The organism is Pseudomonas fluorescens (genome assembly GCF_902497875.1).
Taxonomy (GTDB): domain Bacteria; phylum Pseudomonadota; class Gammaproteobacteria; order Pseudomonadales; family Pseudomonadaceae; genus Aquipseudomonas; species Aquipseudomonas fluorescens_BR.
Genome location: NZ_CABVHY010000023.1, coordinates 1 through 52,292 on the forward strand (window position 1 = coordinate 1; position 52,292 = coordinate 52,292).

Below are 52,292 nucleotides of genomic sequence, written 5' to 3' on the forward strand. Positions count from 1 at the left end.
GGTTGCAGGTGTTCGCCGCACTGGATAACCCAGCGCGCCAAGGTTTGTCGTGGAATATCGACGCCGTGGCGACCGAGTACTTTTTCGAAGCGATGCAGGGGCAGGCCGTCGACGTATTTGGTCGTCAGCAGCATCGCCAGGACACTTGGGCTAGCCATGCTTTTTTCAATCAGTTGAGCGGGCTTGTCCGCTGTAACTGGTGCGGTTTCGCAATCGCGGCAACCGTAGACCTTGCGCACATGTTTGATCACGCGGATTTGCATCGGCACGATTTCGAGCTGCTCGCTGATTTCCTCGCCAATGCTGTGTTTACGGCAACCGCAGGCGCAGGTCAGCTCGTGATCGGGCAGTTCATGGATGACTTCGATACGCGGAAGATCGGCGGGCAGAGGCTTGCGTTTGCCCCGTCGCTTGGTCGGAGCTACAACCTCTTCTTCAACCGTTTCGTCGACAGACTCGGCCACGCTTTCAGCTTCATTGAACAAGGCCATTTGCGGCGTCGCGGGATCGGCCGTCTGCTCTGACTTGCGCCCGAAAAGGCGCTGACGCAACAGTGCGTTTTCTTCTTCAAGATGAACGATCTTGCCCTTATCCGACTCGCGCTCACTCAGCATTTGCTCAAGCAGTTGCTTGAGCAAAACAGGGTCGTCAGGAAGGTCTTTGGGCATGGAAATCATGCCCTGGATTATACCGAATCAGGCGACGAATCGAGGCGTCAAAACTTGATGCGGACGGTTGCGCCACAAATCAAAACCGTCCAATAACCAGTTGAGTTCTTGAACCGTCAGCACAATGGCCTCATCCGAACAATCCGGCGATGTTTTGAAACGCTCGGACTCTAGGCGCTTTAGCCAAAGGCAGAAGCCATTGCGCTCCCAGTACAAAATCTTCACTCGGTTTCGAGGCTTGTTGAGGAACACGAAAAGCACCGGGTCAAACACCGCAACCTTGATGTCCAGTTCGACCAGAGCAGCGAGGCCATCAATGGATTTTCGGAAGTCGACGGGCTTGGGGTAGAGATAGACTTTTTCGACTTTTGCATCGGGACGCATCATGAGGTGCTGGCTCCGGAAAGGAATCGGGAGCACAGCATCGGGGATCAGGCGGTGACTTTGAATGTGGGGTTTATGGAGCGCTTACTCTCCTTTCGCGCGGGCACGGGGGGTATTCGCCCGACCCTGTGTAGGACAGTGCTTTTGCTGGTTCGTTAGGTGCCACACCGAAAAAAATGACCGCTAGTTATTGATCCGATGGGAGATTTCAGAACAATCGCAGCGTTGATCACGAAGTACATTCAGCTAAACCGCCCTCATGATCCTGCAATCTCCAGGGGGATCTCCAGGGTGAAAACAGCGCCCAGGCCTGGTCCATCGCTATGGACGCCGAGGTGCCCGTTCATTTCCACCGCGGCCAGGGCACAACTGTGCAGGCCAAAGCCATGACCTTCTTTGCGAGTGGTGAAGCCGTGGGTAAAGATGCGGGTCTTGTTCTCGGCGGCGATCCCTTCGCCCTGGTCTTTTACGCTGAAGCACAGCGTTGCGTTGTCGATGATCCTGACGCCCAGGGTCATCCTTCGCTGACGGTCGGAGACCTTGGACATTGCATATTTGGCATTGCTGATCAGGTTTATCAGGATCAACAGCAGTCGGTGCTTGTCGCCGATGATGGTCGGTGTGTCCTGGTATTCCTTGGTCACGGTGACATGGTGCCGACTCAGGGCTCCGGAATTCATGCGTAACGCATCTTCAAACAGGTCGACGACCTTTAACGGTTCGACCAGTCTGGCGACGCCAGCGTAGGCCTGTTGGGTGGAAACGATATCCTTGATGTGATCGACGCTTTTGCTCAGTTGCCCCAGTTCCTCGACGATACCCGATTGCTCGGTAGCGATGGCATCGACCAGTTGATTGAAGTAGAGGAGAAGCAGCTTGCCTTTTTCGTCGCGGGTCATGAATTCCCCCAGGTCTTTGGCATGCTCGTTCATCAGTTTTACCGCTTTACCAAGACCGAGGGTCTTGCTTGTAGACAGTCTGCGGGTTACCAGGTCGGCAGAGATATTAACGCTGTTCAGCACATTGCCAACGTTGTGCAGCACATTGGTGGCAATCTCCGCCATGCCGGCCATCCGCGCTGCATCCACCAGTTCACGCTCGGCTTCTATCAGTTCACGGGTGCGCTCCTCCACACGCTGTTCCAGCCGCTCATTCGCCGATTGCAAGTCATTGTTCATCTTGTTGATTAATGCATAACTTCGAATCAGTCGGCCGGCCAGATACAATAGCAGCAGAGCCATAATGCTGGCGCAGATGGCCAGGTAAATATGATATTGGCGATCTGCCGCAGCCGTTCGCCGTTGGGTTTCGTTCAATAATTCATTAATGCTATCCAACTGTTGCGCGACTGGAATGACATTGACGCGCTCCAGCAGATCATTGACGATGGGTTGTTCCCGGACTATTGAATTTATATGCTCGATGAATGTAGTGGATGCGGGGTGCTGGATAATCGGTAGTTGATTCATGTGTCCGATAAATTTCTTCAACTGACTTTCAATTTCTTCGGCTTTGTCATCGGATGCGGAGAGTGTATATTCGAGAGTCGTCAAGGTAAGATCGAAGACGTTTGCTGATGCGCTTGAAGCGTCTGGAAGCTGGTCGTTCCTGGCATTTTCCAGTAATGCCTGAACATCGTCTTCGGCTTCAGGCAGGGCATCCAAAGCAGTGCGTAATGCCTTGTTATGTTGTTGAAACTGCTCTACCAATTGAGTTTTGTTTTTCACGGCTTCCAGATAATCCTGTCGTCGATCTTGCCAAAGTAATGAAAGGGCTCCTGTATTATTGAGTGTCTCCAACTGCTCCCATCGACTGCTCGATTCGGCAGGAGCCCCCAGCAGCAGATTATTGTTCATGGCATTTTTTGCTCTCAGAATCTTGATATTCCAGTTTGCATCAAGCTGCTTGAGTTGCCGAACGAAGTCCCGCGATTCAAAGTGAGTCGACGTTTCATACGAGTATGACTTGATGAGCAAAAACACCAGGGTCGTGAAAAGAACAAGGGTTGTCGCGGCTAATGCAGACCATTTGTAAATGCTGGACGCTTTCATCTTGGTCATGCTCCCTGAGAGGTAACACCAGAAAAGGTATTTCCCGACGATATCGCAAACTAATCCCTGTACGAGTCTGAGATTAGCGTTCTTTTCAGGGGCAGTGGTGGGAGAATGGCGTCAATTATTTTTTTCCTCCTTCGGGATTTACGTAGGTGCAATACCATTGACTCAGATCAAATGGTTCGGATCGTAATCGTGGTAGGTCGTGCCGACCGTAGACGCGATTCACGGTTATACCGGATTGTTATTGTCAAGACTGACCTGCCGAAGGGGAAACACCTTCCTCTGCGCAAACCCATTGCAATACTTGGCTCTGGCGTCGACTATAGGTTTATCGGACGCGGCTCGACACTGACACTTTCGATACCTCTATAACTTTCAGTTAACTCAGATGATACCTTCACTCAATTCGATCATTTCCCGCCTGCATGTAAAGCAGCTTCGTCTGCTGATTGCCCTGGATGAGCACGGCTCATTGCTCGGCGCCGCCAAACAGGTCGCGCTGACTCAGCCTGGTGCCAGCAAGGCACTGCAAGAGATTGAAACAACATTCGGCAGCCAGTTATTCGTGCGCACCAACCGCGGGCTCGAGCCAAACGACGCCGGTCGCTCGGTGATTCGCTACGCACGGCTGATACAGACTGACCTGGCGCATCTGCGCGAGGAAATCATCGGAATCATGAGTGGGGAGGGTGGGCGTGTGTCGGTAGGCACCATCATGGGTGCCGTGCCCTTGCTGACAAGCGCGATCAGCAAGGTGATTGCCGATAACCCGAAGATGTCGGTCGAAATAGTCGAAGAAACCAGCGCCGCCCTGCTGACCCAACTGGATGCCGGCAGGCTCGACCTGGCGATCTGTCGCACAACGATCAGCAACACTCCTTATCTGTATGAGACTGCAGCGTTCGCCGAGGAAACCCTGGCGGTGATCGCCAGCACTCAACATCCTTTCGCCTTCGCCAGGTGCCTGACCCTGGAAGACCTGGTTGATTATCGCTGGGTCGTGTATCGCGCCAACATGCCCATGCGCCTGCTGCTGGAGCGGGAATTCCATGAAGCCGGGTTGCGATTCCCCGTGCACTTGCTGGAGACCACATCGGCCTTCGCGACCTTGTCGTTGCTGCAGAAAAATCCGACCTTCGTCGCACTGGTATCGACCGACGTAGCGGATTTTTGCTCCGGCCATGGTTTCACCGTCACCTTGCCACTGCTTATCACCTCTCGCAGCGAACCCTATGAACTCGTCTCACGCAAGGGCGCCCCCGACTCACCGGCCGCCAGGTTGTTGCGCGAGGCGCTACTGAACCCGGATTGTCCATGAACGGGACGCGCCGGGTGCCGCCAATCAACTGGCGAGCTACGCTAAGGTAAGCAAACCAAAATCAAAAGGGACCCTGCAGAGTAATGCCGGTCAGCTAACTCCTGAACCCCCTTGGAGAACTCTCTTATGTCTGAAAAGACGGCTTCCCCAGACTCTTCCGAACAACTGCAGATGGCGCTTTCGAAATGGGACACTGAGGGTGCAACACAAGCCCTGCAAACCTCGGGAGCCAGCGAAATTCCGGAATTGTCGAATGCCGAACTGGTCCATCTTCGGATCCGGGTGATTGCCCTGGAGAACCTGGTGATTGCGCTGCTCGCCCAAGGTTCGGATAAACAGCTGGCCGTCGCCCGCGAAATGGCCTCCTACATCACGCCGAGACCGGGTTTCACCCAGCACCCTCTGACGATTCATGCGGCTTCGCAGATGGTCGATAGCGTCGACCGTGCGGTGCGATTTCGCAAGCTGTCCGATTCATGAGGGTGCCAGCGACCCTTATGCCGCAAACCTCTCAGCCGACAGCTGGTGCCGGGTAGACAAGCGAATACCCCAAAGGGGTCGCGGCCGCAGTCAACGTTGCGGGTTCGGCTCTGGCCCGGCCCATCAGATGCACAACCCTCCTGCCGCGATGGAGAAGGTAGTCCGCGACGATTCTGCGATGGCATCGCCACCAGACGGCCTCCGAACACATGAGCGCGCATCGCTGGTCCTGACTGAGTGCTTGCAAGCGTAACAAGCCCTGTTCAAATTCTTCGGACAATGCATAGTCGGCATAGTTATGAAAGCTTTGGTTGATCCAGAATCCATTAATGCCTGGCGTCACTGTTGTTGATTTTTTTCGTAATCCGCCCAGCTCTGCTAGTTGTATGTAATCAATTTTTTGCGCAGCCAGTGCCTGCGGCAATGTATCTTGATTGAATTGAGGGTTAGTTCTCGATCGGGGCACGGTACGAATATCGACGATCCGCTCGATATGTCCGGCCTGGAGCAGTTCAATGAACTCCGCAAGGGTTCTGGTGGAATGTCCTATTGTATAAATGGCTGGGAGTTCGAGCATTAACCTGAGTCCGAAAGTATCAGTATGTCTAACTTACCACACCTAATGGGCGTCGTTTGCCGTCTCCTTGAACGCTAGAGCGACGGGGTCAAGCGCTTCACTTCGATTGATGGGCTTATGCCTGTAATTATATTCGCAAGGGGGTATCAATTCGAGAATTCCGGTTCAGGTCAAGAATAAAATTTATCCAGAGCCGTTTTTTAGACGAAAACGCTATGGGTATTAGACCTGAAAGCTCACCAAGGAGGGGCTCCGACTCATTTTTCCAACGGTATTTTGCTAGAGTTCGCCAAAAATATACTGATCCGTCTGGGGATGATTATTTGTGTTCAAGCTGCTGTATAGGCTCTATTAAATAAATATTGAACTATTGGAGAATGCCCGTGCTGAGATTATTTTGATCCGCAGATGGAATAAGTTTGCTATGTCCGTGAGTAAGGAGGAGTGTTGATCAAATAATTCTAAACAAGAGGCGTTGGAGCATTATCGTTACTCGGCGGGTCATTCAGCAGAGGTCGATAGCTCAGCGAACCCATGCGTGCTTCCAGACTCTCGCTGCCCTGTGTCCTGCGTCCATTTAACTATGGGCTGATCATTTTGTTGTGCCTGGTATTCGATGGGTTTTCTGGATTACAGGCGAAGGAATACGGAGAAATCGAGCAGCAGCGCATAGAAAAAATATTCCCTGGCAGCGCTAGCGTTTCCGAGCCGACGGGCGAGTTCAAGGTTCGCACCATCAGCACCGGAGAAAAGGTGCTCGGTTATGTGTTCCAGAGTCAGGACGTGGTCGATATTCCGGCCTATTCAGGCAAACCGATCAATATGCAGGTCATCCTCGATGCCGGCGGTGTGATCCAGGATGCCTACGTGCTGGAGCACCATGAGCCGATCCTGCTGATTGGTATTCCCGTGGAAAAACTCCACGCCTTCGATGCCAAATACAAGGGTATCAAGGCCGACCGGAGGGTGGTGGTCGGTCGTTCCAGTGATCCAGAGGCGGTGACAGTCGATGGGGTTGCCGGGGCCACGGTGACCGTCATGGTGGTCAATGAGGTCATCATGCGCGCTGCGCACAAGGTGGCTGTATCGCTCAAGCTGGTTGAGGACACGGGTGGCGTGACGCGCAGGCCGGCCACCGTTCGAGAAGACTTTTTCGAGCCCGCCACCTGGGAGCAACTGACCGGCAACGGTGCCATTCGCCGCTTGAACCTGACCCGTGGCCAGGTCGACGCAGCCTTCAAGGGTACCGAAGCCGAAGGCATCGACAACGCCAGTGCCGAGCAAGTCGATGAGACCTTTATCGAACTCTATGTCGCCGACCTGAATCCTCCGGCCATCGGCCGCAACCTGCTGGGCGACAATCAGTACCGTTTCCTCATGCAGGATCTCAAACCCGGCGAGCAGGCCATCGCCGTGCTGGGGCGCGGGCTGTTCTCCTACAAGGGTTCGGGTTATGTGCGCGGCGGGATCTTCGACCGGGTGCAGTTGCGCCAGTTCGGCAACATCATCAGCTTTCGCGACATGGACCATCAGCGGCTCTCCGACGTGTTTGCCAAGGACATGCCCGAGTTCAATGAAATGTCGATTTTCATTGTGCGCGAACCGGCCCAGTTCGATCCGGGATCACCCTGGTCCCTGGAGCTGCTGGTGCGGCGTCAGACCGGTGCGGTTGCTGGTATGTTCAGCAGCTTCGAACTGTCTTACCAACTGCCCGAGCAATACCTTCTGCGGCCACCGCCCACTGCCGAAGAACTGGCCGCCATCGAGGTCGCCAACCGGCCGACGTGGGTCAATATCTGGTACCAGAAAGCGTTTCAGATCGGGGTACTGGTCACGGCCCTTGTCGTGCTGATGGTGATTTTGTTCCTGCAGGACACCTTTACCAAATACCCGCGCTTCCTGCACTGGTTGCGTCGCGTCTATCTGGTCTTCACCGTGGTGTTCATCGGCTGGTATGCCCTGGGACAGATTTCGGTGGTCAACGTGCTGACGTTCGTCCATGCCTTGTTCGAGAACTTCCGCTGGGAACTGTTTCTCACCGACCCGATCATTTTCATCATCTGGACCTTCACCGCCGCGAGCATCCTGCTCTGGGGCCGCGGGGTGTTCTGCGGCTGGCTGTGCCCGTTCGGTGCCTTGCAGGAGTTGATCAACGAAGCCGCGCGCAAGCTGAAGATTCCGCAGTATGAGTTGCCGTTCGCGGTCCATGAGCGGCTGTGGGCGATCAAGTACATCATCCTGCTGCTGCTGTTCGGCATCTCCCTGGAGTCGATGACCACTGCCGAGCAATTTGCCGAGGTGGAACCGTTCAAGACCGCCATCACCCTCAAATTCGACCGCCAATGGTGGTTCGTGCTCTACGCCGTGGCGCTGCTGGTCATCAATATTTTCACCCGCAAGGTCTATTGCCGCTACGTCTGCCCATTGGGCGCGGCGCTGGCGATTCCGACCAAGCTGCGGCTGTTCGACTGGCTCAAACGGCGCAAGGAGTGCGGTACCCCCTGCCAGCTCTGCGCCAAGGAATGCGAGATCCAGGCCATCCACCCGGATGGGCATATCAACGCCAACGAGTGCCACTACTGCCTCGATTGCCAGATGACCTATCACAACGAAAACAAATGCCCGCCGCTGGTGATCAAAAACAAGCGCAAGACGCGGAGCAGGCCTGCGCCAGTGCTGGATCGCGCTGAGTTGATTCCGGTTGTGCAAGTGTTCGAGCCCTGAGCCCCCTTGCGGCAAACGAGGCATCAAGAATCGATTGACCGAGCTTTTTCATATCTGCCCCCGATGGAGCAAGACCCATGAGCGATAACAAGTCGAAAAACGATCATGAAGCCGTGAAAGCAATGCAGGAGCCGGAATCGACTGGCCTCAGCCGTCGCGGTTTTCTCGGCACCACTGCCGCGGCCAGCGTCGCGCTGGCCGGTGCCTCGGCCCTTGGCAGCGTGGTATTCACCCGTGAAACCTGGGCGGCAGCGGCCAAGGACGCGCAATCGAAGATCCACGTGGGGCCGGGCGATCTGGACCAGTACTACGGTTTCTGGAGTGGCGGCCACCAGGGCGAAGTGCGGATCATGGGTATTCCATCGATGCGCGAGCTGTTGCGCATTCCGGTGTTCAACGTCGATTCCGCCACCGGCTGGGGCCTGACCAACGAAAGCAAGCGGATCATGGGCGATAGCGCCAAATTCCTCAACGGCGACTGCCACCACCCGCACTTGTCCATGACCGACGGCAAGTACGATGGCAAGTACCTGTTCATCAACGACAAGGCCAACAGCCGCATCGCGCGTATCCGCCTGGATATCATGAAGTGCGACAAGATGCTCACGGTGCCAAACGTGCAAGCCATACACGGTCTGCGCCTGCAGAAAATGCCGCACACCAAGTACGTGTTCGCCAATGCCGAGTTCGTCATTCCGCACCCCAATGACGGCAGCAGCTTCGACCTGCTGGACAAGAACAGCTACACCATGTTCAACGTCATCGATGCCGAGAAAATGGAAGTAGCGTTCCAGGTCATGGTCGACGGCAACCTGGACAACACCGACGCCGACTACACCGGCAAGTATGCGGCTTCGACCTGCTACAACTCGGAGAAGGCCTACGACCTCGGCGGCATGATGCGCAACGAGCGCGACTGGGTGGTGGTGTTCAACATTCCACGCATCGAGGCCGCAATCAAGGCCGGCAAGTTCATCACCTTGGGCGACTCCAAGTCACCCGTGGTGGACGGTCGTAAAACCGAGGGCAAGGACAGCGAATTCACCCGTTATATCCCGGTGCCGAAGAACCCTCATGGGATCAATATGTCGCCCGACGGCAAGTACTTCATCGCCGCCGGCAAACTTTCGCCGACCTGCACCATCATTGCCACTGCCAAGCTCGACGATCTGTTCGACGACAAGCTCAAGGAGCCGCGCGACGCGGTGGTTGGCGAGCCGGAACTGGGTCTGGGTCCGCTGCACACCACCTTTGACGGTCGCGGCAACGCCTACACCACGCTGTTTATCGACAGCCAGGTGGTGAAATGGAACATGGACGAAGCCGTTCGCGCCTACACCGGTGAGAAGGTCAACTACATCAAGCAGAAACTCGATGTGCAGTACCAGCCGGGCCACAACCATGCCTCGCTAACCGAAACCAGCGAGGCCGACGGCCAATGGCTGGTGGTCCTCAGCAAGTTTTCCAAGGACCGCTTCCTGCCGACCGGCCCGCTGCACCCGGAAAACGATCAGTTGATCGATATCTCCGGCGACGAGATGAAACTGGTGCACGACGGCCCGGCCTTCGCCGAACCCCACGACTGCGTCATGGCCCGGCGCGACCAGATCAGGACCAAAAAAATCTGGGACCGCAACGATCCGTTTTTCGCCGAAACCGTGGCAATCGCCGTGAAGGACGGAGTCAAGCTGGAGACCGACAACAAGGTCATCCGCGACGGCAAGAAAGTCCGGGTCTACATGACCTCGATGGCCCCGGCCTACGGCATGCCCGAGTTCACCGTCAATCAGGGCGATGAGGTCACCGTGACCATCACCAACATCGACCAGATTGAAGACGTGAGCCACGGCTTTGTCATGACCAACCACGGGGTGAGCATGGAGATCAGCCCGCAGCAGACGTCCTCGATCACTTTCATCGCCGACCAGCCCGGCCTGCATTGGTACTACTGCAGCTGGTTCTGCCATGCGCTGCACATGGAAATGGTCGGGCGCATGAAGGTCGAACGGGTTAAAACGGCGTAGCGCCTCAGGGCCGCAAAAAAGGTAAACGCAGTGTTCAGAAACCTGACAACCGATCCACTGCACGGCACGGCACTTTTGCTGTTGGTATTTCTATCGGTTGTCGCCCAGGCCGCGCCACGGCCCATCACCGAGCTGCCCTTGCAAGCCGCTGGCGAAAACCACTGGAAGCTGCCTGCCGGAGAATACCAAGGGCAGTTCACAGTTGATCAGCCGATGCAGATCGATTGCGAGAAAGGTGCGGAGATCAACGCGCAAGGGCAGGGCAACGCACTGTTCATCAGCGCCCCTGACGTTCGAATCGAAGGCTGCACCTTGCTCGATTGGGGGCGTGACATGACGGCCATGAACTCGGCGATTTTCATCGGACCACAAGCCCGTGGCGCAGTGATACGCAATAACCGCATGAAAGGGCCAGGCTTTGGCATCTGGGTGGATAGAACCCACGATGCCAGCCTGATTGACAACGATATCGAAGGCGATCCAGGCATTCGTTCCCAGGATCGTGGCAACGGCATTCATCTGTTTGCCGTGCGGGGTGCGCGGGTGATCGGCAATCACGTCCGGCTGACCCGCGACGGGATCTATATCGATACCTCGAATGGCAACCTGCTGCAGGGCAATACCCTGGAGGATCTACGCTACGGCGTGCACTACATGTACGCCAACGACAACCAATTGCTCGGCAACACCACTCGCCGTACCCGCACAGGTTATGCCTTGATGCAAAGTCGCAAACTGACGGTGATCGGCAATCGTTCCGAGCATGACGAGGGCTATGGCATTTTGATGAATTACATCACCTATTCCGAGCTGCGCGATAACTTCGTCAGCGACGTGCGCAGCGGTTCCGCCGATGGCGGCATGGTCAGCGGTGGCGAGGGCAAGGCGCTGTTCATCTACAACTCGTTGTTCAATGTCATCGAACACAATCACTTCGAGCGCAGCGCCCTGGGCATTCATCTCACCGCCGGCTCCGAAGACAACCGCATCGCCGACAACGCCTTTGTCGACAATCAGCAGCAGGTCAAGTACGTCGCCACCCGCACTCAGGAGTGGTCGGTGGATGGCCGGGGCAATTACTGGAGTGACTATCTGGGTTGGGATCGCAATAACGACGCGGTGGGCGACGTGATCTACGAACCCAACGATAACGTTGACCGCCTGCTCTGGTTGTACCCACAGGTGCGGCTGTTGATGAATAGCCCGAGCATCCAGTTGCTGCGTTGGGTGCAGCACAGTTTCCCGGTGACCAAGTCGCCGGGGGTCAAGGACAGTTACCCGTTGATGAACTTGCCGACCAAGCCCCAAATACAGCAGCCTATCTTATGAACGCAGTCGAGATCGAAAGTGTCAGCCAGCGCTACGGCAGCATGACCGTATTGCACGACCTGACCCTGAGTCTGGGTGAAGGTGAGGTGCTGGGCTTGTTTGGCCACAATGGCGCGGGCAAGACCACGGTCATGAAATTGATCCTCGGTCTGCTCAAGGCCAGCGCCGGTCAGGTGCGCGTGCTCGGTTGCCGGCCGGCACAAACCGAGGTCCGTCGCCAGCTCGGCTATCTTCCGGAAAACGTCACCTTCTACCCACAACTCAGTGGCCGCGAAACCCTGCGCTATTTCGCCCGCCTCAAGGGGGCCGCGTTGTCGCAAGTGAGCGAGTTGCTGGAGCAGGTCGGCCTTGCCGATGCCGCGGACCGTAGGGTGAAAACCTACTCCAAGGGCATGCGTCAGCGTCTGGGCCTGGCTCAGGCGGTTCTCGGCGAGCCACGTTTGCTGCTGCTGGACGAACCTACGGTCGGCCTCGATCCCATCGCTACCCAGGAGCTTTACCTGTTGGTCGACCGCCTGCGCCAGCAGGGCACCAGCATCATTCTTTGTTCCCATGTGCTGGCGGGGGTCGAAGCGCATATCAACCGCGCGGCGATTTTGGCCAATGGCTGCTTGCGGGCGATTGGCAGTCTGGCCAGCCTGCGCGAAGAAGCCGACCTGCCGGCGCGTATCCGCGCCAGCGGTCTGTCCGGGCGCGAGCAGTGGTTGCAGCGCTGGAATGCCGCAGGTCATAGCGCCAAGGCCATGGGCGGCAGCGGGATCGAGGTGATGGCGGTCAACGGCCACAAAGTCGATCTGCTCAGCCAGTTGTTCCGCGAGGATCAACCGCAGGATATCGAAATACTGCAACCCTCCCTCGAGGACCTTTACGGCTACTACATGAGTCGTGCAACCGTCGACACAGAAGGCGCTCATCCATGAAGCAGATCTGGAGCATCGCGAGCAAGGAGTTCAGCGACGGGATGCGCAATCGCTGGCTGCTGGCGATCAGTCTATTGTTTGCCATTCTGGCGGTGGGTATCGCCTGGCTCGGTGCGGCCGCGTCCGGGCAAGTGGGCTTCACCTCGATTCCGGCAACCATCGCCAGTCTGGCCAGCCTGGCGACCTTCCTGATGCCGCTGATCGCGCTACTGTTGGCTTACGATGCGATCGTCGGTGAGGACGAGGGTGGCACGCTGATGCTGTTGCTGACCTATCCCTTGGGGCGCGGACAAATCCTGCTCGGCAAGTTTGTCGGTCACGGGCTGATCCTGGCCCTGGCCACGCTGATCGGTTTTGGCTGTGCCGCGCTGGCCATTGCCTTGCTGGTTGATGATGTCGAGCTGAGTCTGCTGCTGTGGGCGTTCGGTCGCTTCATGGTCTCTTCCACGCTGCTGGGCTGGGTGTTCCTGGCGCTGGCTTATGTGTTGAGCAGCAAGGCCAGCGAAAAATCCAGCGCAGCCGGGATGGCGCTGGGCGTGTGGTTCCTCTTCGTATTGGTGTTCGACCTGGCGCTGCTGGCGTTGCTGGTACTCAGCAAAGGCCGGTTCAACCCGGACCTGTTGCCCTGGTTGCTGCTGCTCAACCCGACTGACGTCTATCGCTTGATCAACCTCTCCGGTTTCGAGGGCAGCGGCAATGCCGTCGGCCTTATGGCGTTGAGCAGCGATCTGCCGGTGCCGGGCTCAATGTTGTGGGGCTGTCTGCTGCTGTGGGTCGCAGTTCTGCTGCTGTTGGCTTACTGGATGTTTCGCCGTCGGCTGACCTGATTTTCCACGCTCGGGAGATTCAAATGAACACTCTGTACCTGATCGGGGCGCGTGCCCTGATGGTCATCATCACCTGCCTGGGGTTGGCGGCCTGCAACGAGCCCGCGGATGTTAAGCAGGCGCTGGAGCCAGTGGCTTTTCATCCGGCCGACGAGTGCCATGTCTGCGGCATGGTCATCGCCGATTTTCCAGGCCCCAAAGGCCAGGTCGTGGAAAAAGGCGGGGTCAAGAAATTCTGCTCCACCGCAGAAATGCTCGGCTGGTGGCTGCAACCGGAGAACCATCTTTCCGAGGCGAAGTTGTATGTGCACGACATGGGTAAAAGCGCCTGGGAAAAACCCGACGACCATTATCTGATTGATGCAACCAAAGCCTGGTATGTGGCCGGAACGAAACTGAAAGGTTCGATGGGCGTCGTTCTTGCGTCATTTTCCGAGGAAGCGGCCGCAGGTAAACTGGCCGGCGAACAGGGCGGCAAAGTACTGCGCTTTGAGGAGATTGATCTGGCCCTGTTACAGCAAACGCCTGCGATGTAGCAGGCCAGCATTGCGGCTTGAAATTTCCCGCGCCGGGAAGGGGCAAGACACAATGCCCGCGGTGCGTAGCAGCTTCGCCAGCTGCTACGTGCGAGGTAATCTTATTTCAGCGTTAGAATCCAGTCGGCCAGAGTCTTGGCTTCTTCGTCGGTCACCTGGTTGGCGGGCATTGGTATCGCACCCCATTTGCCGGTACTGCCTTCTTTGATGCTCTTGACCAGGGTGGCGGAAGCGTCGGCCTGGCCGGCGTATTTCGCCGCTACTTCCTTGTACCCTGGACCGACCATTTTGGCGTCGATGGTATGGCAGGCAACGCAGGTTTTGCTCTTGAAGAGCGCCTCGCCATCAACGGCCAGAGCGGGTTGCAGGGTCAGCGCCGCAGCCAGGGTCAGCAGTGGAATAAAAATTCTTTTCATCAGTGTTTCCTCAGACGACGAAGCAGATTCGAAACGATCCGCTTCCGGTTTATCCAACAGGCATCGTGTTGGAATTTTATTAGGGTTGAATTTACCGATCAGGCAAACTCATTTGTACAGGTGCTGATTATGGTTGGTGAGCAATCAGTTTATGATAAAAACCGACTTTGCACCTTTATTAGATTTGCGATTTTCAGCAATCGTTCAATTTTAGCGGCCATGATTTGTTCGGCGCGAGGTTAATGCTCGATACGTGAGTTAATTGCTTTTTGCTGATTGGTTCGTATTCAGCAACTGTGGAGTTGAAGTGCTGATTATTTATCCGCTTGCCTGGCTGAGCTAATCGCTTATTTTAGTTTGTTGTAGGTCATAAGTTATTGAATCTATTTAATTTAAGTTGGAATGGTGAGAAGGGGTACTCGGCGATCCACTCTCCGGTAAGTTAGCTCAACCCAACATTCGACGGTCGTTTTTTTGACGTGTTTTTACAGTTTCCAGAATGTCTTCGGTCGTAAAACTGGAAAAGCGCTACTCGAAGAAAAGAAAACTTTCGCACAGTAAGGCGTTTCTGGAAAGTTTGTTGAAAGGGGTGCTTTTTGTTTGGGGGAAATCCAGAAAGTCAACGTGATTTTTTGAAAGCTGGTATTGGCCAAGCCGCAGTTGCTGGTCGAACTATACGCGCCCCCGACTCACCGACCGCCAGGTTGTTGCGCGAGGCGTTACTGAACCCGGATTGACCGTGAGCGGGGCGCGCCGGGTGCCGCCGATCAGCTGGCGAGCTACGCTGAGGTAAGCACACCAAAATTAAAAAGGGGCCATGCCGAGTGCGTCATGCGCACCCTGGATATTTTGGTGAGTGACGGGAGTCAGCGTGAACGAAGTTCAGCGCTTCAACATCAACTCAGCCGGCCGTGATTTCGCGGTAGGCGACATCCACGGCCACTTCACCAGGCTGCAGGAGGCGCTTGATACCGTCGACTTCAATCCGCTCGTCGATCGCTTGTTCAGTGTTGGCGATCTGGTTGATCGCGGCCCCGAGTCACTTGATGTCGATGCCTGGCTGCTACGTAAAACCTGGTTCCATGCGGTTCGCGGGAATCATGAACAGATGACGATCGACTCGTACCAGGCGGGACGGGTAAGCGATCAGTGTGCAATGCATTTCATCAATGGCGGCGCTTGGTTTTATGGGCTTTCGCGTGTCGAGCAGGCCTGTTACGCGAACCTTTTCGCGGAGCTGCCACTGGTGATCGAGGTGGAGACCGCGGGTGGTCCGGTAGGGATTGTTCACGCCGATGTTCCCCGCGGGAGCTGGAGCGATCTGATTGAGGCGCTTGCGGGTGACGACACCGAGGCCGAGCACGTGGCTGCCATGTGCCTGTGGTCGCGCAGACGCATCACCAATGAAGACCACGAGGGTGTCAGCGGCATCCGGGCAGTCATTGTAGGACATACAGTGGTGCCCCGGCCTGTCGTGCTGGGGAACGTCTACTACATCGATACCGGCGTTTGCATGGGCGGCCATTTCACGTTGCTGGAGCTGTCCACCCTTGAGTGCAACCCGTCGATCAAGCCGAAACGGCGGGGCAACGTATGAGGAGCAGACCGTTATTCAAAACATAGTCGGGTTCTTTGCAGCGCGCGTGCCGTAAGTCGAGCCCGGCACGGCCGCGCGGGCATAGCGGGGCGTGATATTCTGTACGTCAAGCGGGCCGGACCTGGGCGTTTCCAGCAGCCGGTCACCTACCAAAAAAGAATTCATGTCACTCAAGTAGCTGAAGCCAACAATGATAAGAAGTCAGCGCAGGAAGGACATAAAAGTGAGGTCGAGAGTGTCATGTCGGCCTTGTGTGCTCACCCTCCAGTCCTTATGAGTGCGGGAACCACGGCAGGCTGCCTGCGTGCCGTGAATCAGCTGGCCTCATGAATGAGGATGGGGGGGCGGATGGCGTTTTATCATAGGTGCTACAAATGTTTAGAAAAGTGAACACGGCCTTGCTAGGGCTGGCTTTGTCGATGGGGCTCACCAGCGCGTACGCAGCTGAAACAAAGAAGGTTGATGTGCTGCTCATTGGTGGCGGCATCATGAGTTCGACCCTGGGTGTCTGGCTCAATGAGCTGGAACCCGGTTGGTCGATGGAAATGGTCGAACGCCTCGATGGCGTCGCCCAGGAAAGCTCGAACGGCTGGAACAATGCCGGCACCGGGCACTCTGCATTGGCGGAGCTGAACTACACCCCGGAAGACAAGAACGGCAAGGTCGAGATCCCGAAAGCCATCGAGATCAACGAAGCCTTCCAGATCTCCCGTCAATTCTGGGCCTGGCAGGTTCAAAACGGTGTTCTGAAGAACCCGCGTTCGTTCATCAACTCCACACCGCACATGAGCTTTGTGTGGGGCGATGACAACATCAAGTTCCTGAAAAAGCGCTACGAAGCCCTGCAGGCGAGCCCGCTGTTCGCCGGCATGCAGTACTCGGAAGACCCGGTGCAGATCAAGAAATGGGTTCCGCTGATGATGGAAGGGCGTGACCCGGCTCAAAAAGTCGCGGCTACCTGGACTCCGCTCGGTACCGACGTGAACTTCGGCGAGATCACCCGCCAGTTCGTTGCGCATCTGCAAACCACGCCGAACTTCTCCCTGAAGCTGTCGAGCGAAGTGCAAGACATCACGCGCAATGACGATGGCTCGTGGCGCGTCACCTACAAGAACTTGAAAGATGGTACAGAAACCGAGACCGACGCCAAGTTCCTGTTCATCGGCGCAGGCGGCGGTGCACTGCATCTGCTGCAAAAATCGGGTATTCCTGAAGCCAGGGAATACGCCGGTTTCCCTGTCGGCGGCTCGTTCCTGGTGACCGAGAACCCGACGATCGCCGAGCAGCATCTGGCCAAGGCCTACGGCAAGGCGTCGGTTGGCGCACCGCCGATGTCGGTTCCGCACCTGGACACCCGTGTTTTGGATGGCAAACGTGTAATCCTGTTTGGCCCATTCGCGACCTTCTCCACCAAGTTCCTGAAAGAAGGCTCGTACTTCGATCTGCTGACCAGCACCACGCTGCACAATGCCTGGCCAATGACCAAAGTGGGCATCGAGCAGTACCCGCTGGTTGAATACCTGGCCGGCCAGCTGATGCTGTCGGACGAAGACCGCCTGAACGCTCTGAAAGAGTACTTCCCGAACGCCAAAGCTGAAGACTGGCGTCTGTGGCAAGCCGGCCAGCGCGTGCAGATCATCAAGCGCGACGAAGAGAAGGGCGGCGTCCTGAAACTGGGCACCGAAGTGGTCAGCTCCCAGGACGGCAGCATTGCTGGCCTGCTGGGTGCATCACCAGGCGCGTCGACCGCTGCGCCGATCATGCTGACCGTGCTTGAGAAGGTCTTCAAGGACAAGGTTGCAAGCCCTGCCTGGCAGGCGAAGCTGCACCAGATCGTGCCTAGCTACGGTACTCAGCTGAACGGCAGTCCTGAGCGTGTTGCTCAAGAGTGGGCGTATACCGCCAAGGTTCTGCAGCTGGATACACCGCCGGTGATTGGTCAGATGGTGGCTCCAGCTGCTCCTGCGACTGAGAAGCCCAAGGCGCAGAAAGAGAACGCTGCGAGTGATATAGCTCTGTAACTGGAAGCCCTGTCAGATTTTTGGTGGGGCGTGCGGGTATCTGATCCGCAGTAAAAAGCCCGCTGAACCGGTAACGGTCAGCGGGTTTTTTTGTGGGTGGGACTGCATATTTGCTGGCTATACAACTCTTCTGGCTGGCATGCCTTTGTGGTGAGGGAGCTTGCTCCCGTTGGGGGGCGAAGCAGCCCTGTCCGTAACGCTGATCCGTATTTTCCTTTGGAATCTGCGTCTGTAACGAAACCAGCCCTCGTCCCACAATGGCTTACCGGCCCGGCCGACCACGCGGCGCCTGAGGTGATCACATTTCGCAGCACCTGTTGCATCGCAAACTTAAAAGTCAGGAGGCCAAATGGCTAAGATGGCAATTTTCCTGGGTGGATTTCTGGTGTTAACCATCTTGATTGGTGCCCTTGCCACGATTTCTCCGGTGTAAGGAAAGTGCTGTAGGAGGCTGCGATCTTTTGATCCTGCCTTGGCGGCGCGCCCCGAAAAGATCGCAGCCTATCGGCAGCTCCTACGCCGACCGGGTACACCTGCAATGGGGTGGGTGCACACAAACCTCTGTAGGAGCTGCCGCAGGCTGCGATCTTTTGATCTTGCTTCGGGCACTCTCCAGAACCGCCAAAAAATCAGCGAGCCGGACAAAGCCAAACCGTATTGACGGAAAGGCTCAGGGCGCGAAGGGGGCCGCACAAACGCCAACTATTTCCGATCAGCCCTCGTCATACTCATCATGCAACGCACCGTGCAGCGGGCGCTCGACTCGCTGGCGGCAGCCGGCAAGGTGCAGGCGTATGGTCGTGGGCGAGCGCGTCGCTGGATGACCCCGCCGGTACCGGGATTCGCGACGGCTTTGTTACTCACGGTTCTACTACCGAGTGACTAGGATCACTCCACCACCCAGTGACGAGGACAAAAACATGAAGCAATCACCCGCTGCAATCATCCGCGAGTACGGACCTTTTCCGGGCGTCGACGCGGTGCATGGCGTCACCCATGACGGTCAACACGTCTGGTTTGCCTCCGGCGACAAACTGCACGCCCTCGATCCGGCGACCGGCAAGACGCTGCGCTCGATCGATGTCGCCGCCGATGCAGGAACGGTCTTCGACGGCCAGCACCTGTTCCAGATCGCCGAGGACCGCATCCAGAAAATCGATCCGCAGACCGGCCGTGTGCTCGCGACGATCCCCGCACCCGGCGGCGGCAATGACTCGGGGCTCACGTGGGCTGAAGGGACGCTCTGGGTGGGCCAGTACCGGGACCGGAAAATTCATCAGATCGATCCCCAGACCGGGGCGATTCTTCGCACCATCGAGTCCAACCGCTTCGTGACGGGCGTCACCTGGGTCGACGGAGAATTCTGGTACGGCACCAGGGAAGGCGACCAGAGTAATTTGCGGCGAGTCGACTCGCAAACGGGAGAGGTTCTGGAGAGCCTCGAGATGCCGCCTGGAGTGGGCGTATCAGGGCTCGAGTCCGATGGCGGCGATCAGTTCTTCTGCGGCGGCGGAAACAGCGGCAAGGTGAGGGCTGTTCGCCGACCTCGCTGAGGCTCCGCAGCCGTCAGAGGCTGGATTTGTATCGACTCCACGGGCAAGCAATCGACGTGGCCTGACATGGGTCGCATTTCAAAACGGCGGGGGCGACGAGAGCGATATAGGCTAGTAGCCTCCACCACCCATGCCGCCCATGCCGCCGCTGTTGCTGGATGGCTCCCTGGCTTTTTGCTGTGCCCGACTCCATTGCGCACAAGAAATAAAGCTCGTGTGGTCTACCTTGCCGAATCCATCGAAGCTGACATTAAAAGGCTGCTTATGGCCGTCTTGAGTAAACACATAGTCAAAGCAGGTGCCGGGCACCACCGTGCGGTCAGTTATGGACAAAGGCTTTCCGCCAATAGCCAGAACCTGATCCTTGCTCATGCCTGTCTCGACCTTGGCCACCAGCGGCTGGTCACGATAGACGTGTGAGTCAGTGGTGCAACCAGTCAATGCTGATAGCACGGCGACCAGCGCGAACAGAGACTTGTTCATGGCAGGGCTCCCGGTAGCGAGTGAGGTAAAGAGGCTCCTGGGTGCATCAATGAAATTAAAGTCGAGTTCTGCAGGGCGCGCCAAATATCCGCGGCCGAGGCTTGAGTGTTAGCGCGTTTGGGAATGGACCAGGCAACAAAAAGCCCGCGCGAGTCGGGCTGTCTGTCTGGGGCGCTGGTTCCTTCAGCTGGTGTGAGTGTGCTCCGCGGCTGGAGCAGAATCAAGGGCGACGGAACGCTTGAGAAGGGGTGAAAAAGGCATTGAAATATGGCGTAGGGCAGGGTCCGTAGCAGCTGCCGAGCCGAACGCAGCCTCGCAGGCTCGTCAGCTGCTACTTGGTTACTTGAGCCCAGAGCCAGAGATTTTGCAGTAAGTATCGATATCAGTTGTGGCAAGCAGGCAGCGGCCATCCTTGAATTTTGCGTAGAAAGTTATTTCCTTTTCCCTATCACATAACAACCAGCCCGCGACCAGTCCAATCGGCCCCAAAAGCAATGCGCCCGCCAGGCTCCATCGAATAACGCTGCCTTTCCTGGTGACGACTTCTTCGGTTGCTGTTTCCAGGGCTTGCACTTTTGAAAGGGGTATCGTTAATTCGCGAGAAGGAGTCAGTACGGTTTTTAGAGTGAACATTCCAGATTGAAATTCGGCATCACCTGCCAGAAAGTCACCGGATATCACCGTTATTCTCGACATGGTTTTTCTTCTTTTGATCTGCGTTAGCCGGCTGTTACTGGGCTCCGATGGCTGGCGTCAGTCAATCGGCTTGCGACAAAAGGTGAGGCCGATGGTCACCCGGGTTTCTTCGCCACCTGACACAGGGGATCCTCGTCGGTTGGCGGGATTCGTTGAAGTGAAGGGTTGAACTACGCTTAACGTTCCACAGAGAGGTATGCGTCATGAGCGAAGATCGAGTGGTTGCGCTTGAGATAGCGTTGAAAACGGTGATGGCTGTCGCCAGAAATCACGGGCTTGATGTTGATGAACTGTGCAGACAATCCATTGGCGCAATAATCGGTGATCCGGACATGAAGTGGGTGAAGGCGGACCATGCTCAGAACGCAATCGCCGAGATAGAAATGGCCGAGGCTGACATTGCGCGCCTGCCTCTGCCTTCAGCGTAACAGGTGAGTGGTGAGGTGACCGAACCGAAGAACGTGTTGATCCAGGCAGAACGATCAGCGACCTTTCTGGACAGTGACAGATATCCGTCTGCCGAGGTCTTTGGCGGCCGTTATTGATGTCTGTCGTTTTTAGCCGGATCAGCGTTGCGCCGATCTTCGCCGCAAGGGTTGCCGGTGTTTAGAAGCCTTCTCTCCGCCAAGACATTTTGAAGTGCCTGGCGGTCTGAAGGGTCTAGCTGATGCTCTCTCTCCTTGAGCTCAAGCAGGATTGGGCTGGACCAAGCGCGATAGGTTTGCTCAGCAACACGAATTGATGCCATCAAATCTCCCCCTTGATTAGGCGCCCGCCAACAAAGCAGGTGCAGTCCGATGCGGTAGAAATCCTAGTTGAGGAAATGGTTTGTCGCCAGCAACTGGCATTGCAAGGGTGCCCCACCTCAAGGAGGTCGCGGTGTCGTTCAAGTTGTAAATGCCGTGACCCTTTTTCTCTTCAGCACTTCTGGCTCAACGCCGCGAAGTGCCAGCCGGGTAATGGTTGTTGCCGCAATGTCCCGGGTCTGGGTGGCGTCGAAGCCTGTCGTTGCAAACTCCTCGCTGGCTGCCTGCAGGCGGGGCGGTACGCGCCTCGGTGGCGAAGGCCGAAGCACAATTGGCCGATGCCCAGTCCGACTACGACGTACCGCGTCAACAGTTGGCCGAGAATATCGAGACCGATTATCTGGGCGTCGCGGCCGGGTTCGCCAAGAGCAAGGCGATGCAGCGGGTGGTGGAGTCCAATCAGCGGGCGCTGACCTCGACGGAAAAAGGAGCTTGCTCCCGTCGGGCCGCGAAGCGGTCGCCAAACTTGTCAAATAGGCGGCATCAGGTAGACCGAGCCCACCGATTCACGACTGCTTCGCCCGAGCGCGGATCGGCCGGCGGGAGCAGGCTCGTTCCCACATTTGATCTGTGTCTGTCCTCGATTTTTTGGCGCTGCAAATCCCTTGTGAGAGCGAGCCTGCTCCGGGCGGCGTTCCGACGATAGCGGTGGGTCAGTCAGCATCCATGTTGAATGTGCCGCCACCTTCGCGGGCAAGCCCTCTCCCACAGGATGTGGGCTTAACTCAGCCTGTGAAATCACTGGTGTTCAGCTCCTGGACGCCCACCAGTTCGATTTCGAACTCGGGGGTGGCGCCGGCGTTGACACTGCCGTAGAGAATGCCATCGGCAAAGCGCAGTTGGCCGGTGGCGTTGGCAGGGTCGAAGGCGTTGCTGCCGATGAAGGTGAAGGCGTCGACAGCGACGGTCAGCGGGTTGGCGTCCAGGCCGGAGAAATCCAGATGATCGCCCTCGGTGCTCTTGAAACCGTTGATCACATCGCGCAAAGCCCCGACGCCCATGTCCGACAGAGCACCAAACGCGTAGGTATCCGCGCCAGTGCCACCGGTGAGGTTGTCGGTGCCTGCACCACCGATCAGCCGGTCATCGCCCGAACCGCCCACCAGCGTATCGTTGCCCGCACCACCGTTCAGAACGTTCGCGGCGCTGTTGCCCGACAGAGTGTCGACGTAGGCGCTTCCCGTCACGTTTTCGATAAATTTAAAGGTGTCGAGCCCGGAACCCAGGGTGTTTTGTTGCGCTGACGTCGAGAGGTTTACGGTAACGCCGGACAGGGCGCGTTCAAAAGACACCGTGTCATTGCCATCGCGCCCGTCCAGCACGTTGTTGCCGGCTCCGGCAAACAGCCTGTTGTCCAACGCGTTGCCCGTGCCATTGGCGGCGCCAGTGCTATCGATATACAGATGCTCGACGTTGTTGCCGAGGGTATAGGCCGCCAGGCTGCTGTGCACGCTGTCGATCCCTCCAGGCGCCGCATTGCTGTTGGTCTCGATCACGGTGTCGTCGGCGTTGTCGACATAGTAGGTGTCGTTGCCATCGCCGCCGCTCATGCTGTCGGCCCCTGCGGCACCATCGAGCACGTTGTCGGCGGCATTGCCGGTGATGAAGTTGCGCCGCTCATTGCCGGTGCCGTCGATGTCCGACACGCTGGTGAGCACCAGGTTCTCGAGATTGGCGCCCAGGGTCCAGCTGACCGAGGCCTGCACCGTATCGATCTGCGAGGTCGAGGTGTTGGTTTCCACCACGCTGTCGAACGCGTTATCGACCACATAGATGTCGTTGCCATCGCCACCGGTCATGGTGTCGGCGCCCAGGTCGCCATCCAGCGTGTCGTTGCCCGAGCTGCCTACCAGGGTATCCGCCTGGTCGGTACCGGAAATCATCCCGCCCTGGTTCTGGGCGTTGTCGAAAATGTCCTGCACGCTGTTGTTGTCGTTGGGGTTTCCCTGGAAGCCAAGGTCATCGGCAATGTAGTCGGCCAGGCGCTGGCCAACAATCTCCGCCGACTCCTCGTGCAGGTGCCAGACGTCATCGGGATACACCAGCGGATCGACTTCGTAGCGCAAGGGCAGGTCGGTGTAGTCCACCGCCAGCTTGACGTCGGCGCGCTCGGCGGCGATGGCTTCCTGGGTGGCGCGGACATAGCCAACCCCCTCGACGATGGAGGCAATCTTCTCTTCCGAGTAACCACGGGCACGCGCCGCGTCCTGCTCGTAGTGACCGGTTTCCATCATGTACACGCTGAAGTTGCCGAACTGGGCATGCAGGTAATCAAACACCTTCAGGGTCGCGGCCTTGTAGGCCGCTGCTGCCGCTGCTTTGTCCGTGGCGCGGGCGATCTCCTGGGCGGCTTCCTCGCCCTGGCCCCAGATGATGCCCATGGTGACGTTATCGATGGATTGCAGTTCGGTGAGCTGGTCGCGCAGCAGCGTCACGGCGCGCAACAGCGCAGGCCCGGGTTGGTTGGTGTCGGTCAGCCACCAGCACAACTTGAGTTCCTCGGCGCTGAGAGTCGACAGGCCGGTGACCGTGCTGCCGCCCACCGCGATGTCGATGCCGTTGTCATCGGCATCGGTGAACTGGCTGCGCACGTCATAGGGGGTGTAGCGGTCCAGGTCGTTGACCAGCATCGAGGTGCCGGACTGATCGTCGTCCTCCGTCATGCGCAGCAGGCGCGCATTGGATTGGCCGAGGGTGGGCAGGTAGAGGATGTCCTGCTGGGCGCGCTGGCCGAACACGAAGTCGCTGGCGGTCAGGGTGTTGAGGTAGTTGCCGTTGAGGGCGATTTCGAAGCGATTGCCATCGGCGTCGGCCTCGGCGGATTTGATGTAGGTCTTGTCGCCGGCCGCATTGAGGGTCATGTACAACGTGCCATTGCTGCCATCGCCGAAGCCGAGAAAGCCCAGGCCCGAAACATCGATCTTGTCGACGCCCACGGTGAAGTCATAAATCGTGTCGGTGGCCGTGACACCGCCGGTGTCGTAGTCGCGGTAGCTGTCGAGTAAGTGGGTGTAGCGGAAGGTGTCGGCACCGTCACCGCCGTACAGTGAATCGCGTCCGGCGCCGCCGTCGACGGTATCGGCGCCAGTGCCGGCCTTGATCGTGTCGTTGCCACCGAGGCCGAGGATCAGGTCTGCACCCGCCGTGCCGTTGAGGGTTTCGGCGTTGTTGGTGCCGGTGATGGTGTTGGCGGGCGCATCGGCCACTACCAGGGCGAAGCTATCGCTGACCGATGCACCGGCCGGGTCCGTGGCCTTGACCAGCACGTTGTAATTGCCGGACGCGGTGCTGGTCGGCGTGCCGGTGAAGGTCAGGTTGGTGACATTGAAACTCAGCCACGTGGGGAGGGCGCTGCCATCGGCCAGGGTCGCGGTGTAGGTCAATACATCCTGGTTGGCGTCGGTGAAGCTGTCATGGGTCACGGTGTAGCTGAACGGCTTGCTTTCGGTGGCGTTCTGGTCGAGGAGGGGGATGGCCACCACCGGCGCTACATTGCTGGGGGGGTTCTGGTCGGCGAAGACAAAATGACTGGCCGTCAGGCTGCTCACCAAATTGCCCGCCAGCGACACTTCGAAGCGGTTGCCATTGGCGTCGACGGTGAGGTCCTTGAGGTAGGTGCGGTTGCTCGAAGCGCTGTAGGTCACTTGCAGCGTGCCGTTCAGGCCGTTGCCCAGGCCGGTGTAACCGAGCGCGGAGACATCGATCTTGTCGGCGGCCACGTCGAAATCGAGGATCTGGTCACTGACGCTGGTGGAGCTGGTGCGGTAGCTGTCGAGCTTTGAGGTGTAGCGGAATACGTCGGCACCCGCGCCGCCGGTGAGTTTGTCCACGCCGGTGCCACCGACCAGGATGTCGTTGCCCGCGCCGCCATTAAGGGTGTCGTTACCGGCACCGCCGAACAGTTGTTCGTTGGCTACGGTGCCGGTCAGCGTGTCGTTGTTCGGCGTGCCATTGATCACAATGGGTGCGGCGGGTACGTCCTGCACGGCGAGGGTAAAGCTGTCGCTGACGGTGGCGTTGCTGCCGTCGGTCGCGGTGACCTGTATGGAGTAAGTGCCCGACGCGGTGTCGCTGGGTGTGCCGCTGAACGTACGAGTGGCTGCATCGAATGTCAGCCAGCTGGGCAGGGCGCTGCCATTGGCCAGTTTAGCGGTGTAGCTGAGGCTGTCATTATCCGGATCGGTGAAGCTGGTGGCCGGCACCACGTAGCTGAACGGGTTGTTTTCGGTCGCGCTCTGATCCAGCAGCGGCGTGGCCAGCACCGGCGCCTGGTTGGTCGGTGACGACGTGGCGAAGACGAAGTTGGCGCTGGTCAGCTTGTCGAGATAGTTGCCGTCCAGTGCCACTTCGAAACGGTTGCCATTGGTGTCCGCGGTCAGGGACTTGATGTAAGTCTTGGTGCCGGCACTGTTGAGCACCAGGTACAGGGTGTTGTTATTGCCATTCCCCAGGCCGGTGAAACCCATGGCCGAGAGGTCGATCTTGTCGGCGGTGATATCGAAATCGGTGATCAGGTCGCCAAGGTTGGCACCGCCGGTGTTGTAGTTGCGGTAACTGTCCAGGCGATTGGAGAACACAAAGGTGTCCGCACCAAAGCCACCGGTGAGGGTGTCCATACCGGCGCCGCCGTCGAGCTTGTCGTCGCCCGCACCGCCACTGAGGCTGTCGTTACCCGCCAGGCCGAGCAGGGTGTCGGCCGAATCGCTACCCAGCAGCGAGTCGCTGCCGCTGGTGCCGGTGACCACACGATTGAAGATGAAATTGCTGGCGGTCAGGGTGCTGGCGAGGTTGCCCGAGAGAATCAACTCGAAGCGATTGCCGCTGGCGTCGGCATCGTAGTCCTTGATGTAGGTGCGGTCGTTGCTGGCGCTGTAACTGACCTGCAGGGTGCCGCCACGGCCATTGCCCAGGCCGGTGAAACCGAGGCCGGCGAGGTCGATCTTGTCCTGGGTGACGTCGAAGTCGGTGATGGTGTCATCGAAGCTTGCGGTTGCGTTGCGGTAACTGTCGGACTGGGCGGCGAAACGGAACGTATCGGCGCCGGTACCGCCGGTGAGTTTGTCGATGCCTGCACCACCCACCAGAATGTCGCCACCGGCTCCGCCATTGATCGTGTCGTTGCCGGCTCCACCATAGAAAATCTCGCTGGCGGCGCTGCCCAGCAGCGTGTCGTTGCCAGCCGTGCCTTGCACGGTGGTCATCGGCACCGTGGCGCTGACATAGCTGCCGTCGCCATAGACCAGCGTGGCGCCCTTGCTGGTGTGGCTGATGGTGTTGCCGATGATGGCGTTGCGATCGGTGCCGTCTTCATTGCGCTCTGCAACACCGTAGGTCGACAGGTTGCTGCCGCTGATGATGTTGCCCTGGATCGTGTTGTCGCTGCCGTTGAAGTACTTGCCGGACACGCCCAGGGTGTCGTCGTAGGACTGGAGGATGATCTCCGGTACGGGGCTGCCCAGGGAATTATTGTTAAGCGTGTTGTCGATGATCTCGACGTGGTTGCTGCCGTAGATGCGGATCCCGGCGCTGGCGTTGTCGTGGATATCGACGCCGCTGACGGTCACCTCGCTGGACAGTTTGATCAGCACCCCTTCGGCACCGTTACCGTACACCTCGCCACCGGTGATGGTGATGTTGCTGGGGGAGGGGATGTTCTCGCTGCCGCGCTGCACCACGATGCCATTGCCGCCATTGTTGTAGGCAACGTTGTTGGTGAGGGTGAAGTCGTGGGTACTGGTGACGACGTTGAAACCGTGGCGGTCATTGTCGTAGGCGATGTTGTTTTCGAAGGTGCTGTCGCTGAGGAAGTCAGCAACGAAGCCGTCCAGGCCATTGCCGTGGGATACGCTGTTCTTGATGACCATGTTGACGGTCTGCTCATGGGGGTCGAAACCGTACCCGGAGCAATCCTTGATCTCGACGCTGTCGAGGGTGACGTTGGAGTCGTAGCCTTCTTCGCCGGGAATGTAGCCATTGAACCAACCGTCGATCTTGCCCGTGGTGTGGTCGCGGTTACCGTCGATGGTGAGGTTACTGACGCCGAAGTCGTGGGTTTCCTCGCCATAGGCGGAGCGGATGACCCCCGTGATCTTGGTGTCGGAGCCGTCAGCCACCTTGACGGTGGTTGCGCCCATGCCGTCGCCATACAGGTTGACGTTGCTTTTGAGCATCAGGCAGCCGTCGGAGGGTTCCTCGCCTCCCGAAACGATATAAGTTCCGGTCGGCATGTACACCTGCCCCCCGCCTGCGGCGGCCGCCGCATCAATTGCACTTTGTATCGCCAAAGTGTCGTCAGTGATGCCATCTCCTTTGGCGCCAAAATTCTGTACATTGAAAATCATAAACATATCTCCGTGGGCTAAAACCTCGGCAGATGCCAATATTCCATCGGCGGCCACCGTGTTATGACCCAGCGGAGCGCAAAAGTTGTGACCGCATATCGGGGAAGTGTCAAAAAACCGAACTAATTGATCGGCGGTTGTGAGGTGTTTCGAAAAAACAACGTTCTGTTGACGCTTGCTCGGGTAGCGAGCAAGCCCGCTCCCACAGGTTCCGCAGCGGACTGGCAGATGTGGTTTCCGACGACGGCAGCATCAACATCGAGATCATCGGCCACTACATGGGCAAGCCCTGGGAGCAGGTGCTCGGCGAGAACTACAGCGAGAACCTGCGGGCGGCCATCGACGCCTGCACTGCCGAGGCATAGGGCCTTCGCTAAACGTGACTGTCAGAGGTTCCCGCACCGCTTCAGGCCTTCGGCGTGAATATCCGCTTTCCGCTGTAGTCGTCGATAAACCAGATCTTGCCGCGCTGATCGACTTCCATGCTGGCGTAGCGGTTGCTGACCTGGCTGTAGAAGAACCGGCGGCCGGGGTCGGCGATGATCCGGATCGCCTGGTTGACGTGTTCGGCGCGCTGCTGCTTCAGGGTGAGTTTGTTTTCTGTGGGCATGGGGTGTCCTTTCCGGGTCATGCCCTGACTGTGGAGTGATGAAGCGGGATTAAGGTGCCGGTCAGCCCTTCACGCACACGACTTGGCGCAAGGTATGAACGATCTCAATCAGATCGGCTTGAGCGGCCATCACCGCGTCGATGTCCTTGTACGCGGCCGGAGTTTCGTCGATGACGTCCTTATCCTTGCGGCATTCGATGCCCTTGGTGGCTTTGATGTGGTCCTCAACCGTGAATCGGCGGACAGCATCGCCACGGCTCATGGCCCGGCCAGCACCGTGGGAACATGAGCAGAAAGAGTCCTTGTTGCCCTTGCCGCGCACGATGAACGATCGAGCGCCCATGCTGCCGGGGATGATGCCGAGGTCGCCTTCCCGCGCACGCACCGCACCTTTGCGGGTAACCATCACGTTCTCGCCGAAGTGGTTTTCACGGGCGACATAGTTGTGGTGGCAGTTCACCGCATGCTTGCCGATGGCGAACGGCTTCAAGTGCTCGCGCAGCACGCGCAGGACCGCCTCCATCATCTGGTTCCGGTTTTCGAGGGCATATTCCTGCGCCCAGTCCAACGCCTCGAAGTAGTCGTCGAAAAGCTCCGAGCCCTCAACCAGGTAGGCCAGGTCCTTGTCTGGCAGGTTGATGAAGTGGCGACGCATATCCTCTTTGGCTTTCTCGATGAAGTACCGGCCGATGATGTTGCCAGGCCCGCGACTCCCCGAGTGCAGCATTACCCAGACGGTGTCACGTTCGTCGAGGCAAACCTCGATAAAGTGGTTGCCCCCGCCCAGGGTGCCCATCTGGGAAATCGGGCTCTTGTGGTCGATCTTTGGGTGCTTGGCGACCATCTCTGCATGGCACTCGCCAAGGCCGCGGTAGCGGGTGATCGCCGAGTTTGGCGCGACGTGCCAGCCGCCCTTGATAGCCCGGCCCGGGGTGGTGACGAAACCGTGCGGGACTGCGCGCTCAATGCTGGTTCGGATCGCCAGCAGCGAGTCAGGCAGGTCTGATGCCGTCAAGGTGGTTTCAACCGCCATCATGCCGCAGCCAATGTCCACGCCCACGGCGGCCGGAATAATGGCCGCTTTGGTTGCGATGACGCTTCCGATGGTGGCGCCCATGCCCCAGTGAACATCCGGCATGACCGCGACGTGAGAGTGTATGAAGGGCAGGCCCGACAGGTTGCGCAGTTGCTGCTTCGCCGAGTCCTCGACTGGAACGCCGCGAGTCCAGGCCTTGATCGGCTTGCCATTGCTTTCGATGAGTTCAAAACTACGTGTGGTCACGGTAGATCCTTCGCGCACTGGCGACGCGCTCGATTGGGTGTGCTTGCAAGGCCCGGGCATGGCGGGCCTGCCATGAATATATTAACTCCTACAGAATTTCGCTCATCCGCTCATATCCAGCTTCAACCCAAGGCGCAGCCATCACTCCGGTGAGGTCACAGAGAAAAATGGCAATCTTGTTTGCGTGCATAAGGGATCCTCGCCGGCTGGCGTGATTCGTTGAAGTGGGCTATTGGTTGATGACCCGGCATGTCGCTGGATCAAGGAGGAAAAATGCTCAAGAAACCAAGCAACAAGTTGATTGCGGAAGTTTCAGGCTTGACTGAGGGTGAGGTGGGAACCTACCTCTGTCAGCTGGATCAGCAGTCGAACGGTGATTGGTTGGCTTACTTCGGAAATGAGATAGAAAAAGTTTCTGCGGCATGCCAAAAACTCAACAAGGCAAAGACGGTTACGATTCCCAAGGAGTTGGCCAACAATTGGTATGACCGAGGCAATGCCTAGCTTTCAGCGCGATAGGTGAGGGTGGGTCAGGCGGCCTGCTCGACCTTCGTTGGCTTCCAGTCGGCAAACCCAACCCTTGGCGCTTTCGTCTTCGGGTTGATGATCGGCTTACCCTGGGCGTCGTTCAGAACACTCTTCGATCTTCGCATGTCGCGACACTGAATCGTCTTGCGGGTCAGATCAATGAACTGCGCAGCGTACTGCGGCGCATCAAAGAGCGGCGAGAGTTGGCGAACCGTACCCCCCATTATTTGCTTGGTCTTCTTCTCGACCCGATCCAGCCATTCAGCGAGCGGGATCGGTTCGACACCGCCTGGCGCCTTAACATTCTTGCGGGTGCCTTTGGTGCGCTTCTTGGCTTCAGCCAAGGCGACAGCGCGGGTCATACCAAACACAGCGAATGTGCTCATGTGAATCTCCAGTCAGGCGGCATAATCATATTGACGTTACGGTTTTGCGCGTACTTTTCCCATGGTGCGCAATTCACGCAACACGCACACGAATACCTGAACCCGGCCACCGCGCCGGGTTTCTTGTTTCCGCCGTTCGTCCAAAGCTCGGCACTTGCAATGCTTTGCCATATCTCATGTACAAGCACGGACATCCCGCGCATTAGAACGGAGAGCCAGCATGGACATTGACGAGAATGCCCCTGGAAACAAATCTCAACAGGGCGTAACAGGTGGCACTGATAACGAAACAGGCCATGATCCTAAGAAGAATGAGCCTGAGGTTCCGCTGCCTGCGGACGACGAAGCGCCTGTCGATGAAGAAATGGCCGATGTGGATGCCACCAACTCGGTGTCGAGCGAACATCCAAAACCCTAATTGTTTCCCAGTTTATGAGCCCGGCCACTGTGCCGGGCTTTTTCGTTTTCGGCTCCACCACACCCATCGCTCTGAGCTGGGAGAGCTGCTGGAGCTGATTCAAATCAAGTCATGCCAACGGAGTCGAGCGCATGGAGTATTTGCAGCGCCTGCTCGACAAGATCGACAGGTTTGAATTGCTGATCGCAGGATTGGTCGGCGCCGTCGTTGTCAGTTATGGCCAGCTCGACTAGAAAAACATTATCACGACCGTTGTCGCAATCCAGATACTTGCTACGAATAGAATCGTGAGGAACAGCGGGTGCTTGATCATCTTGACCTACATTTCAGCGTTCTGGGATGGCAGTGTGGAAGACGTAGTATTGGGGGCGAAAATGAAGCGCGAGGCTGACCGGTTGCTGGCGCAAATCGGGCGGGCTAACACCATGATTGTCGCAGTGAAGGCTGGTGCGCGAGCCGAAGGGTTTGTGCTGGGTCTTGAGACGGCTGGCGCACTGAGGGCTGGCGACGCCGAGTCCCTCTATCTGGCGTTCGAGTCGGCGTTTGAGCAAAGACTGAAGATTCTGGCTTCCTGAGTGCCGGCAATCACTCCTGGCGCGGATCCACGCCGCGGAGCCTGGCCACTTGATCGCGCAACTCATCTATTTCCCGCACCTGGACATTGGACGCGCTCTTGAGGTCGCGCAGTTGCTCGCGCAATTCTGCAAGCGTCGCTGCTTTCTCTTTGAGGTATTCCCTGGCTTGGTCACGGTCTTTTGTGGTCTGTGCCTGCATCTCAACCAGCTTGAAGATGTTTTCCCGAGCCGCACGAAGCTGCTGGTTGAGATTGTCGATCTCGTTTTCGAGCAGGTGCGTGTGCTGGATGCAGGTTTCGAGTGGCGTGGGGATGCCAAGCCACTCGCAGGTGTCTTCATCGGGGTTCACGTGATGCTTTCCGAATACTGTTTTTATATACAGTAATCGAGGCGGGCCGATCAGGCGAGGGTGGAGCGACGAGCTGTAGAGTCGTGGGCTTGTGTTCGGTTGGCAGGACGCCGGGGAGGGAGAAAAGCGAAAAGTTTTGTAACGGTTACCAAATAGTTTTGTAACGATCCCAAAAAGCAGTGCCGAAACCCAAACCCCAGAAACGAAAAAGCCCTGAATAATCAGGGCTTTAACGTACAAATATGGCGGAGGCGATGGGATTCGAACTCATGGACCTGTTACAGTCGACGGTTTTCAAGACCGCTATTCAAAGCCGCTGAATTCGCGGCTTGCAGAGATTTTTCGTTCCATTACTTTGGTTTTACAGCACCCCTACAGACCGCATTCTACAAGGGCTCCGCTTTGAGTTATGGAACGCTTTTTCAGGTCATTTTGACGGCCTGGCAATGGCGCCAACGCGGCGATAAACTCGCTCGGTAATGTCGCCTTTCGTGTGCCCAAGAAGCAGACTCGCTTCGCCGACATCGGAGATTTCCGAAGCAGCCTTCGGCCTGATGTCCCGGAACTGAAATCCACCGATCTTCGCTGCCAGCAGTTCGTCGCCGATCTCGGTTGCGGCCAGCTTTGCTTTCTCGCGAGCAATGTCCCAACGCTTTCTCAGCATCGTCGCGGTCATCCGCTTGCCGTGACGACTGACGATCAAATAATTCGAAACATGCCGAGCGTTGCGCTCGGTTATTTCAGCAATCAGTCGCCCCAGGCTATTCGCCTCGCCGCCAGCGGTCATCTGGATACGCAGCTTCTTGTGCGTCTTGTTTTGTTGCACGCCCAAGTATCCCCCCTCTACATCATCCTTTCGCATCACCAGGACATCTGCCGGTCGTTGCCCGGTGAGGTAGGCGAGGTCCATCGCGTCTTTCAGCTCTTGAGCTGCCTTCTTGTAAACCGCATCCCAAACCACATCATTCGCGTAATAGTCCCTCGGTGTTTCCTTGTTTTTGCGCACGCCCTGGCAGGGGTTTTCTTTGGTCGTCAGTCCCCACTCCCGCGCCATATTGAAGACATGGGAGAGAGTGGCGATCTCGCGATTTGCCCGGACCTTCGCCGTTCGCGCATCCCGATACCCGGCGATTGTTGCCGGGGTAATCGAGTCAATCGGGGCGCTGTCCAACATCGGCCGCAGTTGCTTGATCTCCGACAGATTGTCCTTCTGTGTGCGCGGTGCTTTTTTGGGGACAATGTCGCGGATGTAGCGGTCAAAAATCCCCTTCATGGTGCGCAGGTCCAGGGGTTTTTCCTTGGCTTCGAGTTCGGCCCATTTGATTCTGGCCTTGTCCAAATCCTTGCCCAGCGGTATGTCCTTGCCCAACAGGTCGCGGTAGTAATAGGCGGTCCACATTTGGCCGTTTTTGCGTTTGCGGGACCGCTGATACATCCGCGGGGGAAGGTGGTGATATTCGGTCTTGCGGGGGCGCATATCAGTTCACTCGCGAGAAATCAGGCGTCCATGCCGACGCGGTAGGTGGTTTGTGATCAACGATGGTCGGGGTGAGCATGCCCAGCTTCATGCGGGCGTACATCCGGCCAACCAGTGGCCGCTTGCCACGGCTTTCGACGAACACCCACTGGCGATCTGTCAGCCAGCGCCGCTGGTAGGCTCGGGCCTTATAGCCAGTGAGATCCGCCAGTTCTTCGTCCGAGAGAATTTCAGTTTCCATAGATATGCTCCCTGCCGCGCGTGGCGGCAGAAGGTGGGGAGGGGGTTACGCGGTGGCTTTGTCCATGGCTGCGTCAGCGATCTTCATTGCGGCCTGAGCTTCGGTTACATAAGCCGGGTCGAATCCTCCGGCCAAATGGATCGTCCCTTGGCAGGCGCGCAGGTTTTCACGGGTGATTTTCAGTGCGGCGACGAGCTCTTCGCGTAAGGCCGCTTCTTCCCGTGCAATGTCCCAGAAGCGTTGCTGCCATTGGCCGGGTGGTGGAGGGTTTCGGTTTTGCGCGCCGAACACCATTGAGCCGACGATTGAGTCGCACAGATCGCGCTTGTAGACGTTGTCGCCGTCGATGCTCAGGCCCGCTCGGCGCAGGGTGTTCAACACTTCATTGAGCTCTATGCCTTGATCCTTGAGGACGATGTCGAGCCCTGGCTTTTCAGGCGTGTAAACCACCAGCGAAAGTTTGGCCCCCGGCCATAGTTGCTCACTGATGCGAACCAGCGAGTCATTCGCGACTTCGTGAAAGCGTGCTGTTGCGGACATAGAAATGCCTCACCCGCCGTTCAACGGCAGGCTGGTAGGTGGATAGGGGTTAGCGGCGCTCGAGGTCGGTGATGACTGCCTCGACCTTCACCGGACCGATGATCTTCACGCTCTCCAGCTGATCCTTAAACAGCCGATTGAGCCGACCAATTGCGCTCTCTCTCGCCTGGTCGTGGACCTGGCCGGTAGTGCAATCAGGCCCCCAGCTTCCCAAGTTCGAAAGCTCAAGAGTGATAGTCACCTTGGCGCCGGTGGTTGTTCTTACGCGTGGTTTCATCGCCAAGGCCCCGTGTAGATGTGCCATGCCATGAAGGCGAGGGCGATTACTGGCATGTGGCGGACCTCTCTGGGTTTCCGTACCGGTCGTACTCAGGCCGCTCCGGCGGGTATGCCTCGGCAGTGCAGGCCTGATCGATGGCCGCCCGCAGGTTCTCGTTGTAGTTTTCGCCGAGAACCCGCTCCCGTGGCTTGCCCATGTAATGACCGATAATCTCGATGTTGATACTGCCGTCATCACCGCCCGGGGTAGGGCAGTCGATGAACCGAACGTCCCAGCATCCAGACTCCAGGACATCAATGCGGACCTTGTCTTGGCGCAGCGCCTCAAGCTCTGCTTGGTCGACGAGGACGAAGTTTCTTTTCTTCATGGCGTCACCTCGCGCCGAGCCCACCAGCAGACCGGGCCATCGTCGGTGTCATGGATGGCCAGGCAGAACCAGCCTTCGCCATCTGGCCGGTCAGGCTCCCAGTAGCTGCAGTCAGGGTCGTGGGATTCGAAGTAGCGGTTGGCAATCGCTTCGTCTGCATATTCAAGGCTAACCATTGCCACGGCCAGGCCCTGTTCAGCGATCCAGGCCTTGCACTTGTCGCCATCACCCTCTTCGAAATCCGGCATGTCAGGATGCTGGAACATACCGTTTTCATCGCGCCTTACCGGCCAGTGACGAATCAGGCAAAGGCGGTCGACGCGCTCGATCTCGGCCAGCAACAGCGCAGCGGCCTTCACAAGATCGCGACGCCGGTCGGCGCCGGGCTTGAACGTGTGCCGACCCCATGGCCAAGCTGTACTCATGCTGCCCGGCTTACCGGCAAGGCTCGCATATGTGGCTGCCGCTTCGGCCATCTCGCCCTTCACATACAGATCATCCCGGTACAGCGAATAGCCTTCGACTGATACCTGGCGATGGCGCTCAGCGATAACGTCTCGCGCTGCACTGTTGAGTTGGACTGCATGTTCTTCAGGCATGACTGTTCCTTTGCCGCTATAGCGGCTGACTTTGAAGGGGTAAGTAAGGGGGCATTGCGCACCGGCGGTCGGGCTGGGTGAATCATCGAGCCTGGCCACACTCCACCGTTTGAGGAGCAGTTGCTTTTCAATGGCGGTGAGCACCGCTCAGGACAACAGCAATGATTTCCATTGACGATTTCAGGTTCAAATCGCATGAGCTTCTTTTAGAGTTGGACGCCGCTACCATGGGGATGATGACGCTCGTGTCATCTCGACGTGTTACCGGGCCTGACTGGGATGGCGCGACCAAAAGACATCACGACGCATATGAGAGCTGGAATGCCTTTCTGAATGAGCCCGCTGAACAACCGGCTCATTAAGTAAGCAGCGTCATTCCGTGGCAGATCAGCTGAAGACGGGGATTACATTTCATCTAGGTGCAGCAGCTGTGAGCGTCGCGAGTGAACTAAGTAAATGTCTAATCAATGAGCTTGAATCAACTGGCATATCGCGCAGATTGCATAGAAGATTAATTTCCTCTTCATGGCCGGCGTCCAAATAGATTGGTGCCCGAGTACCAGTCAAAACGAATACAACATCTATGCCTGCTCCTGACGCGAGCGACAGGTAAGTGGCTGTCGGCCGCCGCTTACCATTTTCGTAGTTGCCCTGAGCGTTTTCGGCGACATCACATAGATTGGCGAGTGCGTGCTGGGAGAACTCAAGCCTCTTTCGTTCCTCACGCAAGCGTTGCCCGATTATTTTCATCTAGAACCTTCTCTTGCTCTGTCTGGTCGGCCGAGCAGTTACTATCGAGATGTATTCTCGACGCATCCTCTTTTAATTCTAGTTGGTAGTGGAGGCTAGGGCGGAAAGTTTACGTAAGGTATCAGCTGATTTCTCGCAGCCCACCTGTGCGAGCTCTTGGTCTGTTTTCAATTCGTCGATGGCATTCTGTCGCCAGTTCGCGGCGTCGCGCAGGTAGTGCCCGAGCATCCAGTGGATCGTCACGGCCTGCTCGTCTTCTGCTTTTTTCGCGATCGTGTGGCCCATCTGGCGCAGTGCCTGGGCGTAGGTGATGCACTGAAAGCACATCATGCCCAAGATTTCGCGCAACTCGTTGGTCAGTTCCGGCACCACCGTCTGCCCACCCCTGAATCCGTCGGCCGCAGCGGTGGTCATGTCGATGGCGGTGTAGTGGGCGGGCCGCTCGGTGTAGACAGCAACCCACTTGAAGCGCTCGTCAGACTCATCGCCGCCAGTGTTGGAGATTATGACCTCCTGATCCCAGTCGATAATTCCATTCTTGTGTAGGACGTACGCTGACGGCTCGCTCTGGTGCTGGAGCGGTGCGGCTTTCTTCAGTGCGTTGAAGAACTTATGGGCACGCTGCGAATTGTAGAGGTCAGCAGATTTCTGCGCCTCATCCTCGGAGGAGTAGACGACATTCCCTGGGTGAACCTGAAAGAACCCTGCTTGCTCGCCAAACGTCGTTGGCCTGACGACGTAATAGGGCTTCTTCAGTTCGGGTAATACGGCCGCCTGCTGGGGCTGATGCTCGGCGGCTGGCGCGGCAGCAATCACCGCCTCCCAAATCTCGAAAGCACCACCACCGCACACCGCTGCCCTGGATCCGATGGCCTCGGCCATTTCATCGGTCAATTCGCGGGGTACGCTGACCATTTCGTTATTGTTCATCAGTCAGCATCCTTGTTCCGGTAGAACGATTCGCCGCGAGGATAGCCGCGAGATACATATTCCGGCTCGCCCTGGTGCTTGGCGGCTACCATTTCGTTGAGTGCACCAACATGGTTGGCGGCCTTGTCACCTTCATCAGTGAGGGAGAGATCGGCCGCGATCTTCATGAAGTCGCGCATCTCGTCCATGATCTGGTCGTTCTCCCGATCATTTGGCTCAATGTCTTCATGAAAGTCGATTTCCGCCTCGATGTTCTTGATGAGCCGGTCGATCAGGCTGGTTGCGGTGTCGAGCCGCTGGTCCGTATTGTTCAGGCGCAGTTGCAAGGCGGCTTCCCGTCGCTCTGCCGCGATGCAGCGCTCGGCAGCATCGAGAAAGAAGCGCGTCGCTTCGTCGAAGTCCCTTGCGTAGACGTACTCGCCTGCCGCCCCTTTGAATTGGTACCGCTTCACTCCGCTCATCCTGCAATCTCCATCACCAGATCTTGTGCGTTCACAACCTTCATCCCGAGGCGTTGCGCAATCGTCACTTCGAGGAAGGCTCCTTCGGAGTTGAGCCAGCCGAGGAGCATGGCCACCGTGTCGCAGTCCATCAGGGCAACGATGTCGCGGCGCATGCATTCGTCCCACGTTCCGCCGTCCGGGTTGATCTCGGCGGGGTTTACCACCTGGTGGCCAGCGGCGCGGAGGCGGGCGGTCATCGCGTGGAAGGCCGGGAAGTTCAGATCAGGGAGGTTGCTCATGGGGCCGCTGAGATAGAGGCGCTTCATGCCGCCACCTGCTCGGGCTGCCGGAAGACGGGAAGGGCGCCGGCGTGTTCTCGCACGGCCTGCATACCCTCGGCGTCGTAACCCCAGATGTTGCTGTCATCGAACCGTTCAGGCCCGAGATAGCCGCGGTGCAGAGGCTCCCCGGTGCAAATGTAATCGCGGAAGGCTTCGACCAGGCTGCGCAGCGTCCCGCCGTGGCTGAAGCCGCGCCACCGGCCACCCCACACCGTTTTATGGGTGAAGACACGCTTGCCGCTGTAGTCGTCGATGAGCCAGACCTTGCCACGGGCATCGACTTCCATGCTGGCGTATCGATTCACTGCCTGGCTGTAGAAGAACCGACGACCGTGGCCGGCGATGATCCGGATCGCCTGGTTAACCTCCTCGCACCGCCTGCGCTTCATCCACATGCTGTTTTCCGAATAGCGGGATCCGCGATACTCGGGCTTCGGCTCGTAACCGGTGGGGCGGATGACGCAGGCCAGTAGCTGGCTCCAGGTATCGGCGTTGTTCGGCAGGCAAACTCCAAATTCCTTGGTGTCGTACTCGACTTCACAGGAAAGCCGCTCCACCAGGTCAGCAGGGACCGCGATGTTTGAGCAGCCGCTGTTGTAGTAGCCCAGATGCTCCAGCACCCGGGCCTCTTCATAAACGCCGGCGCTGGAAAGCTTCCAGCAGTAGCCACTGTCGTCTGCTCGCCAGAGCGTGATTGCCTTATGGCGGCGGTGGGTGTGCTTCAGGCTCAGCACGATGAACGTGCTCGCCGATATGTTTTCTGTGGGCATGGGGCGTCCTATGCCGGGTCATGCCCGGGCTGTGGAGAGTGGCGAGGGATCAGCTACAGTTGAGCGACAAACAGATGGAGGTGGGATATGGAATGTTTTATCTGTTCAACCGAATCAAACGAGGTGCCATCGGCTGGCGACTACAAGCAACTCGCCTGTCCTGAGTGTGGTGAATACAGGCTCTCAGGGACGGCGATCGCGCTTTTCAAAGAGCACAACTGGAAATTCAATATTGAAGAGACGAGGCGCTGGCTTGCATCACAGCGAAGCGGCGGCACGATTCCATTAATCAGTTCGGAAAGGGCCGCAACTTTGATTTGATCTCAAGCCGCCTCAGCTTGGCGCTCAGCAACTCGCCATGGATCGTTGGCCCGTGCCAGTGCAGCCATCGGCGGAGGGCTGACGCTGTTCCCGCACATGTGGACCTGCTGAGTCTTTGTGAATGGCTTGCCGTCGGCGCCGTGGCTGATGATGTAGTCGGCCGGGAAGCCCTGGGCTTTGTACAGCTCGACCGGCTGCAGCATGCGCAGGCAGATATCGACGATCACATAGGGCGTGCCCTTGATCGTCACAGTTACCAGGGCCAATCGGTCCTTGGTGGTGATCGTTGGTGCGGGGTCGCCGGCGCTGCTCACGTTCTCGGTGCCGTAGTAGCTGATCAGGAATGCCGCCACTCGCAGCGCCCCGGCTTCAACTTCTGGCGAAAGGTGCAGTTCAACCAGCGAACTCTTTCCACCGCCCCCCGCCGTGATGGTTGGCGCTGGCTCATCAACTGCTTGGCCAACGCTGGCGCCGAACTGGCGTTCCATGAATGCGGTCACCAGGCCGTGATGTGTACCGCCCGCGCTGATGGTGTGCAGTGGGTCGGTGGCATCCCGCGCGTCACAGTTGCCGCGCAAATGCACCAGATTGGCGGTGACCAGCTGCTGCTGGCTGCCGGTGTTGGTCACTGTGGTCATGGGGTCGGCGACGCTTTTGTCGTCAGTGGCATTGAAGCCGCCGTTCATCTGGGCCATGAACACAGTGGAGATGCCCATGGCGTGGGCGGCCCCGGCAGGGCGCTGGTAGTTACCGCCGCTGGTGATGGTCGGCAGCGGTTCGTTCAGTGCTTTCCCTTCATCTGTAAACCGGAACTTCACCAGATGCGCTGCGGCGAGAGCGTGTTTCACTCCACCGGCAACCACTGTGCCCAACGGCTGATCCAGTCCAGGCACTCGCGGCTCTTGTCCCGTGCGTTCGCCATAACCGGTTTGAATAAGGGTCGGGCTGATTAGCGTCAGTTCGCCGCGGTTGGCGCAGGTCACTGTCGGCAGCGGGGCGTGTGGATCGTTCACCCGGTCGCTACCCTGGTGCGTGGCTGGCGCGATTATCGGGCTGGCCATGGCGAAAGAACCACCGCGCGGCCAGGAGGTAACGGTGCGCAGCGGCTCATGGGCAGACTGGACGCTTTCGCCCGACCAGTTCGCGATCGGAACAATGAAAGGGTCGGCGGCATCAATGACAAATTTTTTCATCCCCTTGGCAACGCGGCGCAAGGTGGCTGGAGCCAGGTCCTTCTTGCGGCCGAAGATGCTTTTGCTCGGAATGGTCCAATCAATGCACTCGGCGGCGGTGCGCCACTTCTTTTGACCCTTGACCGGGTGTTTGGCGTGGGTTGGCGTAGGCCAGACAATCGGCTGGTCGTCGCAGCGAGCGATCATGAACAGGCGCTCGCGGCTGGTGGGCGCGCCGAAGTCACAAGCCTTGATGACTCGCCACTCTACTGCGTAGCCCATGCCCTCAAGCAGCTCGACGAACCGCTTCCACGTCTGCCCGCGGCGCTTCTGGTTCGGTACCAGGAATTGCTGGTCGACCGGTACAACCTCGCCTGGTCCCGCAATCGCACCGCCGAGCTTCACCACGCGGCCGGTGGCCTTGTCGCGTTTGGCGATCAGCGGGCCCCACTGAAGTATTTGCTTCACGTTCTCCAAGCTGATGACCCTGGGCTTCTTCTTGCCGCCCCACTTCAGGCCGATCCACGACAGGTTCCGAATCTCGCGCTTGCGAGGCTGGCCGCCGGCAGCCTGGCTGTGATGCGTGCAATCCGGCGACATGTGGAACCAGCCAACGGCCTTGCCACCGCACTCCGTATCCGGATCACCGTCGAACACGTCGGTGGTGTAGTGCACGGCGCCCGGGTGATTGACGGTGTGCATGCTGATCGCATTGGCGCTGTGGTTCTTCGCGACATTCACCGCGCGGCCCAGGCCCATCTCCAGCCCGGTACCGGCGCCGCCGCCACCACAGAAGAAGTCGACAACGATTTCTTCGTCCTGAGTGTTGAAGCCAAGTCCGTATTGAGTTTTGAAATCGAAGGGGTGTTTCTTCTGGTGAGCGGACATAGAGGATCCTTGCCGGGTATATTCAGCGGATTAATTTCTGAGGGGTTCAAATGGATCAGGGACTGATTGACGACATCATCTCGACGTCCTTCGGGGGCGCGGCCGCCGGTTTGGCTCTTTACGGGATGCAGGTTCTTTTTACCTGGATAGGAGTCAAGCGAGATGCTCGCCGGGTGCACGCTTGGATGACGAAGGAGAGAGTGGCTGGTGGTGATAAATACCGATCAACTAGAGCGATCGCCAGTCACAACAACTTGACCGAGGATCGAGCGCGTTTCGTTTGCAGCCGCGATGAGCGAATCAAGCTATCGGTTGGCGACGATCCTGATAAATGGAGCCTTGAGGGCCGAGGCCGGAAAAGCGGTTTTTGATTCCTTCCGCCGTCGCTCAGCGCAATAGGTGAGGGCGGGTCAGGCCAGTTCGCCGAGATCCAGCCCGATCTGACTGACCCTCTTGATGCAAGCCGGGTTTAGCCAGATACATTCGGTTCGGTTTGCGGTGCCTCGCCCGGCGGATATTCGCGCCGAGGTGCTGTAGCTGGTCCAACCCGGGAGCAGCTCGGCGTAAAGGTCGCTCGGGTATCCCGACAGCACGACCATTCCTTCTAGCTCGAGCAAAGCGCTGAGCAATTCTCGGTGCGCAGCATCGTCCATTTCGTGCCGGTAATAGCGGCCGCTGGATGCACCTTTGTACCTGGTGTCGTGCACGTAGGGCGGGTCAACGTAGTGCAAGGTTTGCGGTCCGTCGTGGGCTTTGATTACCTCGATCGCCGGTCTGTTCTCAATCAGCACGCCGCTCAGGCGCTGGCCAACTTCGGCGAGTTGTTCTGGGTAAGTTGCCCACAGCGACTGGGCTGTGCCGTACTGCCGCTTCGTGTCGATGCGGAAACCCGTGACACCCTTTGTCGCCCCTGCGGATCCGAAACCCATCTGTGCACGGATGATGGTCCGGCGGGCTCGCTCAATCGGGTCGGTGCTCGGCTCCCAGGATAGTTCGAATTCCTCCCGGGAGTAGGGCGTGAACACCAGGCGCTCGGTAAGTCCCGATCGCGTAACCGGATCCTGAAAAACTCGGAACAGGTTCACGATGTCGCCGTCCAGGTCGTTGTACACCTCGGCATACGATCGAGGCTTTTGCATCAGCACACCTGCCGCACCGCCGAATGATTCGACGTAGCAGGTGTGCGGCGGGAAGTGCTGCAGCACCCAGGGTGCAAGCCTGAACTTGGCTCCGTGGTAGCGGATGACCGGTGCGGTGATGGTCATAAGTGATTTCCAGTCAGGCGCCGGCCTCGCCGGCTGGCGTGATTCGTTGAAGTGGGGTATCAAAGGTGCGTTCGCATTCCGTCCTTGGAGGCTGAGATGGACTTCGATTTCTACCCGTGTGGTGTCGATGAAAAGAAACCGTTGCTATACCTCTGGCAGATTGAAGACGCGCAGGGTGGCGTGCTTTATCGCTACGTCGGCAAAGCGAATGGAGGCTCGAAACGCCCGCTAACTCAATATCTGCGCAATGTGCGTAATTTGCAGGCAGGTAAGCCTTATCGGAAGGGAAAGCCGGACGCATTCCGTGAGGTACATAGGAAGCTCGCGGATGCCGCCGTGAGGGGGTATCGGCTGTCTCTTCATCTGCTGGAAAACGTAGCCCAGATCGAATCGATCTACGACGTAGAGAGTTCTGCTCAGCGCCAGTACTGCACTCCTCCTTATTGCGATCTGCCAGCGAATCGTTCAGCGAAATAGGTGAGAGTGGGTTAGGCCGGTCGCCCGGCCTGTGACGCTTACTTCGGATCGAAAGCGCCGAGAGACAGCGCGGCGGCATCACCGATTTTCTCCTGAAGTACCGACTTGAATTCCTGCGCGATCTCTTCGCGCTGAACCTCTTCACCAACCCAGCGCAGTTTCAGTGCCGGTTGGGCGCCGCTGGTGATGACCGAGATGCGCAGGATGATTTCACGCAGCTGCAGGCCTTCGAACGGCACCACCGAGAAGATCAGCGACGTAGGGAGGACTTCTTTGCTGGTCGCCTCGATGGCGTCCATAGCGCTGCGGCTGGCGCGGGTCTCGCTGACGGTGTGATCGCTTTCGGAAGACGCCTTCACCGTGATGGTGCGCACCGCTGCGATGGCTTTCACCAGACTGATGTTCTGGTTGTCTTCGCCGACGGCCGACAACGTGCTGTGCCAGTCCTCGATCCAGTCGCTCATGTCTTTCTGGGACATCGCGCGCCCACTGATTGCCTGCACCGCCTGGTAACCGGCCGTTGCCTTCAGCTTGAGCACGGCCCGATCATCGGCATGGCCAGGCGCCGCTTCGGTGCCGAGGTTAAACAGTACCGAGCAGGTCATCTCGTCTTGGTTGATAAAGCCCTGTGCATTTACGACCGCTCGGTCGGTGACGTACTTGCCGAAGTCCACCAGGGAGTTGGTGGAGAAGGTGCCACGGAAGCGGCTGCGGAATGCGCCGAAGGCTTCCAGACTGATTACCTTGGCGCCTTCAGGCAGCACAGCGGTTGGCATGTCAGTGTCAAGTGCTTTGGCCGCGGCAATCAGCGCAGTGTCGGTGATCAGTTGAATTGCTTCTTTCGTCAGGGACATATTTCAGGTCTCGTTTAGGAAGGGCGTGAAGCGGAAGCGATCAGGTGCGGCGCGGGATTGGCGCCTCGTCCCGGGTGAATATTTGGTCGTGCTTCTCGGCGAACAGCGAGATCTTGCCGCCGGACCCGACGTGCATCGGAGTGTCCAAACTGGTGTTCTCGCTGCGGGTACCGCGCTTGGTCGGCACCTTGTAGTCGAGCTTGTGCTTGATCTTTACCTGGCTCGACTCGCCGATCTGGCTGAAGTCCAGGGTGATCACCAGCTTGCCGACCTTGCCGTGGTCAACCACCCCGGCGGCGACCTCGGAAAGGGCGTGGCCGATCTGGCTGGCGAACGCGCCGCCATTCAGCTCTTCAAGGAACTCGGCGGTATCTGTTGCAATTGGCATGGCGGTTTCTCCGGGATGGCTTTAAGCCCGCTTGGTGGAAGATGGAACTGCGATTGTCGAAGACGCTGGCGCACCTGGTGGTTTATTCGTCTCATGCTGCTTTCTGCTGACTCCAGACACCCACAGCGTCGAACACCCAGGCGGCCTGTTCTTCCGTCAGCGAGATCTCGGCGGGAATGGCGATCCAGCCCGAGGCGACCCGATGATTTGGATTGCACTCTGCGACCAAGCCTTTGTAGGTTTCCTCGATCACGTCGTCGAGGTGCGTGGCCAGATAGTTGCCTTGTGGCGCAACCTCTACCGACTTGGTGTAGCGGTGCCCGCGCTGATCGCGACATTGGACGCTGACGTAGATCGTCCACCGGTGGGCGAAGTCGCAGACGGCGTCGGCGATGCGCTGGCCGGTCGGGATGTTCCTGCAGTTCTTCCAGTTGATCATCCCTTGGATGCCGCTAGGGTCGATCTGCACCACTGCGACGTGGTTGGTACTGAGCAACGCCCGGCACGATCGCTCTATCCGGGCACGCATGTTGTTGGGCTTGCGCTTCTTCATAGCGCCTCCGTGGTTCGCCGTAGCGCGATGCGTTCGGCATGGGACGGGGAAGGGCGGCGGCGTTTCAGGATGGTGTCGGGGTCGATTTTGTCCGAGCGAGGTGGGCGCTGCTCAGGCTTGAAGGCGTCTGCCGGTTCAGCTTTGCCGCCGGAGCCGAAGAACTGATCCATCTGACGGTTCAGCTTGGCGCTGATCAGATCCCGCGGGTTGGGCATTGGTACGCCGATCATTGCTGAGCGCCGTAATAAGCGAACACGATCAGTACCAGGGAGGCGCCAATGGTCCAGCGCACTAGAGTTCGCCCGAAGCTGCGGGTGGAGACTCGAACTGAATCGAAGAAGTCGGCGTTTTGCTCAAGCTGCTTTGCGTATTGGCAGGCGCTGTCGTGGCCTGCACGGGCGCCGCGGGAGAGGCCGGTGGAACGATCGACCACATCAAAGGTGTTCTTGCCCAGTGGCACGACGTTGAAACGTGGCGCACGCACTGGCTCTTCGCGACCAATCATCTGGTACATCTCCGAGGTAGACAGAGAGAGGCGATCCCGCAACACCTGCAGGACCGCTTGTTTTTGGCGAATGGTCTGGTTCATGACGATTCCTTTTGGTGGGTTGCGGTTATTCGTCAGCACTCGGACCGCCTGCTGGTTGCCGTTGGGCGCAGGAGTGAGTGCTGACGAATAAAGGCAGGCGTAAAAAAGCCCGATCGGAACCGGGCTTTTGTTGTGCGTCACACAGTCACCCTACGTGACCGCTGGTGCCTTCATTGGAAGGGCTTTGTCTGGATTATTTCATTGCCAATCCTCCATGCTGGGGTGAGCTGAAAATGCAGGTGGCCGGCGCTGGGCCGGGTGTTCGTCCGCATCCCGCTGCCCACTCAGTGAATGGGCAGAAGTGATGACTACGGTTTATCTTTCGCCTTGCCGACCATCAGCACCATCAAGAGCAGCGCGACCAGTACCAGGTCGCCGACCATTGAAAGGATGCGACTGGCCGAGTCCACGAAGACAACCCCGCCAGCGAGTCCGTAGGCTGCCAGCGAGCGCGCTTTGTTGCTGACCCTGCCGAACACGACTACAGGTAGTCTTTGAGGTTGAGGTTCATGATCTTGGCGGCCTTTTCCAGCACTGCCATTTCAGCCGGTTCGATCTCACCATCAGCTTCAGCAACGGTGAGCATGAAGTTCAGGACGGTCTTGGCATCATCAACACTGTGGGCCAGGTCCGTAAGTTCCTTTTCGGCGTTCTGGCGGATGATGCGAGGGCCGCCGTCGTTGAAGTCGGCTTTAGCCCGGTCGATCGTGTTGCTGAGCTCGGCGCCGAAGCCCTTCAAGGCCGCAGAGTTGTTGATCAGCTTTTCGATCTTCTCCAGCTCTTCCTTTTCGATATCGCCGTCAGCGGAAGCGACGTAGAACACGCCGTACACTGACGCTTGCATCAGGTCGCGGTTGGTCATCACAGCCAGGGCCTGACGGGCTTCGCCGGATTTCTTGCCAAACAGTTTGCCGAACATGGTTATTCCTCTGGGGTGGGTTGCATCCCGATGCACCCTGTCGCCAAGGTGCAGCAGCGATGCTTTCCTGATCAGGCCACCGCTTCAGCCTGAATACGCTGATAGATCTCTTCGCGATGCACGGTTACCTCTTTCGGGGCCTCAATCCCCAGTCGCACTTGCTGCCCGCTAACGCCCAGCACCGTGATGCTGATGTCGTCATTGATGCGGATGGTTTCGCCTGGCTTGCGGGTGAGTATCAACATGGTCCTGCTCCTTGGTTGTCATCCCAAGCAGCCCTCGCGAGAAGGCTGCTCAGCGATGCTGTCCGTCTTGCTGGCCGGTGTTACTCGCCACCTCCGGCTGGGCGATGATTTCTTTCCATACGTTACGGTTTGGGCTGCCAGGGCTACTCAGATACGGCGCACTTAGGTGGGATTCGCCCACACCGGGTGCGTCAGTCTTTTCGCTGGCTGGCAGCTTTTAATCGATCAGGTTGTTAAAGAGCGGTTGGAGCGTGCTGCGTTGCTGTCTCGGCTTCCGGCACCTAATTGGGTTCCGGTTGCGATGGGTGAACAATAAGCCAATGCCTAATATATTGTAAATAGGTAATGCCTAATTATTTTCAAATGTCTTTCTCGGCTCACCGTCTCGGACTGAGGGGTTACATTTCCGAGCGGCTGAGATAAGCTTTGCTAAGCCTGTATGGATATACAGCATTAGGAGGCGGGAATGGCAAAGGCGAAGAAGCAGGCAAAACCAGTAGAGCGGCGGGAGATATGCGGGATGGAGAGGCTTGGGCTGCGGGTCTCTGGGATGATCAACCATCCCATTGCGCAGGGTCAGCGTTGGGTGAGGATCCACCGCCTTGATACGGATGGTGACCGAGAGTGGGATGAGGTGATGGGCTTGCTGTCCGAGACGGACGGCATCGATTTGACATTCAACGACGACGAAACGGTGACGCTGCAGTGGGAGGCGTCAGACGAGAATGATCCAGCCGTACAGGAGCATGACGAGCTGACGGTTATCGATGAGGAGCTAGCGCCTTTCTGACAGAAACAAAAAAGCCCGCACGCAGCGGGCTTAATTGATTCGCGGCGGTCAATCTTCGCTGGGCACGGCCCAGTAAATGAACACGCTGCCGTCCGCCTGGCGCTCCACGGTGACGTTCTCGTTCTCGCCAATGTCCTGCATCAATTGATTCCAGTCGTCCTCAGGCTCATCCGGGGAGCGGTATAGCGTCGCCTCTTTGGCCTTCTGCGCAGCCGGGGAACTGATGATCTTCTGACGCGCATGCCCATCAGCTCGAACGAAGTCGGCGGGGTAGGGGCTGCTGGTGCTTTCTTTCCCTTTGCCATGATTTTTCTCTGATTTACTGTATTAATAAACAGTATTTTATCCGTCGGTAGAAGGCAAAGCGGGGAGAGTACTTTTGTACTCTGTGATATCAAAAGGCCATACAGGTGATAAGCTCTGATAGTGACTTCCAAGATCACTCGATGGACTGCACGCCATAAGCAATCAATACAGAGATCGTATGAAGGATGAATTAAGGAAGCAGGCGCTGACCAACTGGCGAAAGCTGTTCTCTATGGCTGCAAACCTCATAAGCGACGAGGCTCGTTACGACAAGTTGCTGCGGGCGGCGGATCACATGGAGCGCTCCGGGCTCATCAGTAGCGACGAGTGGCGAAAACTGGCCCAGCAAGCGGGGACATTGCTTGCCAGCACCGCAGAGTGCATGGGTGGTGCTGACCAGACACAAAAAAGCCCGCACGGGACGGGCTCTCTGTAGACGGGGTCAAATCCCTTTGGCTGACCGCATTGTGCTTTGTAGGTATGACGGGAGCATGACAGGGTGGATACGAAAAGCCTGCAAGTTACCGCAGGTCAAGCCTACCCACCTTCCAAAATTCTCTCTAATCCGAGATCGATCTTGGTCAAGTAATCCGTTAGAATGCATCCTTGATAGGGGATTTGACCACAATGATTGATGCTGTTGACTTGTTTTGCGGCGCAGGGGGATTGACGGCCGGCTTACGTATGGCAGGCATCAATGTCAGGGCGGGTTACGACATTGACCGAAACTGTGAGTATGCATATCGGGAAAATAATCAAGCTGAATTTGTTGCCAAAAGCGTGTCTGACGTTACTGCCGACGAAATATGCTCGTGGTATCAATCAGGCCGAATCAAGCTTCTTGCCGGCTGCGCGCCGTGTCAGCCATTCTCATCCTATAGTTTGGGGCGCGATACTCGCACAGATAGGAAGTGGCCCCTGCTTTATGAGTTTAAAAGACTGATTGAGGCAGCCAACCCAGACATTGTCACCATGGAAAATGTTCCGGACGTGACCAAGCATCAAGTCTATCAAGATTTCGTAGATGGGCTTCAGGCTGAATATCACGTGTGGGCTGGAACAATCCGATGCGTTGATTATGGCTTGCCTCAACATCGACGCCGCCATGTGCTCATTGCCTCCAGGCTCGGCGCCATATCTATGATTCCGCCTACGCATATTGGTAAGCCTGTAACGGTTGCTCAGGCTATCGGCCATCTACCTAAAATTGCTGCAGGAGCATGCGACCCTTCAGACGAGTTGCATAGGGCCGCTACGCTTACTCCTATAAACTTGCAGCGCATCATGCAATCAACTCCAGGCGGAACATGGAAATCTTGGCCGGAAGAGTTGCGCGCTGATTGCCACCGCAAAGCAAGCGGGAAAACCTTCCCTAGTGTTTACGGTAGAATGCGGCCTGATGAGCCGGGCCCGACAATGACTACGCTATGCTATGGTTTTGGCAATGGTCGCTTTGGTCATCCCCAGCAAGATCGTGCAATCTCACTGCGAGAGGCGGCCATCCTACAGTCCTTCCCGGATGAATATAAGTTTATGCCTTCGGATAAAATAACATTTAAAGGTGTGGGAAGAATGATTGGTAATGCTGTACCGGTCAGGCTGGGGGAGGTAATTGGATTAAGTATTCAAGAGCATCTAAAATCTCACGCTGTGCTCCTCGCCCTTAATAGCCGTAACTAAAGAGGCCCCTCGTAACGAAGGGCCTAATAACGAACAATATTTTTCAGCCCGGAAGGGCCGCCGCATATGTGCGCTGCCTTAGATAATATGACACGGACCATAGCACAGATCGCAAATAAACGGCCGTCTCATATGATACTTTTGCTAGGTACTCTGGAGATACATCATGACCGCACTGCTCGAATGACAATCGACCATGCGCCAAGGCGTTGCGCTTATCTTTGACATCTTTTATTTGCCGCAGTATGTTACGCCCTTTTAAATTAGGATCTGGACTTTTAAAGCCATACTTCACGGCGGTGAGCCTAATTTCCCTGCAGTCGACGTTTCCGGAAAATATTTGGTTTTTATTATAGCCGAGCTTGGTTATTGCGATTTCTATCGGATGCACTCTGTCGTCGAGCGCCTGAGCATTGTTATCCCTTAATGCTCGCTTGAAGTGATTTAGTGCGATGTTCTGCAAGTCTCTACTGAGTCCGTCGAATCCCAAATTGTCACTATCCACAGTCTTGTGAATAGTGTCGATAGCGTTTGTCATCGTCGCTTCGACAAAATTGTATAGTAGTAAATATGCATTCGCTCTTAGCGTTTTTGTTAGCTCTCGAGAGAGTGGAAAGTCTTCCGCTGGGTGCGCGGGACCTCCCTCTGCGCGGGTTAGCGCGGTAATCCTGTTGCTGGAGATAAATTCTGTGAGGGCGATATAGCGCCTGACTTCTGCATGGCGCTGTCGAAATAGATCGTACAACTCAAAAATTAGGACCTCGCTATTGGTCATATTCAATCGCTCTACCCAAAAGGCTGTCTCGAACAAAGTGAATTCTATTGATGACCTTTGGTCTTGAGTTGCTTGAGTCGGATCGCGTGAGTGTCTTAAATTCTTCACTAGCGAGCCAGTCCATAGGTGCGGAGGTTAGGTTGCTTTTTTCTATCTGCGCTAGAGCTACTCCAACGGCAATGGACTCAAATCTAATTCGGGGAACAGAGAGATTATTTTTATCTTTTTTGAATCCGTTGGAAAAATTAGTCTCCACGAATTCGAGCATTTGTTCAAAACGCGATTCTAGTGATTTAGGGTCAAAGGTACTGCTATTCATGCTTTCGAGATAGTCATCTAGAAATAAATCGACTCTCTTGTTAAACGTTTTATATCTGTCGAGATAAGCAAAGAATCGAAGCGTCATTTCCTCGTAGTCTCGATGGTTTATCCTGACATCGCTTATAGGGCAAAGGGTTCTAAATTTTAAATTTGCAGCTATTTCTTTAACGAAGTCAGTAAAAGCTCCATCTTTCGAACCAAAACGTTGTTCCATGTCCTTGAGTTTCGTACCACCTGTATTTAGTCGGTCGAATAATTGGCGACGGGCCTCCTCATCGACTTCCATCAGTTCAATCATTCTCATCGTTTTGCGCTTAAATCTGAGCTGTCTTGGTATTGTGAAATCTTTGAAGCGAAATCCATTCAGTAGCGGCAGCATCTTAAGGTCGGCAAGAACAAGATCTCCATGAAGGAAGCGTGTCAAAGTTCTTATGCGTTGCGATCCGTCAACTATCTCTAAGCGACCCTCGTTTTCCCCGTTGTTTACGTCGGCAACATATAGATACGGTATGGGAAGATTTAAAAAAATGGATTCAATAAACCTTGCTTGCTGATTATCAGACCATACCAGCTCACGCTGATAGTCCGGAATGAAAAGCTCAGCCTTATCGCTCTCTTCCAGCTTCTCTGTGTATTTTGAAACTATTACCTCAATTGGATATTCTCTTATGTCAAAATCGGTTTCTTTTTGTTTTTCTACAATTTGCTTCTCTGCCACTTCCTGTTGCGCTTCTGTAATGGATGGGAATAAATCGCTCTGTCTAGCCATATTTCCTCCTTAATTATCAGCTCCGCAAGGAGCTCCTTAGAACGCTCGCTCTACAAATCCCACCACCAGATTGGCTCCAAACCCTCACCACCGTTTAGTCAGCCTTCCCCCGCACAATCCTCCCAGCCCCGATCTCCACTGCATAAGCATTCAACCGATCGTCATCTGCCTGGAAGATCTTGCACATCCTCAGCACGGCCTGGGAGTCTGCCTCATTCCCGGCCAGTCTCAGCCGCTCGGCGACCCGCAGTAGCTCCACTGCCGACCACTTGAGGTCAGAGGCGACGCCCTGGAGATCGCGCTTTAGGTCTTGATTTGGCTTGGTCAGTGTCATCTATGCCTCATGCATATTCTGGCCGCTTTAGGCCTTTTAATGAGTCCATGTCGGTGTTCAATGAAGGGTCGTAACCCTGCGACTTTCGCCAATCCTGATCCGGTCCAGCGCCCGGTTTAGAGAATCCAAGGCATCAAGGAGGGCTTTCGCCTCGGTCTCTCGACCATCTCCCCAAAGGCGCTCAGCCATTTTGTTCAAGGCTTGGATAGAATGCTCAATTTCAGCAGCAGTCGCTGCTGCTTTACTGTCCGCCTGTTTCTTCTTCATTGAGTAACCCGTTTGCAGGGCATTGCTTGTCCTTCAGTAACTAGCGCAAATACATAGCTCGCCAGAACGCATGCTACTCAGCCTTCCCCCGCACAATCCTTCCCGCCTTCACCTCATCCGCATACGACCTCAGCCGATCAGCCTGCTCATGCAGTTTTACGATCGTCGCCATTGCCTCCAGAAGCTCCGTATTCCCGCGCTGCCTTTCCATCCTGAACATTTCCAGGGCGGCTTCTTCTAGGGCGAACGCGGCGGCTTTCAGGTCGCGGCGCAGCTGCTGGTTGGGCTTGGTGAGTGACATGGGGCTCTCCCATTGGGTCGTCTTGCGGCGGATGACCGCTAAACCTTCCTGGCATTCCACACCATCAGGACCTTTGCCCTGATGGTTACGTCGTCGATTCGCGCTGCCAGCTTTTCATAATGCTTGTTGTCAGAGATGAGCCACAGATGGTCCTCGTCCTTTCGCTGAAGTCGCTTTATGAAAAGCTCGTCATGCCAATTAAGGAGGTAGACACCTTCGCCGGCGTATTCGGTGATTCCGCGATCCACGATCACGGGATCTTTGTCCTCGATGGTGCCTTCCATGCTCTGGCCCCATCCTGTAACCATGGCCAGGGCGGAGTTTGAGGTGTAGGAGACGCCTTTCTCGCGCAGCAACTCTTCCCTGACGACCAGGTTTCGAATCGCCTCATTGTAATCAGGCGGCACCTGTCCGTTACCCATGGCGCCGCGCACG

At 57.1% G+C, this 52,292-nt stretch carries 63 protein-coding genes and 2 pseudogenes (1 of these 65 running past the window's edge); 24 read left to right on the top strand and 41 right to left on the bottom strand.

Annotated features, from left to right (window positions below; genetic code table 11):
- The 3 genes from F8N85_RS21605 to F8N85_RS21615 all read right to left on the bottom strand — a co-directional run.
- A partial coding sequence (locus F8N85_RS21605; protein WP_150803925.1) for an IS66 family transposase occupies positions 1–677 on the bottom strand: 677 nt, incomplete at its 3' end.
- An 18-nt stretch (positions 678–695) separates the two neighbouring features.
- A complete protein-coding gene (gene tnpB / locus F8N85_RS21610) occupies positions 696–1,055 on the bottom strand; it encodes an IS66 family insertion sequence element accessory protein TnpB (protein WP_019412232.1) in 360 nt (119 codons plus the stop codon).
- Between the two features lie 254 nt (positions 1,056–1,309).
- Complete coding sequence (locus tag F8N85_RS21615) at positions 1,310–3,103, bottom strand: DAHL domain-containing protein (protein WP_150805704.1); 1,794 nt, start codon at positions 3,101–3,103, stop codon at positions 1,310–1,312.
- A 394-nt stretch (positions 3,104–3,497) separates the two neighbouring features.
- Here F8N85_RS21615 and F8N85_RS21620 point away from each other — a divergent pair, with 394 nt between their 5' ends.
- A complete protein-coding gene (locus F8N85_RS21620; RefSeq protein ID WP_150805560.1) occupies positions 3,498–4,427 on the top strand; it encodes a LysR family transcriptional regulator in 930 nt (309 codons plus the stop codon).
- 126 nt (positions 4,428–4,553) lie between these two features.
- Positions 4,554–4,907: a hypothetical protein gene (locus F8N85_RS21625; RefSeq protein WP_150805561.1), complete on the top strand. Its 354-nt coding sequence runs from the start codon at positions 4,554–4,556 to the stop codon at positions 4,905–4,907.
- 31 nt (positions 4,908–4,938) lie between these two features.
- Here F8N85_RS21625 and F8N85_RS21630 read toward each other — a convergent pair whose 3' ends face one another.
- Positions 4,939–5,484 carry a DUF488 family protein gene (locus F8N85_RS21630; protein WP_150805562.1) on the bottom strand — a complete coding sequence of 182 codons (546 nt, stop codon included), beginning with the start codon at positions 5,482–5,484 and terminating at the stop codon, positions 4,939–4,941.
- A gap of 534 nt (positions 5,485–6,018) precedes the next feature.
- On the opposite strand from F8N85_RS21630, the gene nosR reads away from it, so the two are divergent.
- The 6 genes from nosR (at position 6,019) to F8N85_RS21660 (ending at position 13,844) form a co-directional block, all read left to right on the top strand.
- The gene (gene nosR / locus F8N85_RS21635) at positions 6,019–8,208 is read left to right on the top strand and encodes a transcriptional regulator NosR (protein WP_150805563.1); all 2,190 of its coding nucleotides are present in this window, start codon (positions 6,019–6,021) and stop codon (positions 8,206–8,208) included.
- Between the two features lie 77 nt (positions 8,209–8,285).
- On the top strand, positions 8,286–10,232 hold the full coding sequence (gene nosZ, locus F8N85_RS21640; protein ID WP_150805564.1) for a TAT-dependent nitrous-oxide reductase: 1,947 nt from the start codon (positions 8,286–8,288) through the stop codon (positions 10,230–10,232).
- Between the two features lie 57 nt (positions 10,233–10,289).
- Positions 10,290–11,561, top strand: a complete 1,272-nt coding sequence (locus F8N85_RS21645; RefSeq protein WP_224795731.1) for a nitrous oxide reductase family maturation protein NosD — start codon at positions 10,290–10,292, stop codon at positions 11,559–11,561.
- Positions 11,558–12,481, top strand: coding sequence for an ABC transporter ATP-binding protein (locus F8N85_RS21650; RefSeq protein WP_150805565.1), 924 nt, complete (start codon positions 11,558–11,560; stop codon positions 12,479–12,481). Before F8N85_RS21645 ends, F8N85_RS21650 begins: the two co-directional genes overlap by 4 nt.
- Positions 12,478–13,308 carry an ABC transporter permease gene (locus F8N85_RS21655; RefSeq protein ID WP_150805566.1) on the top strand — a complete coding sequence of 277 codons (831 nt, stop codon included), beginning with the start codon at positions 12,478–12,480 and terminating at the stop codon, positions 13,306–13,308. Before F8N85_RS21650 ends, F8N85_RS21655 begins: the two co-directional genes overlap by 4 nt.
- 23 nt (positions 13,309–13,331) lie before the next feature.
- The gene (locus tag F8N85_RS21660; protein WP_150805567.1) at positions 13,332–13,844 is read left to right on the top strand and encodes a nitrous oxide reductase accessory protein NosL; all 513 of its coding nucleotides are present in this window, start codon (positions 13,332–13,334) and stop codon (positions 13,842–13,844) included.
- Between the two features lie 101 nt (positions 13,845–13,945).
- Here the strand turns inward: F8N85_RS21660 and F8N85_RS21665 are convergent, their stop codons facing one another.
- Positions 13,946–14,260: a c-type cytochrome gene (locus tag F8N85_RS21665; RefSeq protein ID WP_150805568.1), complete on the bottom strand. Its 315-nt coding sequence runs from the start codon at positions 14,258–14,260 to the stop codon at positions 13,946–13,948.
- Positions 14,261–15,131: 871 nt separating this feature from the next.
- On the opposite strand from F8N85_RS21665, the gene F8N85_RS21670 reads away from it, so the two are divergent.
- From F8N85_RS21670 to F8N85_RS21685, 4 genes and pseudogenes are all read left to right on the top strand, one after another.
- Positions 15,132–15,857: a metallophosphoesterase gene (locus F8N85_RS21670; RefSeq protein ID WP_150805569.1), complete on the top strand. Its 726-nt coding sequence runs from the start codon at positions 15,132–15,134 to the stop codon at positions 15,855–15,857.
- Positions 15,858–16,231: 374 nt separating this feature from the next.
- Positions 16,232–17,878: a malate dehydrogenase (quinone) gene (mqo, locus tag F8N85_RS21675; protein ID WP_150805570.1), complete on the top strand. Its 1,647-nt coding sequence runs from the start codon at positions 16,232–16,234 to the stop codon at positions 17,876–17,878.
- Between the two features lie 733 nt (positions 17,879–18,611).
- Positions 18,612–18,764: pseudogene (locus F8N85_RS35045) on the top strand (helix-turn-helix domain-containing protein); the annotation flags it as partial.
- A gap of 34 nt (positions 18,765–18,798) precedes the next feature.
- Positions 18,799–19,431 (top strand): PQQ-binding-like beta-propeller repeat protein, encoded by a 633-nt coding sequence (locus F8N85_RS21685; RefSeq protein ID WP_150805571.1) that lies wholly within the window; start codon positions 18,799–18,801, stop codon positions 19,429–19,431.
- Positions 19,432–19,542: 111 nt separating this feature from the next.
- On the opposite strand, the gene osmE is transcribed toward F8N85_RS21685, so the two are convergent.
- Complete coding sequence (gene osmE / locus F8N85_RS21690; protein ID WP_150805572.1) at positions 19,543–19,914, bottom strand: osmotically-inducible lipoprotein OsmE; 372 nt, start codon at positions 19,912–19,914, stop codon at positions 19,543–19,545.
- A 339-nt stretch (positions 19,915–20,253) separates the two neighbouring features.
- Positions 20,254–20,610: a hypothetical protein gene (locus F8N85_RS21695; RefSeq protein ID WP_150805573.1), complete on the bottom strand. Its 357-nt coding sequence runs from the start codon at positions 20,608–20,610 to the stop codon at positions 20,254–20,256.
- A 203-nt stretch (positions 20,611–20,813) separates the two neighbouring features.
- On the opposite strand from F8N85_RS21695, the gene F8N85_RS21700 reads away from it, so the two are divergent.
- Positions 20,814–21,038, top strand: a complete 225-nt coding sequence (locus F8N85_RS21700) for a hypothetical protein (protein WP_150805574.1) — start codon at positions 20,814–20,816, stop codon at positions 21,036–21,038.
- A gap of 110 nt (positions 21,039–21,148) precedes the next feature.
- Here the strand turns inward: F8N85_RS21700 and F8N85_RS35050 are convergent, their stop codons facing one another.
- On the bottom strand, positions 21,149–21,358 hold the full coding sequence (locus F8N85_RS35050) for a hypothetical protein (protein ID WP_150805575.1): 210 nt from the start codon (positions 21,356–21,358) through the stop codon (positions 21,149–21,151).
- A 287-nt stretch (positions 21,359–21,645) separates the two neighbouring features.
- Between F8N85_RS35050 and F8N85_RS35610 the strand changes: the two are divergent.
- Positions 21,646–21,846, top strand: a pseudogene (locus F8N85_RS35610) (TolC family protein); the annotation flags it as partial.
- A gap of 295 nt (positions 21,847–22,141) precedes the next feature.
- On the opposite strand, the gene F8N85_RS21720 reads toward F8N85_RS35610, so the two are convergent.
- Positions 22,142–27,757: a putative Ig domain-containing protein gene (locus tag F8N85_RS21720; protein ID WP_150805576.1), complete on the bottom strand. Its 5,616-nt coding sequence runs from the start codon at positions 27,755–27,757 to the stop codon at positions 22,142–22,144.
- A gap of 230 nt (positions 27,758–27,987) precedes the next feature.
- Between F8N85_RS21720 and F8N85_RS35480 the strand changes: the two genes are divergently transcribed.
- Positions 27,988–28,122, top strand: coding sequence for a hypothetical protein (locus tag F8N85_RS35480; protein WP_263596382.1), 135 nt, complete (start codon positions 27,988–27,990; stop codon positions 28,120–28,122).
- 41 nt (positions 28,123–28,163) lie between these two features.
- Here F8N85_RS35480 and F8N85_RS21725 read toward each other — a convergent pair whose 3' ends face one another.
- The gene (locus tag F8N85_RS21725) at positions 28,164–28,367 is read right to left on the bottom strand and encodes a hypothetical protein (protein WP_224795723.1); all 204 of its coding nucleotides are present in this window, start codon (positions 28,365–28,367) and stop codon (positions 28,164–28,166) included.
- A 61-nt stretch (positions 28,368–28,428) separates the two neighbouring features.
- Complete coding sequence (locus F8N85_RS21730) at positions 28,429–29,649, bottom strand: RtcB family protein (protein WP_224795724.1); 1,221 nt, start codon at positions 29,647–29,649, stop codon at positions 28,429–28,431.
- 273 nt (positions 29,650–29,922) lie between these two features.
- On the opposite strand from F8N85_RS21730, the gene F8N85_RS21735 reads away from it, so the two are divergent.
- Positions 29,923–30,153: a hypothetical protein gene (locus tag F8N85_RS21735; protein ID WP_150805578.1), complete on the top strand. Its 231-nt coding sequence runs from the start codon at positions 29,923–29,925 to the stop codon at positions 30,151–30,153.
- Positions 30,154–30,179: 26 nt separating this feature from the next.
- Here F8N85_RS21735 and F8N85_RS21740 read toward each other — a convergent pair whose 3' ends face one another.
- A complete protein-coding gene (locus tag F8N85_RS21740) occupies positions 30,180–30,563 on the bottom strand; it encodes a hypothetical protein (protein ID WP_150805579.1) in 384 nt (127 codons plus the stop codon).
- A 220-nt stretch (positions 30,564–30,783) separates the two neighbouring features.
- On the opposite strand from F8N85_RS21740, the gene F8N85_RS21745 reads away from it, so the two are divergent.
- Positions 30,784–30,981 (top strand): hypothetical protein, encoded by a 198-nt coding sequence (locus F8N85_RS21745; RefSeq protein WP_150805580.1) that lies wholly within the window; start codon positions 30,784–30,786, stop codon positions 30,979–30,981.
- Between the two features lie 347 nt (positions 30,982–31,328).
- Positions 31,329–31,556 carry a hypothetical protein gene (locus tag F8N85_RS21755; RefSeq protein WP_150805706.1) on the top strand — a complete coding sequence of 76 codons (228 nt, stop codon included), beginning with the start codon at positions 31,329–31,331 and terminating at the stop codon, positions 31,554–31,556.
- 10 nt (positions 31,557–31,566) lie between these two features.
- On the opposite strand, the gene F8N85_RS21760 is transcribed toward F8N85_RS21755, so the two are convergent.
- The 12 genes from F8N85_RS21760 to F8N85_RS21820 all read right to left on the bottom strand — a co-directional run bounded on the left by F8N85_RS21760 (position 31,567) and on the right by F8N85_RS21820 (position 38,643).
- Entirely contained in the window at positions 31,567–31,905 is a 339-nt protein-coding gene (locus F8N85_RS21760) for a hypothetical protein (protein ID WP_150805581.1), read from the bottom strand.
- Between the two features lie 427 nt (positions 31,906–32,332).
- Positions 32,333–33,382 carry a tyrosine-type recombinase/integrase gene (locus F8N85_RS21765; RefSeq protein ID WP_150805582.1) on the bottom strand — a complete coding sequence of 350 codons (1,050 nt, stop codon included), beginning with the start codon at positions 33,380–33,382 and terminating at the stop codon, positions 32,333–32,335.
- A 1-nt stretch (position 33,383) separates the two neighbouring features.
- Positions 33,384–33,623 carry a DUF4224 domain-containing protein gene (locus F8N85_RS21770; protein ID WP_150805583.1) on the bottom strand — a complete coding sequence of 80 codons (240 nt, stop codon included), beginning with the start codon at positions 33,621–33,623 and terminating at the stop codon, positions 33,384–33,386.
- Between the two features lie 45 nt (positions 33,624–33,668).
- Positions 33,669–34,163, bottom strand: a complete 495-nt coding sequence (locus tag F8N85_RS21775; RefSeq protein ID WP_150805584.1) for a hypothetical protein — start codon at positions 34,161–34,163, stop codon at positions 33,669–33,671.
- A 49-nt stretch (positions 34,164–34,212) separates the two neighbouring features.
- The gene (locus F8N85_RS21780; protein WP_150805585.1) at positions 34,213–34,440 is read right to left on the bottom strand and encodes a hypothetical protein; all 228 of its coding nucleotides are present in this window, start codon (positions 34,438–34,440) and stop codon (positions 34,213–34,215) included.
- Between the two features lie 46 nt (positions 34,441–34,486).
- The gene (locus F8N85_RS21785; protein ID WP_150805586.1) at positions 34,487–34,810 is read right to left on the bottom strand and encodes a hypothetical protein; all 324 of its coding nucleotides are present in this window, start codon (positions 34,808–34,810) and stop codon (positions 34,487–34,489) included.
- Positions 34,807–35,076, bottom strand: a complete 270-nt coding sequence (locus F8N85_RS21790; RefSeq protein ID WP_150805707.1) for a hypothetical protein — start codon at positions 35,074–35,076, stop codon at positions 34,807–34,809. Before F8N85_RS21790 ends, F8N85_RS21785 begins: the two co-directional genes overlap by 4 nt.
- Positions 35,077–35,820: 744 nt before the next feature.
- Positions 35,821–36,159 (bottom strand): helix-turn-helix domain-containing protein, encoded by a 339-nt coding sequence (locus F8N85_RS35845; protein WP_150805588.1) that lies wholly within the window; start codon positions 36,157–36,159, stop codon positions 35,821–35,823.
- 78 nt (positions 36,160–36,237) lie between these two features.
- The gene (locus F8N85_RS21805) at positions 36,238–37,089 is read right to left on the bottom strand and encodes a hypothetical protein (protein WP_150805589.1); all 852 of its coding nucleotides are present in this window, start codon (positions 37,087–37,089) and stop codon (positions 36,238–36,240) included.
- Positions 37,089–37,550 (bottom strand): hypothetical protein, encoded by a 462-nt coding sequence (locus F8N85_RS21810; protein ID WP_150805590.1) that lies wholly within the window; start codon positions 37,548–37,550, stop codon positions 37,089–37,091. The genes F8N85_RS21805 and F8N85_RS21810 overlap by 1 nt, the downstream gene beginning before the upstream one ends.
- Positions 37,547–37,858, bottom strand: coding sequence for a DUF4406 domain-containing protein (locus tag F8N85_RS21815; RefSeq protein ID WP_150805591.1), 312 nt, complete (start codon positions 37,856–37,858; stop codon positions 37,547–37,549). Before F8N85_RS21815 ends, F8N85_RS21810 begins: the two co-directional genes overlap by 4 nt.
- A complete protein-coding gene (locus F8N85_RS21820; RefSeq protein WP_150805592.1) occupies positions 37,855–38,643 on the bottom strand; it encodes a hypothetical protein in 789 nt (262 codons plus the stop codon). Before F8N85_RS21820 ends, F8N85_RS21815 begins: the two co-directional genes overlap by 4 nt.
- 87 nt (positions 38,644–38,730) lie before the next feature.
- Here F8N85_RS21820 and F8N85_RS21825 point away from each other — a divergent pair, with 87 nt between their 5' ends.
- A complete protein-coding gene (locus tag F8N85_RS21825) occupies positions 38,731–38,964 on the top strand; it encodes a hypothetical protein (RefSeq protein ID WP_150805593.1) in 234 nt (77 codons plus the stop codon).
- A gap of 2 nt (positions 38,965–38,966) precedes the next feature.
- Here the strand turns inward: F8N85_RS21825 and F8N85_RS21830 are convergent, their stop codons facing one another.
- A complete protein-coding gene (locus tag F8N85_RS21830; protein WP_150805594.1) occupies positions 38,967–41,024 on the bottom strand; it encodes a DNA cytosine methyltransferase in 2,058 nt (685 codons plus the stop codon).
- Positions 41,025–41,074: 50 nt separating this feature from the next.
- Here F8N85_RS21830 and F8N85_RS21835 point away from each other — a divergent pair, with 50 nt between their 5' ends.
- Positions 41,075–41,395, top strand: a complete 321-nt coding sequence (locus F8N85_RS21835; RefSeq protein ID WP_150805595.1) for a hypothetical protein — start codon at positions 41,075–41,077, stop codon at positions 41,393–41,395.
- A gap of 39 nt (positions 41,396–41,434) precedes the next feature.
- On the opposite strand, the gene F8N85_RS21840 is transcribed toward F8N85_RS21835, so the two are convergent.
- The gene (locus tag F8N85_RS21840) at positions 41,435–42,289 is read right to left on the bottom strand and encodes a DNA adenine methylase (protein WP_150805596.1); all 855 of its coding nucleotides are present in this window, start codon (positions 42,287–42,289) and stop codon (positions 41,435–41,437) included.
- Positions 42,290–42,385: 96 nt separating this feature from the next.
- Between F8N85_RS21840 and F8N85_RS21845 the strand changes: the two genes are divergently transcribed.
- Positions 42,386–42,766 carry a hypothetical protein gene (locus F8N85_RS21845; RefSeq protein WP_150805597.1) on the top strand — a complete coding sequence of 127 codons (381 nt, stop codon included), beginning with the start codon at positions 42,386–42,388 and terminating at the stop codon, positions 42,764–42,766.
- Positions 42,767–42,804: 38 nt separating this feature from the next.
- Here the strand turns inward: F8N85_RS21845 and F8N85_RS21850 are convergent, their stop codons facing one another.
- The 8 genes from F8N85_RS21850 to csrA form a co-directional block, all read right to left on the bottom strand.
- Positions 42,805–43,620 (bottom strand): YfdQ family protein, encoded by an 816-nt coding sequence (locus tag F8N85_RS21850; RefSeq protein WP_150805598.1) that lies wholly within the window; start codon positions 43,618–43,620, stop codon positions 42,805–42,807.
- A 40-nt stretch (positions 43,621–43,660) separates the two neighbouring features.
- The gene (locus F8N85_RS21855) at positions 43,661–44,008 is read right to left on the bottom strand and encodes a hypothetical protein (RefSeq protein ID WP_150805599.1); all 348 of its coding nucleotides are present in this window, start codon (positions 44,006–44,008) and stop codon (positions 43,661–43,663) included.
- A gap of 91 nt (positions 44,009–44,099) precedes the next feature.
- Entirely contained in the window at positions 44,100–44,561 is a 462-nt protein-coding gene (locus tag F8N85_RS21860; RefSeq protein WP_150805600.1) for a hypothetical protein, read from the bottom strand.
- The gene (locus F8N85_RS21865) at positions 44,558–44,791 is read right to left on the bottom strand and encodes a hypothetical protein (RefSeq protein ID WP_150805601.1); all 234 of its coding nucleotides are present in this window, start codon (positions 44,789–44,791) and stop codon (positions 44,558–44,560) included. Before F8N85_RS21865 ends, F8N85_RS21860 begins: the two co-directional genes overlap by 4 nt.
- Positions 44,788–45,150: a hypothetical protein gene (locus tag F8N85_RS21870; RefSeq protein WP_150805602.1), complete on the bottom strand. Its 363-nt coding sequence runs from the start codon at positions 45,148–45,150 to the stop codon at positions 44,788–44,790. The genes F8N85_RS21865 and F8N85_RS21870 overlap by 4 nt, the downstream gene beginning before the upstream one ends.
- Before the next feature lie 308 nt (positions 45,151–45,458).
- Positions 45,459–45,629, bottom strand: coding sequence for a hypothetical protein (locus tag F8N85_RS34595; RefSeq protein WP_191636233.1), 171 nt, complete (start codon positions 45,627–45,629; stop codon positions 45,459–45,461).
- Positions 45,630–45,631: 2 nt separating this feature from the next.
- Positions 45,632–46,069 carry a tellurite resistance TerB family protein gene (locus F8N85_RS21875; protein ID WP_150805603.1) on the bottom strand — a complete coding sequence of 146 codons (438 nt, stop codon included), beginning with the start codon at positions 46,067–46,069 and terminating at the stop codon, positions 45,632–45,634.
- 71 nt (positions 46,070–46,140) lie between these two features.
- Positions 46,141–46,314: a carbon storage regulator CsrA gene (csrA, locus tag F8N85_RS21880; protein WP_150805604.1), complete on the bottom strand. Its 174-nt coding sequence runs from the start codon at positions 46,312–46,314 to the stop codon at positions 46,141–46,143.
- 466 nt (positions 46,315–46,780) lie between these two features.
- Between csrA and F8N85_RS21885 the strand changes: the two genes are divergently transcribed.
- Positions 46,781–47,104, top strand: coding sequence for a DUF1654 domain-containing protein (locus tag F8N85_RS21885; RefSeq protein WP_150805605.1), 324 nt, complete (start codon positions 46,781–46,783; stop codon positions 47,102–47,104).
- Positions 47,105–47,152: 48 nt separating this feature from the next.
- Here the strand turns inward: F8N85_RS21885 and F8N85_RS21890 are convergent, their stop codons facing one another.
- Positions 47,153–47,332, bottom strand: coding sequence for a DUF1654 domain-containing protein (locus tag F8N85_RS21890; protein WP_191636235.1), 180 nt, complete (start codon positions 47,330–47,332; stop codon positions 47,153–47,155).
- A 256-nt stretch (positions 47,333–47,588) separates the two neighbouring features.
- Between F8N85_RS21890 and F8N85_RS21895 the strand changes: the two genes are divergently transcribed.
- Positions 47,589–47,846 (top strand): hypothetical protein, encoded by a 258-nt coding sequence (locus F8N85_RS21895; RefSeq protein WP_150805606.1) that lies wholly within the window; start codon positions 47,589–47,591, stop codon positions 47,844–47,846.
- Positions 47,847–48,037: 191 nt separating this feature from the next.
- Positions 48,038–49,090, top strand: coding sequence for a DNA cytosine methyltransferase (locus F8N85_RS21900; RefSeq protein WP_150805607.1), 1,053 nt, complete (start codon positions 48,038–48,040; stop codon positions 49,088–49,090).
- A gap of 43 nt (positions 49,091–49,133) precedes the next feature.
- Here the strand turns inward: F8N85_RS21900 and F8N85_RS21905 are convergent, their stop codons facing one another.
- The 6 genes from F8N85_RS21905 to F8N85_RS21930 form a co-directional block, all read right to left on the bottom strand.
- On the bottom strand, positions 49,134–49,865 hold the full coding sequence (locus F8N85_RS21905; RefSeq protein ID WP_150805608.1) for an MAE_28990/MAE_18760 family HEPN-like nuclease: 732 nt from the start codon (positions 49,863–49,865) through the stop codon (positions 49,134–49,136).
- Positions 49,855–50,955, bottom strand: a complete 1,101-nt coding sequence (locus F8N85_RS21910; protein WP_150805609.1) for a DUF262 domain-containing protein — start codon at positions 50,953–50,955, stop codon at positions 49,855–49,857. The genes F8N85_RS21905 and F8N85_RS21910 overlap by 11 nt, the downstream gene beginning before the upstream one ends.
- A gap of 94 nt (positions 50,956–51,049) precedes the next feature.
- Positions 51,050–51,289, bottom strand: coding sequence for a hypothetical protein (locus tag F8N85_RS21915; protein WP_150805610.1), 240 nt, complete (start codon positions 51,287–51,289; stop codon positions 51,050–51,052).
- A gap of 57 nt (positions 51,290–51,346) precedes the next feature.
- Entirely contained in the window at positions 51,347–51,556 is a 210-nt protein-coding gene (locus tag F8N85_RS21920; RefSeq protein ID WP_150805611.1) for a hypothetical protein, read from the bottom strand.
- A gap of 73 nt (positions 51,557–51,629) precedes the next feature.
- Positions 51,630–51,857 carry a hypothetical protein gene (locus F8N85_RS21925; RefSeq protein WP_150805612.1) on the bottom strand — a complete coding sequence of 76 codons (228 nt, stop codon included), beginning with the start codon at positions 51,855–51,857 and terminating at the stop codon, positions 51,630–51,632.
- A gap of 38 nt (positions 51,858–51,895) precedes the next feature.
- On the bottom strand, positions 51,896–52,292 hold the 3' end of the coding sequence (locus F8N85_RS21930; protein ID WP_150805613.1) for a helix-turn-helix transcriptional regulator. The gene runs 467 nt beyond the window's last position; the window shows 397 of its 864 coding nt (coding positions 468–864); its start codon lies beyond the right edge, outside the window; the stop codon is at positions 51,896–51,898.

Excerpts from the sequence above, each read along its gene's own strand:
- F8N85_RS21870 (WP_150805602.1), bottom strand. The coding sequence starts at position 45,150 with ATGAACCAGACCATTCGCCAAAAACAAGCGGTCCTGCAGGTGTTGCGG.
- F8N85_RS21860 (WP_150805600.1), bottom strand. The coding sequence starts at position 44,561 with ATGAAGAAGCGCAAGCCCAACAACATGCGTGCCCGGATAGAGCGATCG.
- F8N85_RS21770 (WP_150805583.1), bottom strand. The coding sequence starts at position 33,623 with ATGGAAACTGAAATTCTCTCGGACGAAGAACTGGCGGATCTCACTGGC.
- F8N85_RS21620 (WP_150805560.1), top strand. The coding sequence starts at position 3,498 with ATGATACCTTCACTCAATTCGATCATTTCCCGCCTGCATGTAAAGCAG.
- F8N85_RS21835 (WP_150805595.1), top strand. The coding sequence starts at position 41,075 with ATGGATCAGGGACTGATTGACGACATCATCTCGACGTCCTTCGGGGGC.
- F8N85_RS21735 (WP_150805578.1), top strand. The coding sequence starts at position 29,923 with ATGCTCAAGAAACCAAGCAACAAGTTGATTGCGGAAGTTTCAGGCTTG.
- F8N85_RS35050 (WP_150805575.1), bottom strand. The coding sequence starts at position 21,358 with ATGGCATCAATTCGTGTTGCTGAGCAAACCTATCGCGCTTGGTCCAGC.
- F8N85_RS21625 (WP_150805561.1), top strand. The coding sequence starts at position 4,554 with ATGTCTGAAAAGACGGCTTCCCCAGACTCTTCCGAACAACTGCAGATG.
- F8N85_RS21855 (WP_150805599.1), bottom strand. The coding sequence starts at position 44,008 with ATGCCAATTGCAACAGATACCGCCGAGTTCCTTGAAGAGCTGAATGGC.
- F8N85_RS21685 (WP_150805571.1), top strand. The coding sequence starts at position 18,799 with ATGAAGCAATCACCCGCTGCAATCATCCGCGAGTACGGACCTTTTCCG.
- F8N85_RS35845 (WP_150805588.1), bottom strand. The coding sequence starts at position 36,159 with ATGAAAATAATCGGGCAACGCTTGCGTGAGGAACGAAAGAGGCTTGAG.
- F8N85_RS21700 (WP_150805574.1), top strand. The coding sequence starts at position 20,814 with ATGAGCGAAGATCGAGTGGTTGCGCTTGAGATAGCGTTGAAAACGGTG.
- F8N85_RS21720 (WP_150805576.1), bottom strand. The coding sequence starts at position 27,757 with ATGATTTTCAATGTACAGAATTTTGGCGCCAAAGGAGATGGCATCACT.
- nosZ (WP_150805564.1), top strand. The coding sequence starts at position 8,286 with ATGAGCGATAACAAGTCGAAAAACGATCATGAAGCCGTGAAAGCAATG.
- F8N85_RS21805 (WP_150805589.1), bottom strand. The coding sequence starts at position 37,089 with ATGAACAATAACGAAATGGTCAGCGTACCCCGCGAATTGACCGATGAA.
- F8N85_RS21925 (WP_150805612.1), bottom strand. The coding sequence starts at position 51,857 with ATGTCACTCACCAAGCCCAACCAGCAGCTGCGCCGCGACCTGAAAGCC.
- F8N85_RS21745 (WP_150805580.1), top strand. The coding sequence starts at position 30,784 with ATGGACATTGACGAGAATGCCCCTGGAAACAAATCTCAACAGGGCGTA.
- F8N85_RS21920 (WP_150805611.1), bottom strand. The coding sequence starts at position 51,556 with ATGAAGAAGAAACAGGCGGACAGTAAAGCAGCAGCGACTGCTGCTGAA.
- F8N85_RS21615 (WP_150805704.1), bottom strand. The coding sequence starts at position 3,103 with ATGAAAGCGTCCAGCATTTACAAATGGTCTGCATTAGCCGCGACAACC.
- csrA (WP_150805604.1), bottom strand. The coding sequence starts at position 46,314 with ATGTTGATACTCACCCGCAAGCCAGGCGAAACCATCCGCATCAATGAC.
- mqo (WP_150805570.1), top strand. The coding sequence starts at position 16,232 with ATGTTTAGAAAAGTGAACACGGCCTTGCTAGGGCTGGCTTTGTCGATG.
- F8N85_RS21820 (WP_150805592.1), bottom strand. The coding sequence starts at position 38,643 with ATGCCCACAGAAAACATATCGGCGAGCACGTTCATCGTGCTGAGCCTG.
- F8N85_RS21655 (WP_150805566.1), top strand. The coding sequence starts at position 12,478 with ATGAAGCAGATCTGGAGCATCGCGAGCAAGGAGTTCAGCGACGGGATG.
- F8N85_RS21915 (WP_150805610.1), bottom strand. The coding sequence starts at position 51,289 with ATGACACTGACCAAGCCAAATCAAGACCTAAAGCGCGATCTCCAGGGC.
- F8N85_RS21740 (WP_150805579.1), bottom strand. The coding sequence starts at position 30,563 with ATGAGCACATTCGCTGTGTTTGGTATGACCCGCGCTGTCGCCTTGGCT.
- F8N85_RS21850 (WP_150805598.1), bottom strand. The coding sequence starts at position 43,620 with ATGTCCCTGACGAAAGAAGCAATTCAACTGATCACCGACACTGCGCTG.
- F8N85_RS21785 (WP_150805586.1), bottom strand. The coding sequence starts at position 34,810 with ATGAAGAAAAGAAACTTCGTCCTCGTCGACCAAGCAGAGCTTGAGGCG.
- F8N85_RS21840 (WP_150805596.1), bottom strand. The coding sequence starts at position 42,289 with ATGACCATCACCGCACCGGTCATCCGCTACCACGGAGCCAAGTTCAGG.
- F8N85_RS21845 (WP_150805597.1), top strand. The coding sequence starts at position 42,386 with ATGGACTTCGATTTCTACCCGTGTGGTGTCGATGAAAAGAAACCGTTG.
- F8N85_RS21905 (WP_150805608.1), bottom strand. The coding sequence starts at position 49,865 with ATGACCAATAGCGAGGTCCTAATTTTTGAGTTGTACGATCTATTTCGA.
- F8N85_RS21695 (WP_150805573.1), bottom strand. The coding sequence starts at position 20,610 with ATGTCGAGAATAACGGTGATATCCGGTGACTTTCTGGCAGGTGATGCC.
- F8N85_RS21865 (WP_150805601.1), bottom strand. The coding sequence starts at position 44,791 with ATGATCGGCGTACCAATGCCCAACCCGCGGGATCTGATCAGCGCCAAG.
- F8N85_RS21885 (WP_150805605.1), top strand. The coding sequence starts at position 46,781 with ATGGCAAAGGCGAAGAAGCAGGCAAAACCAGTAGAGCGGCGGGAGATA.
- osmE (WP_150805572.1), bottom strand. The coding sequence starts at position 19,914 with ATGAACAAGTCTCTGTTCGCGCTGGTCGCCGTGCTATCAGCATTGACT.
- F8N85_RS21810 (WP_150805590.1), bottom strand. The coding sequence starts at position 37,550 with ATGAGCGGAGTGAAGCGGTACCAATTCAAAGGGGCGGCAGGCGAGTAC.
- F8N85_RS21790 (WP_150805707.1), bottom strand. The coding sequence starts at position 35,076 with ATGTTCCAGCATCCTGACATGCCGGATTTCGAAGAGGGTGATGGCGAC.
- F8N85_RS21660 (WP_150805567.1), top strand. The coding sequence starts at position 13,332 with ATGAACACTCTGTACCTGATCGGGGCGCGTGCCCTGATGGTCATCATC.
- F8N85_RS21825 (WP_150805593.1), top strand. The coding sequence starts at position 38,731 with ATGGAATGTTTTATCTGTTCAACCGAATCAAACGAGGTGCCATCGGCT.
- nosR (WP_150805563.1), top strand. The coding sequence starts at position 6,019 with ATGCGTGCTTCCAGACTCTCGCTGCCCTGTGTCCTGCGTCCATTTAAC.
- F8N85_RS21765 (WP_150805582.1), bottom strand. The coding sequence starts at position 33,382 with ATGCGCCCCCGCAAGACCGAATATCACCACCTTCCCCCGCGGATGTAT.
- F8N85_RS21830 (WP_150805594.1), bottom strand. The coding sequence starts at position 41,024 with ATGTCCGCTCACCAGAAGAAACACCCCTTCGATTTCAAAACTCAATAC.
- F8N85_RS21725 (WP_224795723.1), bottom strand. The coding sequence starts at position 28,367 with ATGCCCACAGAAAACAAACTCACCCTGAAGCAGCAGCGCGCCGAACAC.
- F8N85_RS21875 (WP_150805603.1), bottom strand. The coding sequence starts at position 46,069 with ATGTTCGGCAAACTGTTTGGCAAGAAATCCGGCGAAGCCCGTCAGGCC.
- F8N85_RS21900 (WP_150805607.1), top strand. The coding sequence starts at position 48,038 with ATGATTGATGCTGTTGACTTGTTTTGCGGCGCAGGGGGATTGACGGCC.
- F8N85_RS21910 (WP_150805609.1), bottom strand. The coding sequence starts at position 50,955 with ATGGCTAGACAGAGCGATTTATTCCCATCCATTACAGAAGCGCAACAG.
- F8N85_RS21665 (WP_150805568.1), bottom strand. The coding sequence starts at position 14,260 with ATGAAAAGAATTTTTATTCCACTGCTGACCCTGGCTGCGGCGCTGACC.
- F8N85_RS21895 (WP_150805606.1), top strand. The coding sequence starts at position 47,589 with ATGAAGGATGAATTAAGGAAGCAGGCGCTGACCAACTGGCGAAAGCTG.
- F8N85_RS21780 (WP_150805585.1), bottom strand. The coding sequence starts at position 34,440 with ATGAAACCACGCGTAAGAACAACCACCGGCGCCAAGGTGACTATCACT.
- F8N85_RS21775 (WP_150805584.1), bottom strand. The coding sequence starts at position 34,163 with ATGTCCGCAACAGCACGCTTTCACGAAGTCGCGAATGACTCGCTGGTT.
- tnpB (WP_019412232.1), bottom strand. The coding sequence starts at position 1,055 with ATGATGCGTCCCGATGCAAAAGTCGAAAAAGTCTATCTCTACCCCAAG.
- F8N85_RS21630 (WP_150805562.1), bottom strand. The coding sequence starts at position 5,484 with ATGCTCGAACTCCCAGCCATTTATACAATAGGACATTCCACCAGAACC.
- F8N85_RS21650 (WP_150805565.1), top strand. The coding sequence starts at position 11,558 with ATGAACGCAGTCGAGATCGAAAGTGTCAGCCAGCGCTACGGCAGCATG.
- F8N85_RS21815 (WP_150805591.1), bottom strand. The coding sequence starts at position 37,858 with ATGAAGCGCCTCTATCTCAGCGGCCCCATGAGCAACCTCCCTGATCTG.